Source organism: Zhongshania guokunii (assembly GCF_040892635.1).
Classification (GTDB): Bacteria; Pseudomonadota; Gammaproteobacteria; order Pseudomonadales; family Spongiibacteraceae; genus Spongiibacter; species Spongiibacter guokunii.
Window position 1 is genome coordinate 1 of the sequence record NZ_JBFRYA010000014.1, and the last position, 56,740, is coordinate 56,740.

Annotated in this window: 57 protein-coding genes and 1 tRNA gene (1 of these 58 cut by a window edge); 42 read left to right on the forward strand and 16 right to left on the reverse strand. The window is 50.0% G+C overall.

The window, feature by feature from the left end:
* The 3 genes from AB4876_RS14700 to AB4876_RS14710 form a co-directional block, all read right to left on the reverse strand.
* On the reverse strand, positions 1–177 hold a 177-nt coding region (locus AB4876_RS14700), incomplete at its 3' end, for a transposase (RefSeq protein WP_368382610.1).
* A 475-nt stretch (positions 178–652) separates the two neighbouring features.
* Positions 653–943 (reverse strand): type II toxin-antitoxin system RelE/ParE family toxin, encoded by a 291-nt coding sequence (locus AB4876_RS14705; RefSeq protein WP_301029673.1) that lies wholly within the window; start codon positions 941–943, stop codon positions 653–655.
* Positions 936–1,157: a TA system antitoxin ParD family protein gene (locus tag AB4876_RS14710; protein WP_301029675.1), complete on the reverse strand. Its 222-nt coding sequence runs from the start codon at positions 1,155–1,157 to the stop codon at positions 936–938. Before AB4876_RS14710 ends, AB4876_RS14705 begins: the two co-directional genes overlap by 8 nt.
* 136 nt (positions 1,158–1,293) lie before the next feature.
* Between AB4876_RS14710 and AB4876_RS14715 the strand changes: the two genes are divergently transcribed.
* Positions 1,294–1,608 (forward strand): hypothetical protein, encoded by a 315-nt coding sequence (locus AB4876_RS14715; RefSeq protein ID WP_368382520.1) that lies wholly within the window; start codon positions 1,294–1,296, stop codon positions 1,606–1,608.
* 204 nt (positions 1,609–1,812) lie between these two features.
* Here the strand turns inward: AB4876_RS14715 and AB4876_RS14720 are convergent, their stop codons facing one another.
* Both AB4876_RS14720 and AB4876_RS14725 read right to left on the reverse strand, forming a co-directional pair.
* Complete coding sequence (locus AB4876_RS14720) at positions 1,813–1,956, reverse strand: type II toxin-antitoxin system ParD family antitoxin (protein WP_368382521.1); 144 nt, start codon at positions 1,954–1,956, stop codon at positions 1,813–1,815.
* 140 nt (positions 1,957–2,096) lie between these two features.
* Positions 2,097–2,996, reverse strand: coding sequence for a LysR family transcriptional regulator (locus AB4876_RS14725; protein ID WP_368382522.1), 900 nt, complete (start codon positions 2,994–2,996; stop codon positions 2,097–2,099).
* Between the two features lie 283 nt (positions 2,997–3,279).
* On the opposite strand from AB4876_RS14725, the gene AB4876_RS14730 reads away from it, so the two are divergent.
* Positions 3,280–4,437, forward strand: a complete 1,158-nt coding sequence (locus AB4876_RS14730) for an iron-containing alcohol dehydrogenase (RefSeq protein WP_368382523.1) — start codon at positions 3,280–3,282, stop codon at positions 4,435–4,437.
* 43 nt (positions 4,438–4,480) lie between these two features.
* Positions 4,481–5,089 carry a glutathione S-transferase family protein gene (locus tag AB4876_RS14735; RefSeq protein ID WP_368382524.1) on the forward strand — a complete coding sequence of 203 codons (609 nt, stop codon included), beginning with the start codon at positions 4,481–4,483 and terminating at the stop codon, positions 5,087–5,089.
* A gap of 60 nt (positions 5,090–5,149) precedes the next feature.
* Here AB4876_RS14735 and arsB read toward each other — a convergent pair whose 3' ends face one another.
* The 4 genes from arsB to AB4876_RS14755 all read right to left on the reverse strand — a co-directional run bounded on the left by arsB (position 5,150) and on the right by AB4876_RS14755 (position 7,916).
* Entirely contained in the window at positions 5,150–6,166 is a 1,017-nt protein-coding gene (gene arsB, locus AB4876_RS14740; RefSeq protein WP_368382525.1) for an ACR3 family arsenite efflux transporter, read from the reverse strand.
* A gap of 2 nt (positions 6,167–6,168) precedes the next feature.
* Positions 6,169–6,642 carry an arsenate reductase ArsC gene (locus tag AB4876_RS14745; RefSeq protein WP_368382526.1) on the reverse strand — a complete coding sequence of 158 codons (474 nt, stop codon included), beginning with the start codon at positions 6,640–6,642 and terminating at the stop codon, positions 6,169–6,171.
* A gap of 30 nt (positions 6,643–6,672) precedes the next feature.
* The gene (locus tag AB4876_RS14750; RefSeq protein WP_301029686.1) at positions 6,673–7,008 is read right to left on the reverse strand and encodes a metalloregulator ArsR/SmtB family transcription factor; all 336 of its coding nucleotides are present in this window, start codon (positions 7,006–7,008) and stop codon (positions 6,673–6,675) included.
* Positions 7,009–7,247: 239 nt separating this feature from the next.
* Positions 7,248–7,916, reverse strand: coding sequence for a cupin domain-containing protein (locus tag AB4876_RS14755; protein ID WP_368382527.1), 669 nt, complete (start codon positions 7,914–7,916; stop codon positions 7,248–7,250).
* A gap of 748 nt (positions 7,917–8,664) precedes the next feature.
* Between AB4876_RS14755 and AB4876_RS14760 the strand changes: the two genes are divergently transcribed.
* The 4 genes from AB4876_RS14760 to AB4876_RS14775 all read left to right on the forward strand — a co-directional run bounded on the left by AB4876_RS14760 (position 8,665) and on the right by AB4876_RS14775 (position 13,647).
* On the forward strand, positions 8,665–9,885 hold the full coding sequence (locus tag AB4876_RS14760) for a GGDEF domain-containing protein (protein WP_368382528.1): 1,221 nt from the start codon (positions 8,665–8,667) through the stop codon (positions 9,883–9,885).
* 581 nt (positions 9,886–10,466) lie between these two features.
* Positions 10,467–10,952: a MarR family winged helix-turn-helix transcriptional regulator gene (locus AB4876_RS14765; RefSeq protein ID WP_368382529.1), complete on the forward strand. Its 486-nt coding sequence runs from the start codon at positions 10,467–10,469 to the stop codon at positions 10,950–10,952.
* On the forward strand, positions 10,949–12,103 hold the full coding sequence (locus AB4876_RS14770) for an HlyD family secretion protein (protein ID WP_368382530.1): 1,155 nt from the start codon (positions 10,949–10,951) through the stop codon (positions 12,101–12,103). The genes AB4876_RS14765 and AB4876_RS14770 overlap by 4 nt, the downstream gene beginning before the upstream one ends.
* The gene (locus AB4876_RS14775) at positions 12,100–13,647 is read left to right on the forward strand and encodes a DHA2 family efflux MFS transporter permease subunit (RefSeq protein WP_368382531.1); all 1,548 of its coding nucleotides are present in this window, start codon (positions 12,100–12,102) and stop codon (positions 13,645–13,647) included. The genes AB4876_RS14770 and AB4876_RS14775 overlap by 4 nt, the downstream gene beginning before the upstream one ends.
* A 22-nt stretch (positions 13,648–13,669) precedes the next feature.
* On the opposite strand, the gene AB4876_RS14780 is transcribed toward AB4876_RS14775, so the two are convergent.
* A complete protein-coding gene (locus AB4876_RS14780; RefSeq protein ID WP_368382532.1) occupies positions 13,670–14,539 on the reverse strand; it encodes a CPBP family intramembrane glutamic endopeptidase in 870 nt (289 codons plus the stop codon).
* A 104-nt stretch (positions 14,540–14,643) separates the two neighbouring features.
* Here AB4876_RS14780 and AB4876_RS14785 point away from each other — a divergent pair, with 104 nt between their 5' ends.
* Positions 14,644–15,375 carry a lipoprotein intramolecular transacylase Lit gene (locus AB4876_RS14785; RefSeq protein ID WP_368382533.1) on the forward strand — a complete coding sequence of 244 codons (732 nt, stop codon included), beginning with the start codon at positions 14,644–14,646 and terminating at the stop codon, positions 15,373–15,375.
* A 74-nt stretch (positions 15,376–15,449) separates the two neighbouring features.
* Here the strand turns inward: AB4876_RS14785 and AB4876_RS14790 are convergent, their stop codons facing one another.
* Positions 15,450–16,982 carry a fatty acyl-CoA reductase gene (locus tag AB4876_RS14790; RefSeq protein ID WP_368382534.1) on the reverse strand — a complete coding sequence of 511 codons (1,533 nt, stop codon included), beginning with the start codon at positions 16,980–16,982 and terminating at the stop codon, positions 15,450–15,452.
* Positions 16,983–17,416: 434 nt separating this feature from the next.
* Between AB4876_RS14790 and AB4876_RS14795 the strand changes: the two genes are divergently transcribed.
* From AB4876_RS14795 to AB4876_RS14815, 5 genes are all read left to right on the forward strand, one after another.
* Entirely contained in the window at positions 17,417–18,082 is a 666-nt protein-coding gene (locus AB4876_RS14795) for an outer membrane beta-barrel protein (protein WP_368382535.1), read from the forward strand.
* A gap of 217 nt (positions 18,083–18,299) precedes the next feature.
* The gene (locus AB4876_RS14800) at positions 18,300–18,860 is read left to right on the forward strand and encodes a (2Fe-2S)-binding protein (RefSeq protein WP_368382536.1); all 561 of its coding nucleotides are present in this window, start codon (positions 18,300–18,302) and stop codon (positions 18,858–18,860) included.
* Positions 18,860–21,022, forward strand: a complete 2,163-nt coding sequence (locus AB4876_RS14805; protein WP_368382537.1) for a xanthine dehydrogenase family protein molybdopterin-binding subunit — start codon at positions 18,860–18,862, stop codon at positions 21,020–21,022. Before AB4876_RS14800 ends, AB4876_RS14805 begins: the two co-directional genes overlap by 1 nt.
* A gap of 107 nt (positions 21,023–21,129) precedes the next feature.
* Positions 21,130–22,227 (forward strand): MBL fold metallo-hydrolase, encoded by a 1,098-nt coding sequence (locus tag AB4876_RS14810; protein WP_368382538.1) that lies wholly within the window; start codon positions 21,130–21,132, stop codon positions 22,225–22,227.
* Positions 22,228–22,229: 2 nt separating this feature from the next.
* Positions 22,230–22,676 (forward strand): HIT family protein, encoded by a 447-nt coding sequence (locus tag AB4876_RS14815; protein ID WP_368382539.1) that lies wholly within the window; start codon positions 22,230–22,232, stop codon positions 22,674–22,676.
* Between the two features lie 103 nt (positions 22,677–22,779).
* Here the strand turns inward: AB4876_RS14815 and AB4876_RS14820 are convergent, their stop codons facing one another.
* The gene (locus AB4876_RS14820; RefSeq protein WP_368382540.1) at positions 22,780–24,651 is read right to left on the reverse strand and encodes a cation:proton antiporter; all 1,872 of its coding nucleotides are present in this window, start codon (positions 24,649–24,651) and stop codon (positions 22,780–22,782) included.
* A gap of 215 nt (positions 24,652–24,866) precedes the next feature.
* Between AB4876_RS14820 and AB4876_RS14825 the strand changes: the two genes are divergently transcribed.
* Positions 24,867–26,558 carry a hypothetical protein gene (locus AB4876_RS14825; RefSeq protein ID WP_368382541.1) on the forward strand — a complete coding sequence of 564 codons (1,692 nt, stop codon included), beginning with the start codon at positions 24,867–24,869 and terminating at the stop codon, positions 26,556–26,558.
* Between the two features lie 112 nt (positions 26,559–26,670).
* Entirely contained in the window at positions 26,671–27,609 is a 939-nt protein-coding gene (gene rdgC, locus AB4876_RS14830; RefSeq protein WP_368382542.1) for a recombination-associated protein RdgC, read from the forward strand.
* An 89-nt stretch (positions 27,610–27,698) separates the two neighbouring features.
* Here the strand turns inward: rdgC and AB4876_RS14835 are convergent.
* Positions 27,699–27,788 (reverse strand) — tRNA-Ser (locus tag AB4876_RS14835).
* 312 nt (positions 27,789–28,100) lie between these two features.
* Between AB4876_RS14835 and AB4876_RS14840 the strand changes: the two genes are divergently transcribed.
* From AB4876_RS14840 to bcp, 10 genes are all read left to right on the forward strand, one after another.
* A complete protein-coding gene (locus AB4876_RS14840) occupies positions 28,101–28,472 on the forward strand; it encodes a hypothetical protein (RefSeq protein ID WP_368382543.1) in 372 nt (123 codons plus the stop codon).
* 231 nt (positions 28,473–28,703) lie between these two features.
* Positions 28,704–29,354: an MBL fold metallo-hydrolase gene (locus AB4876_RS14845; protein WP_368382544.1), complete on the forward strand. Its 651-nt coding sequence runs from the start codon at positions 28,704–28,706 to the stop codon at positions 29,352–29,354.
* 85 nt (positions 29,355–29,439) lie between these two features.
* Complete coding sequence (moaC, locus tag AB4876_RS14850; protein ID WP_368382545.1) at positions 29,440–29,934, forward strand: cyclic pyranopterin monophosphate synthase MoaC; 495 nt, start codon at positions 29,440–29,442, stop codon at positions 29,932–29,934.
* Entirely contained in the window at positions 29,931–30,191 is a 261-nt protein-coding gene (gene moaD / locus AB4876_RS14855) for a molybdopterin converting factor subunit 1 (protein WP_368382546.1), read from the forward strand. The genes moaC and moaD overlap by 4 nt, the downstream gene beginning before the upstream one ends.
* A 1-nt stretch (position 30,192) precedes the next feature.
* Positions 30,193–30,657 (forward strand): molybdopterin synthase catalytic subunit MoaE, encoded by a 465-nt coding sequence (gene moaE / locus AB4876_RS14860; RefSeq protein WP_368382547.1) that lies wholly within the window; start codon positions 30,193–30,195, stop codon positions 30,655–30,657.
* A gap of 135 nt (positions 30,658–30,792) precedes the next feature.
* Positions 30,793–31,269, forward strand: coding sequence for a flavin reductase family protein (locus AB4876_RS14865; protein ID WP_368382548.1), 477 nt, complete (start codon positions 30,793–30,795; stop codon positions 31,267–31,269).
* Between the two features lie 22 nt (positions 31,270–31,291).
* Positions 31,292–31,867, forward strand: a complete 576-nt coding sequence (locus tag AB4876_RS14870; protein WP_368382549.1) for an NUDIX hydrolase — start codon at positions 31,292–31,294, stop codon at positions 31,865–31,867.
* A gap of 163 nt (positions 31,868–32,030) precedes the next feature.
* Positions 32,031–32,951 carry a PhzF family phenazine biosynthesis protein gene (locus AB4876_RS14875; protein WP_368382550.1) on the forward strand — a complete coding sequence of 307 codons (921 nt, stop codon included), beginning with the start codon at positions 32,031–32,033 and terminating at the stop codon, positions 32,949–32,951.
* A 72-nt stretch (positions 32,952–33,023) separates the two neighbouring features.
* Positions 33,024–34,487, forward strand: a complete 1,464-nt coding sequence (locus AB4876_RS14880; protein ID WP_368382551.1) for a DNA recombination protein RmuC — start codon at positions 33,024–33,026, stop codon at positions 34,485–34,487.
* A 34-nt stretch (positions 34,488–34,521) separates the two neighbouring features.
* A complete protein-coding gene (gene bcp / locus AB4876_RS14885) occupies positions 34,522–34,998 on the forward strand; it encodes a thioredoxin-dependent thiol peroxidase (protein WP_368382552.1) in 477 nt (158 codons plus the stop codon).
* Positions 34,999–35,080: 82 nt separating this feature from the next.
* On the opposite strand, the gene AB4876_RS14890 is transcribed toward bcp, so the two are convergent.
* A complete protein-coding gene (locus AB4876_RS14890; RefSeq protein WP_368382553.1) occupies positions 35,081–35,512 on the reverse strand; it encodes a YkvA family protein in 432 nt (143 codons plus the stop codon).
* Positions 35,513–35,683: 171 nt separating this feature from the next.
* Between AB4876_RS14890 and AB4876_RS14895 the strand changes: the two genes are divergently transcribed.
* From AB4876_RS14895 to AB4876_RS14910, 4 genes are all read left to right on the forward strand, one after another.
* Positions 35,684–36,454 (forward strand): exodeoxyribonuclease III, encoded by a 771-nt coding sequence (locus AB4876_RS14895; protein ID WP_368382554.1) that lies wholly within the window; start codon positions 35,684–35,686, stop codon positions 36,452–36,454.
* Between the two features lie 101 nt (positions 36,455–36,555).
* Positions 36,556–36,894, forward strand: coding sequence for a preprotein translocase subunit YajC (gene yajC / locus AB4876_RS14900; protein ID WP_368382555.1), 339 nt, complete (start codon positions 36,556–36,558; stop codon positions 36,892–36,894).
* 50 nt (positions 36,895–36,944) lie between these two features.
* Complete coding sequence (locus tag AB4876_RS14905) at positions 36,945–37,988, forward strand: 1-aminocyclopropane-1-carboxylate deaminase/D-cysteine desulfhydrase (protein ID WP_368382556.1); 1,044 nt, start codon at positions 36,945–36,947, stop codon at positions 37,986–37,988.
* Positions 37,989–38,029: 41 nt separating this feature from the next.
* Positions 38,030–39,379: an alanine/glycine:cation symporter family protein gene (locus AB4876_RS14910; protein ID WP_368382557.1), complete on the forward strand. Its 1,350-nt coding sequence runs from the start codon at positions 38,030–38,032 to the stop codon at positions 39,377–39,379.
* 43 nt (positions 39,380–39,422) lie between these two features.
* Here AB4876_RS14910 and alr read toward each other — a convergent pair whose 3' ends face one another.
* Complete coding sequence (gene alr, locus AB4876_RS14915; protein WP_368382558.1) at positions 39,423–40,517, reverse strand: alanine racemase; 1,095 nt, start codon at positions 40,515–40,517, stop codon at positions 39,423–39,425.
* Here alr and AB4876_RS14920 point away from each other — a divergent pair.
* The 4 genes from AB4876_RS14920 to thrH all read left to right on the forward strand — a co-directional run bounded on the left by AB4876_RS14920 (position 40,512) and on the right by thrH (position 44,954).
* Positions 40,512–42,041: a trypsin-like serine peptidase gene (locus AB4876_RS14920; protein ID WP_368382559.1), complete on the forward strand. Its 1,530-nt coding sequence runs from the start codon at positions 40,512–40,514 to the stop codon at positions 42,039–42,041. The two genes, alr and AB4876_RS14920, sit on opposite strands and share 6 nt — an antisense overlap.
* Before the next feature lie 61 nt (positions 42,042–42,102).
* Positions 42,103–43,014: a 5'-nucleotidase gene (locus AB4876_RS14925; protein ID WP_368382560.1), complete on the forward strand. Its 912-nt coding sequence runs from the start codon at positions 42,103–42,105 to the stop codon at positions 43,012–43,014.
* 86 nt (positions 43,015–43,100) lie between these two features.
* On the forward strand, positions 43,101–44,075 hold the full coding sequence (gene cysB / locus AB4876_RS14930) for an HTH-type transcriptional regulator CysB (protein WP_368382561.1): 975 nt from the start codon (positions 43,101–43,103) through the stop codon (positions 44,073–44,075).
* A gap of 261 nt (positions 44,076–44,336) precedes the next feature.
* On the forward strand, positions 44,337–44,954 hold the full coding sequence (thrH, locus tag AB4876_RS14935; RefSeq protein WP_301027598.1) for a bifunctional phosphoserine phosphatase/homoserine phosphotransferase ThrH: 618 nt from the start codon (positions 44,337–44,339) through the stop codon (positions 44,952–44,954).
* Positions 44,955–44,981: 27 nt separating this feature from the next.
* Here thrH and pabB read toward each other — a convergent pair whose 3' ends face one another.
* Positions 44,982–46,322, reverse strand: a complete 1,341-nt coding sequence (pabB, locus tag AB4876_RS14940; RefSeq protein ID WP_368382562.1) for an aminodeoxychorismate synthase component I — start codon at positions 46,320–46,322, stop codon at positions 44,982–44,984.
* 334 nt (positions 46,323–46,656) lie between these two features.
* On the opposite strand from pabB, the gene AB4876_RS14945 reads away from it, so the two are divergent.
* From AB4876_RS14945 to AB4876_RS14985, 9 genes are all read left to right on the forward strand, one after another.
* Positions 46,657–48,390 (forward strand): acyl-CoA carboxylase subunit beta, encoded by a 1,734-nt coding sequence (locus tag AB4876_RS14945; protein ID WP_368382563.1) that lies wholly within the window; start codon positions 46,657–46,659, stop codon positions 48,388–48,390.
* Positions 48,391–48,457: 67 nt separating this feature from the next.
* A complete protein-coding gene (locus AB4876_RS14950; RefSeq protein WP_368382564.1) occupies positions 48,458–51,301 on the forward strand; it encodes a biotin/lipoyl-containing protein in 2,844 nt (947 codons plus the stop codon).
* 59 nt (positions 51,302–51,360) lie between these two features.
* Entirely contained in the window at positions 51,361–51,774 is a 414-nt protein-coding gene (gene mce / locus AB4876_RS14955; RefSeq protein WP_301027603.1) for a methylmalonyl-CoA epimerase, read from the forward strand.
* A 75-nt stretch (positions 51,775–51,849) separates the two neighbouring features.
* Positions 51,850–54,009 (forward strand): methylmalonyl-CoA mutase, encoded by a 2,160-nt coding sequence (gene scpA, locus AB4876_RS14960; protein WP_368382565.1) that lies wholly within the window; start codon positions 51,850–51,852, stop codon positions 54,007–54,009.
* 84 nt (positions 54,010–54,093) lie between these two features.
* Positions 54,094–55,065, forward strand: a complete 972-nt coding sequence (meaB, locus tag AB4876_RS14965) for a methylmalonyl Co-A mutase-associated GTPase MeaB (protein ID WP_368382566.1) — start codon at positions 54,094–54,096, stop codon at positions 55,063–55,065.
* A gap of 2 nt (positions 55,066–55,067) precedes the next feature.
* Entirely contained in the window at positions 55,068–55,514 is a 447-nt protein-coding gene (locus tag AB4876_RS14970; RefSeq protein WP_301027606.1) for a YiiD C-terminal domain-containing protein, read from the forward strand.
* A 101-nt stretch (positions 55,515–55,615) separates the two neighbouring features.
* On the forward strand, positions 55,616–55,912 hold the full coding sequence (locus AB4876_RS14975) for a hypothetical protein (protein ID WP_368382567.1): 297 nt from the start codon (positions 55,616–55,618) through the stop codon (positions 55,910–55,912).
* A 170-nt stretch (positions 55,913–56,082) separates the two neighbouring features.
* Entirely contained in the window at positions 56,083–56,670 is a 588-nt protein-coding gene (locus AB4876_RS14980) for a hypothetical protein (protein WP_368382568.1), read from the forward strand.
* Positions 56,671–56,736: 66 nt separating this feature from the next.
* A protein-coding gene (locus tag AB4876_RS14985; protein WP_368382569.1) for a hypothetical protein crosses the window boundary here: on the forward strand, positions 56,737–56,740 show its 5' portion. The gene runs 413 nt beyond the window's last position; only the first 4 of its 417 coding nucleotides appear in the window; the start codon lies at positions 56,737–56,739; its stop codon lies off the right edge, out of view.

Genomic DNA, 56,740 nt, shown 5'->3' on the forward strand with positions numbered 1-56,740 from the left:
ATCATCTTGGGTACCACGTTCATTACTAGGCACCCTAAAACGGTTGACCCAGTTGTATAGCGTCTTATCCGAAATACCTAAATGATTGGCAACTTCCTTAATGGGGTAGCCACGTTCAATGGCTTGAGCGGCTGCCTCTTGCTTAAAGTCTTCAGTAAATTTACGACGTTGATTCATACTTCCTCCGATGGTTAATTTTTACCATGCGGAGTGTCTACAGTGATAGGGGCTATTCAACACAGTGGTCGCCTATTATTGAGCCTGGTTACCGTGGGCGAATTGAGCTACGAAGATGGCGCGGCGGTCAAACCGGAGCTGATGTCTATGAAATTGTTTCAAAGGCAGAATAAACACTTAACAAGTTGCTGTTGTCGCAGCGCAAAAAGCCTCGCTGCTGGGCCGCCTTCGCTGTCGCTACGGCGCCCCAAAGCAAGGCGTTATTGGGAATCTAAATGAAGTTCGGTGTAATTACATTAGGCGGAACAAGGGCCATTTACAGCTTAAAGTGGTGCCTTAGAGCAAAACGAAGCGGGGTGATAGAAATCCAAAGGAGCGGGATGCGTTGTGAAGAAAACCGAAAATAAACAAGATTTTGAGGCGCGAGGAATCATGCGTTCTGCTAAATCAGAAAATCTACAGCCTCGTTACAACTCTAAGTGTTGCGTTTGATATCGCGGTAAAAATTTTCATGCGAACCAAGTACCATTAATTCGAGAGTCAGTGTGCCATCATTAAAACTGTATCCTAACAACGTAAGCTGCTTATTCATTTTAAATTTATGCACACGCAAAAAAGATAAGTCGCCCTTTTTCTGCTCACCAAGTCCTGGTTTCGCCATTAGTTCCTTAATGGCAGTATCCAGGTCTCTCTTTTGGTTGGGCTTAAGTTTCTTTACGGCTTTTTTGAAGCTCGGTGTTTGTAAAACACTAGTTGCCTTAGCCAAAATCGTAGGGCTCCAGTTTTCCGGCATCTTTTTCAGCTTGTGCAATGATTGCTTGCTTCACAAACTCATAGGGCAAATCGGGATTATCTTCCATCATTTCACCAATTTTAGCCCAATGCTCTATTTGCTTAGGTGGTGTTCGGTTCAGTGCTCTTGCCATAATAGTGGCTTTATCAATAAGGTCTTGGTCTAATCGTATGCTAGTGGTTGCCACGGTCATATCCTCTTGGGTTCAATTTCGCCCTGATTGTAGCAATATACCACAAATGAGGCAAGTTGCAGCAAGCGGGTCAATGCAACTCCAAAACCCTGCGGTTTTTCCGCGCATTACCCAAGCGTTATGAATTCGTATGAAAGCCAAGACTAAGTATCAGATTATCAAGTCAAACTGGATTGGATTTTGGGTGTGCATCGCCATTGCGATAGCCGCTCCAATAGCTATGTCTTTACCTGTTGCGCGGCCTGAGTCAGAGCCTTTTGAAATTTGGTTTCAGCGAGCGGGATCTATCACGGTAATATTCGCGCTGCTAGCTGAGATATGTGCATCAAAAATATCTCATGTGTTCCATGCATCAGAAGGTTTGGATCAAGCAATACTAGAGCTTCCTCAGTATCTCAAAGCGCCAGAAAAACTATATACGGCCACGGTGTTATCGTGGCCGTAGTCGGAACTATCATCTGGGGGTATGGTGATTTTATCCTTCAAAATTCATAACAAGCGCAAGCATTCGCTCCCGTTGGTCGCTGGGACGTCCAAAACGCTGCGCTTTTTTGGCCGCCCATGTTGCGGGCGCTATGAGTCAAAAGGAGTGAATCGCCTTCTTTGAGGTAATATGTGAAGCAATCATGGGAAATCGCGCAATAAAAACTCATAGCAAAGTGGTCAAGTTCACTCCGGCCGCAAAAAGCGCGGCCTGCGCGGCACCCACTAAGCTATAGCGGCTATTTTTAAACTGTGCAGTAATGAACTCGTCAAAGTGAGGGGCGAGGGTAATGCTGGTATTTCTAGCCATGACTAAAAAATAGAATATGAAATTGGGATAGCTTTTTAAACTTGAGCACAAGTAGGCTGGACCTTTTCTTTGCCTTTAGAAAGGTTATTGTTTTATATTTCCTTGCTTGGGTAATTGGCCTGATATATATCGAAACACCCTCAATTCGAATAAGCCCGAAAATACTCAAGTAAAAAATCCAATAACAAGCGCAGTTTTTTAGAGCTGGCACTGCCTGGTGGGTATACACCGTAAACGTCGATATTTGGCAGTGTGTAATCTTCTAATATGCGCACTAAACTGCCGGCGAGAATTTTTGGCTGGGCATCGTAGAGGGGGACGCGGCCAAGGCCGTGGCCGCCCTCTACAAAAACGGTGCGTGCTGCGGCGTTGTTGGTGCTAATGGTGCCGTTAACTTTAATGCTGTAGTTTCGGCTGCCTTTGCGCAGCGCAATTTCGCCTGATGTGAGTTTGTATATTACCCAGTTGTGTTTGCTTAGGTCGGCGGGGCTAGTTGGCAGGCCGTGTTTGGCGAGGTAGGCGGGGGCTGCGCAAAGGCAGGTTTGTAGGCTGGTGAGTTTTATCGCTTGCAAACCTGAGTCGGGCAGCGGGGCGCCGCGTACTGCTAGGTCAATGCCTTCTTGTAAGATATTGATGCGCTCGTCGCTGAGCATCACGTCGAGTTCAATTTTGGGGTGGAGCTTTTTAAAGTCGTTTAAGGCGGGGATGACCGCCTGCAAGCCCAAGTTGACGGGGCAGGTAATTTTTAGCAGGCCAATGGCTTCGCTTTTTAGGTTCTCGATCTGTTGATTTGCCGCCGAGGCCTGCTCAGCAATACTGCGGCACCGCTGGTAATACTGTTCGCCGGCTTCGGTTAGGGCGATTGATCGAGTGGAGCGGTTTAATAACTTAATGCCGAGTTGGGTTTCTAGCTTTTTTATGTGGTAGCTCACCACGGCGCGGGATAGACCGACATGCTTGGCTGCCGCGCTAAAATTACCCTGCTCTACAACTTGAGCAAATATCACCATGCTTCTAAGCTGGTCAAAAGAAACGTCCATATGTGTTGTTCCGCGCTAGTCCTAAACCTGAATATTAGGCCGGTGTAATGTCGCTGATTGTATCAATATTTGATCCAATGAAGTCATATTTATCTGCATTGTTTACATTAATGGCGGGGCGTACACTGTTTACCAGTATCGACATTGCGGGTTTTTCCTCGCAGTGCAGAGCCAGTAATCGGCGGGAAGGGTGTTTGGATATTATTGGCGCTATACACCAATCTTGTTATGTCTCGTCTTGGCACAATCGTTATTTTAAGACCAATTTATTAATGGAGCTTTTATGTTGAATTTTAGTTTTTCGAATTCTACCCGCATTCATTTTGGCGAGGGGCAAACTCAAATTATCGCCAAAGAAATACCAGCTAATGCGCGAGTGTTGCTGGCTTATGGCGGCGGCTCCATTAAAAGTAATGGTATTTACGATGAGGTGATTGCGGGCTTAGGCGAGCGCTTTGTAGTTGAGTTTTCTGGCATTGAACCCAATCCAAGTTACGACACGTTGATTAAGGCAGTTCCGCTGATTAAGGAGCACCAACTGGACTATATTCTGGCAGTGGGTGGTGGCTCGGTGGCCGATGGTTGCAAATTTATATCGGCAGCGGCGTTTTATGAGGGCGACGACCCTTGGGATATTATTGCCAAACGCGCAAAAATCACCCAAGCACTGCCTATTGGCGTGGTGCTCACCTTGCCAGCCACTGGTTCAGAAAGTAATGCCGGTTCGGTTGTTACTCGTCATGGCCATAAGGGCGCATTTTCGCACCCGTTATTACAGCCGCAATTTGCAGTGCTAGACCCAAAGGTTACGCTGTCGCTGTCTGATCGGCAGGTGGGTAATGGCGTGGTTGATGCCTTTGTTCACACGATGGAGCAGTACCTTACCTACGGCGTTAACGGCAAGGTGCAAGATCGCTTCTCCGAAGGTTTACTGCAAACTTTGATAGAAGATGGCCCTAAAGCGCTGGCGGCGGAGTCGAAACAAGATTTAGAGGTGCGGGCTAATATTATGTGGTCGGCGACGTTGGCTTTAAATGGTTTGATCGGCGCCGGTGTTCCCCAAGATTGGACCACCCATATGATTGGCCACGAGTTAACGGCTGCACATGGCATTGATCACGCGCGCACGTTGTCGATTGTGTTGCCTGCGGTAATGAAGGTGCGCCGCGAGGTGAAGCGCGAGAAGTTGCTGCAATACGCTGAGCGGGTTTGGCAGCTAAAAGACGGCGACGATGATTCGCGAATAGATCGCGCGATTGCGCTTACCGAGGAATTTTTTACAACGATGGGTGTACCTACGCGTATGTCGCACGTTGATTTGAATAGCGGCCATATCGACAATTTAATCGCGAATCTCACCGAACATGGCATGGTGAAACTGGGCGAGCAGAGAGCGGTAACGCCAGAAATTAGTCGTCAAATATTAGAGACCGCACTGTAATAGCAATTAGATATTCACTTACATTATTTAATAAGGCGCTAATATGATTACTGTTCATCACTTGAATCAATCTCGCTCTAAGCGGGTGCTTTGGCTATTAGAAGAGCTAGCAATGCCCTACGAGATTGTTCACCACCAGCGCAATCCGCAGACCAATCTTGCACCGGCCAGTTTGGCGGCGATTCACCCCTTGGCCAAATCGCCAGTGATTGTGGATGGCGAGCAGACGTTGTGCGAGTCTGGCGCGGTAATGGAATACCTGCTCGATCAAGATCCAAAGCAGCGGTTGCGGCCAGCCAAAACCAGTGCCGATTATTACGTCTATTTGGAATGGCTGCACTTTGCCGAGGGCTCGCTGGCGATGCCCGTCATAATCAATATGATTATGCAGCGCGAAGAGCGGGCTGGGGATAAAGCTTTGGATGGCTATATTGCCAAAGAAATTGCGGTAGATTTTGCTTATATTGAGGCGACTTTAGCTGGACGGGACTACTTTGCCGGCGCTGAATTTAGCGCTGCCGATATTATGATGACCATGATATTGGAAATTGCTAATCGCGATGGTTTGATCAAAGACAAGCCGCATACCTTGGCTTATTTAAGCAAGGTGCAATCTCGCCCCGCCTATCAAAAGGCTGCTAGCCTAGGCTAGGCGTGATGCGCCTGATTTAAGTGAATCAGGCGCATGGCTTCGTTCTACAGTTTAGAAATCTTAATCAAACCAGTGCCGAGTTCGGTTAGCAAAAGCGACCAGGCTTAGCATTACTGGTACTTCTACCAAAACGCCAACCACCGTGGCCAAGGCCGCTCCCGATTGTAAGCCAAATAGCGATATGGCAACTGCCACTGCTAACTCAAAAAAGTTTGAGGTGCCGATCATACAAGCTGGCGCGGCCACATTATGAGGAAGCTTCATGGCTTTAGCGGCGCCATAGGCAATCGCGAAAATGCCGTAGGTTTGCAATAACAGTGGAATTGCAATTAGCACAATAGCCAGTGGGCTGCCGATGATGGTTTGTGCTTGAAAGCCAAATAGCAGCACCACCGTTGCCAGTAAGCCCGCGATAGAAACGGGTTTTAAGGTTTGAATAAACTGATTTAAGCGCAGGTGGTTGTCGGCGGAGTCGAGTAACTTACGGGTAACAATACCCGCGACAAGCGGCACCACAACATATAACAGCACTGAAAACAGTAGGGTGGCCCAGGGCACCGTTACATCGTTTACGCCCAATAAAAATGCTGCAATGGGGGCAAAGGCAAAAATCATAATCAGGTCGTTTACCGATACTTGCACCAAGGTGTAATTTGCGTCGCCTTTAACAAGGTGGCTCCACACAAACACCATGGCCGTGCAGGGCGCAACACCGAGCAAGATCATACCGGCAATGTATTCGCTGGCGGTTTGCGGGTCGACCAGATCGACAAACACCACGCGGAAAAACAACCACCCCAGCGCAGCCATGCTAAAGGGCTTTATTAACCAGTTAATCACCAAGGTTAGCGCCAAGCCCTTGGGCTTTTTGCCCACGTCTTTAATTGACGAAAAATCCACTTGAATCATCATTGGGTAAATCATGACCCAAATGAATAAGGCGACCGGAATATTGACATGGGCGTATTCCAGGGCGGCAAACCACTGAAATACCTCGGGTAAAAAATTGCCTAAGCTCACGCCGGCGAGAATACAAAGCCCAACCCACACCGATAAATAGCGCTCAAAAACTCCCATGATTAAATCTCCTCAGCCAACTGTTGCAAGGTAGTTTGTAATTGGGCGCCGCTCATTGCGGCAATATCTAAACTCAGCAAGCCGCGAACGCGGATTTCGATGGTGTCCATTACCGAATTAAATGCCGATTGAATCTCGGCCTCGCTGCCCTCCAATTTAGACGGGTCTGGCAAACCCCAATGCACTTTAGCGGTATTGCCAAACCACACTGGGCAGGCTTCGTTGGCGGCGCTGTCGCACACGGTTATTACCACATCGGGTTTAATGGCTTCAAAATCATCCCAAGACTGGCTTTGTAGTCCGTCAATTGAAATGCCGCGCTGTTGCAGGTATTTCAGTGACAGCGGGTGAACCTCGCCAGCAGGCTGACTGCCTGCACTGTAAGCCGTAATGCGGCCATCCGCTAAATGATTGGTAATGGCTTCGCTTAAAATGCTGCGGCAGCGATTGTGGGTGCAGATGAACAGAATTTTCATAAGGAAACCTCGATTAAATTAAACGGTGGATTAGCAGCAAGAAGGGCGGTCGGGCATGTTTTTTAGCTTAAGCGCAAGCGTGCTGAGGGTGTCTTGATGTGCAGCGCAAGCTTGTTTAAGCAGCGCCATGGCCCAGTCGGGTGCGGCGGGGCTAATTTTATAAAAAACCCACTGGCCGCGGCGTTCATCCGCCAATAGGCCGCAGTTGCGCAGCTGGGCTAAATGCCGAGAAATTTTGGGCTGGCTGTCGTCCATCGCCACCATTAACTCGCAAACGCAGAGTTCACCTTCTTGGTGTATCAATAAGGTGGCGTTGAGGCGGGTCTCGTCAGACAGGCATTTAAAAAACTGCGCTAAATTGAACAAGCTCGTTTCTCCGTATCTGTTGAGGCGCTCGCCTTAGTGATACATCTTAATATATGGATATGCGTATATTGTAAAGCGCTATGTCTAGTTTTGATATAGGTGTTGGTGATTTTAGGCGAAACTGTGTTGGAAATTATCGTTGCAGTAAGAAGGGCGGCGCTAGGTATTGCGCCGCCCTTACATTCTGCGGTTTAAGCCCGAAGTACACTTTAAAGCTAAAGGCGTTTTCGATAGGCGCCTTATGTATTTAAATGGCCTGCCTTAACATAAATGAGCGCACCGTCGTCTTTTGTGAATGGCGTGTGCTGGCTCAGATGAGGGCTACGCAACCACGAACCTTTTGGGTAGCTACCGTGCTCATCGTGAAACGTGCCCTCTAAAACAAAGATCTCTTCGCCACCCCAGTGTTGATGCGTGTTGAACTGGGTATTTGGCGCCCACTTTACTAATGCAACGTGTTCGCCTTCAAATTCGTGCAGCGACATAACGCTTAACCCGTCGACTAGGCCTTGTCGCCAAGACTCAGCATTGGTATCGATGACTTTTTGCGCAGCGTCGGCTTCGCTAAATTGGTGGAGCTTGACGAAAATGGTCGCACCTTCTTTACCAATTTTAGGTGTGTGTGAGCTGCCAATGGGGTTGCGCACATAACTGCCGGGGGGATAGTTCTGATGCTCATCTGCAAAAACACCATCCAAGACCAAAAACTCCTCACCACCAGAATGAAGGTGACTTGAGAACTCGCTAAAAGGCGCATATCGAACAATTGATGTCGCCCTTGCAACTTCGTCCCCAATTCTATCCAGCATCATGCGCTCGACACCCGGCATAGGAGAGTCAACCCAGCGATAGTCTGCTGGGCGAATAACAATGCGCTGCCCAAAGTTGGCATTAAGAAGAGTTGTCATAGGGGCCTCGCAGTGAAATTGACGTTTTTACAGGTCTAGGATAATGCAATCGGTAAAAGTTGCTTGCTGTAAAAATGGCAAGCTTGAGGTTCCGTGACTTTGCACGGCTCTTGAGAATGAAACCACTAATGTAGAAGCAAGCTAGTTTGCAATGTTGTATCCCCTATAAAATTAGAGGGTTACCACGCTTAGTTGTGGTTGAATTCCTAGTTTTCTATTTCTTTGCAAAATCACCAGATAGCGTATTTATGATCTTTTACTGGGTTGCTATTTGCAAGTTATGCGTGGCATTTGAAAATGATCCTCAATGCTCGGTCATTTTCTCTCGGCCTTGCAGCTTCTGAGCGCACAGATTGCCAGCTTAGGAATACGGAATTAGACGAGCAGTGCGCAAGGCTCTAGCGTCATTATAGCGGGCCTACAATGGCCGCATATATCAAGGCAGCTCATTACGGACGCCGCCTAGGCGGGCAAACAGCAAGAGCCAAGGTCAGTATATTCGCGTATTTCGTTTTTCTGGTTGGATGTGTAACTTGATGAAGGCAAGTCTTCCGAACTTTACCTGCGGCGGCTTTCCTTCACCCAAACCCTGCCTCCTAGGTATAAGGTGCTGAACACGGGAGTTTAGGAGCATGCTGGCGGTTAGCTTGTACTCGAATATTGGCGCTATCGAGGTGCTCGCGCTCACTTTGGTATGTGCTGGCGCGCGTAATTTACATTGCAATCTCCGACGAGCCGCAGTTAGCCCATGATAAATACCAATTCCGTGACGCATACCGGCTTGAGTTCTTGTAGTGGCGAGTTTCTCGACGCCAAGCTTGAGTCTTGTTTCCGAAGCTCAGTGCAAGCGCAGCATATTCGGCAGTTGCGAATTGCCTTGTTTGTGACGGCCGGCTTGTTCCTAGTGATGGGCTTGTTCGACTATCTGCTGCTGGGGCTTAGCGAGACCTTCCTTCGCCTTGTGGTGATCCGCGGCGTCGTGGCCTTGGCTTTTCTGGTTCTGGCGGTCGCCCTAGCGCGCCACCCACAGTTGCTCGTCAGCGATATACCGCTTAATGCTGCCTGCCTTTTACTGATTACGAGCCTTATACTTATTGTTCCTTTGCGTACCGAGATTATTGGGGCGCAGCTGACCCCCGCAGTGGCCGCGACCCTTGCTCTTTACCTCTTTATTCCCAATCGAATTCCCTGGGCGTTTGCATGCTGTGTGTATCTTAGCGCCGGCGTTTTGCTGGCTTTTTATTCGACTGGGCTTGTTGAGCTGCAAGGTATGGTGGGCGCGACCTTGGCACTTTTGTTGGCGAATGTTATCGGGCTATTGGCGTCCTTGCGTCTGAATCGTTTACAGCGGGAGCAGTTTACCTCCCTGCTCGCCGAGCGCGAGACTAATCAGCGCCTGCAGTTAGAGATCAAGGAGCGGCAGCGCCTAGAAGAAGAACTGCGCTATCTGGCGCAAACTGATGGTCTGACTGGGCTGAATAACCGCCGTTGGTTTTTTGAACTGGCAGAACGAGAGTTAAAACGCAGTCGACGCGACGGCACTCCACTTGGCTTTTGCATGATTGACCTCGATAAGTTCAAAGCCATCAACGACAAGATGGGGCACACCGCGGGCGATAAAATACTGGCCACCGTGGCGGCGCTGTGTCGTGAAGAGTTGCGGGATACGGACATTATAGGTCGTTATGGCGGGGAGGAATTTGTGATCGCCCTGCCAGAGTCCGGCCCGGCCGATACCTATAAAGTCGTCGAGCGCTTGCGAGCGCGCATTGAGCAGTACCAATTCCCGAAAGAGTTCGTCGATCGGAACCTGACGGTTACGGTGGGTATGGCGCAGGTGGCGCCGGGCGAAACAACCTTGGCACCCGTCTTGGCCCGTGCCGACCAAGCGCTGTATGTGGGTAAGCGCCGCGGGCGCAACATCGTCATTGTCGATGCACACTGCTCAAAAGAAGCTGTGTTGAATTAGCTCTACATCACATTCCCCCAAACCCAATCGCCGCTGCACGCTCACCCTGTAAGACAAAGCGATGCCTGTTCCCTTTTTCTATACTGCTATTTCTCGGCATTGCAAAACTATTGGCTCTAGCGAGGTATATCTGATTGTGCATTGCTACGTCTTAGCATAGCGGGCTAGCCGAGGGTCTCTAACCCTCAGCTCTCGGCAAACATTTTCAAGCGCCCGCTTTTCACCCAATAGCAGAATACCTAGTCGCAATTCATATTGTAGGCTTTAGTTGAGGGTTGTAAGGGTGGGCGTGACCCCAAAGTGATATTGGCTCGTAAGGGCTAGGCTTTTATAGATTGCTTTAGTTACCCTGTGTGCCCACGTATCGCGGCCTACTTTGCAGATACGGCGCCAGAATCCAAGAAATCGATCATGTTCTGATGAAAACTTCCATTCTGATGCGCAATTGCAAATAAGACCTCCATTCTCAAAAGCAATGCGATTCACTACCTTAGCATCTTACCTTACCGGCTTATTTAGTTAAGTGCCTATTAGTTAGGTGCCTATTGATTAGGTGCTTAAGTATTTGCTATGCTGCCGCAATGAAAAATACCAATGCGCTCAACTCTGCAACCTACATACTGGCTGAATCTTCTAGGCTAGTCCGCGAAGATTTTCGTCGTCGCGCCCAGCATATGAATCTCACTCAGCCCCAGTGGCGAACCTTATTAATTCTGTCGCGAGCGCCGGGAATTAATCAGGCCTGTTTGGCGAGCCATTTAGAGGTTAGCCCCGTTACGGTTACCCAAAGTGTTGACCGTTTAGTAAAGGCGGGATTGGTGCTGCGCGAGCGGCCTGAAAATGATCGGCGCTCTTTAAATTTATTTTTGACTGACGATGCTCAGCCCTTGTTGGCGGAACTTAATATTATTGCCGAGCAAACGCGAGAGGCCGTTTTAGCTGGTTTTAATGCTGCCGAGCGCAAACAGTTAGAGCTGATGTTATTGCGTGTAAAACAGAACTTAAGTGACTCGGCGGTGGCAATGGATACTGCGCTGCAGGCCGTTTCGGAGGAAAAGCTAGCATGAGTAATCAGCATAATATTGATGTCAGCGCTGCAAGTAACGCTGAGTACGAGGCTAAAGCCATACAGCGCACGCGTTTGCGTCGGCGATTATTTCTGCTGGTTCCTGTCGTGGTGGTTTGCTTGGGCGCTTATATATTTGTTGTTGGCGGCCGCTATATCAGTACTGAAAATGCGTATATCAAAGCCGATGTGGTTAATGTTGGCGCTGAGATTAGCGGTAATATTGCGCTTATTCAGGTTAAAGAAAATCAAGTTGTTAACGCGGGCGATGTTCTGCTGCAGATCAATTCGCAAGTTTTTGAGGCAGAGCTACACGATGCCCAAGCCGAGCTAGAGCAGGCCTATATGCAAATAGCGTCTTTGCGAGCGACCTATGTACAAAAACAAGCGGCGCTAGCTGCCGCGCAAGACGATCTTGATTTTGCCATTAAACAACAGCGCCGCATTGAAGATTTACACAATAAGGGCGTTGCCTCTGGGGTGTCCTTAGATCAGGTGCAGCGCGACCTAAGCGTTGCCCGTAATACCGTAAATAAGCTAGAGAGCGAGCGTGCAGAAACCTTGGCTAAGCTCGGTGGTCGGTTTGACATTGACCAGCAGCGCCATCCCGAAGTGTTGGCGGCCGCGGCGAAAGTAGAAAAGGCGCAGCTCAATCTTGAACACTGCATTTTACGTGCGCCTATTGATGGCGTGGTCTCTAAGGTGCCCCAGCGGGGCCAATATGCGATGCCAGGGCTGCCTATTATTAGTGTGGTTGCCAATACCAATACGTGGATAGAGGCTAATTTTAAAGAAGATCAGTTGGCGAAACTGGCCCCAGGCTCAAAAGTTGAAGTGGAAATAGATGCTTATCCCAATGAGCGCTGGACGGCGACCGTACACAGTATTTCACCGGCAACTGGCGCGGAGTTTGCCTTGCTGCCGCCGCAAAATGCTACGGGCAATTGGGTGAAAATTGTACAGCGCCTGCCGGTAAGGCTCACCATTCATCATCACGAAAATGAATCGGTGCTGCGGGCCGGCTTAAGCGCCAATGTTCATGTTGATACCGGCGTGCCACCGCGTTTGCAGAAGTTGCTCAGTATGTTGGGAGCGAAACAATCTGCTGCTCATCCGAAAACCGACGCAGCAGTCGTCGCTAGCCATTTGTGAGTTCCCTGGCTAACAGCAGCGCAGTGGGGCGGGGCGCAATTCGCTCCACAGCCTTGATTGCCTTTGGCACCCTTACTGCTACGATGATGCAGGCATTGGATACCACCATTGCTAATGTGGCGCTGCCGCATATGCAGGGCAGCTTGTCGGCGTCGCAAGAACAAGTGGCGTGGGTGCTAACCTCGTATATTGTTGCCGCAGCTATTGCCACAACCCCAACGGGTTATCTTGCTAATCGCTACGGCGTAAAGCCGGTATTTTTGGTCGCGATTGCCGGTTTTACGATAGCTTCTATGCTGTGTGGTATTGCATCAAGCCTGAGCGAAATTGTATTTTTTAGGCTGCTGCAAGGCATGTTTGGCGCGGCATTGGTGCCCTTGTCGCAAACCACATTGTTAGATACCTACCCACCAGAAAAGCAGGGTTCGGCAATGGCCGCTTGGGGCATGGGGGTTATGATTGGGCCAATTATAGGCCCTGCACTAGGCGGTTGGTTAACCGAAAACTACAGCTGGCGCTGGGTTTTTTATATTAATTTACCTATTGGTGTGGCGGCATTTTGGGCTTTAAAAACCGCGTTACCAGACACCAAGGTACGCAACAATAACCCAATGGATTTTACCGGCTTTGCCTTTCTCAGTATTGCTATTGCGTCGCTGCAATTAATGCTAGATCGCGGCCAGAGTTTAGATTGGTTTCAGTCTAAAGAAATAATGCTGGAGTGCTTCTTAGCCATAACCGCTTTTTATCTGTTTACTAGCCATACCCTGACCACCGATAAGCCCTTTATTTCGCCAGAGCTATTTAAAGACCGTAATCTGGTGGGTGGTCTGATTCTTATTGCCATGCTGGGTATTGTATTGTTCTCTACCTTTGCGCTATTGCCGCCATTTTTACAAAACTTGCAGGGTTATTCGGTTGTGACCGCGGGGGTTATTATGGCACCTCGTGGTGTGGGTACCATGATTGCCATGCAAATCTCTGGGCGCATTATTAACCGTATGGACACCCGCATCCCAATTTTAGCGGGCATGTTATTATTGGCTTATTCGCTACATTGGATGTCGACCTTTAGCCCCGACGTTGGCCTTATGGATATTGTATTGAGCGGGGTTATTCAGGGTTTGGGGCTTGGCTTTATTTTTGTGCCCTTGTCGGCGGCAACGTTTTCAACCTTGGCGCCCCAATATCGCGGCGATGGCACGGCCTTATATAGCTTGTTAAGGAACGTCGGCAGCAGTGCAGGTATTGCGCTGGCCTTCGCTTATCAAGATTACGGTACCAAGATGGCGCATTCCGTTTTGGTTGAAAATATAAACCCGTATAACCCCGCGGTGATCGAGTATCTCAATTCGTCTACCGGCTTATTGGGCATTAGCAGCCTTATGCAAATAGAAGGAGAAATTCAACGCCAAGCGGCGGTGATTGGTATGCTGGGTAATTTCCATTACATGGCTTACGGGGTGATGTTTGCGATTCCGTTTTTGCTCTTGCTACGCCCAGGAAAAGCCGATGATAGCCTAGAATCTGCGGTGATGGATTAGCGCTTCTACGGTAAAATAAGCCTTAAAATGGCCACCATACACTCGGTATTTTGCCTTGCTTTAGTAAGGACGCCACATCCATCCCCACAGCCACGCCAGCGTGAACAAAGAATCCACCCCAAATCGACGCCGAGCGCAGGGCTAAAATACCAAGGAATAAACCAAATAATATGGCGCCTGCCGCCTCTGGCCACAGCTTTGGAAAGTGAATCATGAGGTAGGGAATACACATAATCCATACTGCGTTGGCGCCAACGGCGGGGCGCAAAGCCTGTAAGAAAAATCCCCTAAAGAAAAACTCCAGGCAAATAAACTGGGTAAGGTAGAGTAATTCCCAAGCGATAAAATCAAACCAGCTGCGTCCGGCCATGCGATAAAACGGGTAGTGCGCTACAAAGTCGCGGCTACTTGCGGCAATTACAATAAAAATCAGTATGGGGGAGAGCAGTAACGCGTAGCCACGCCAGTGCTGAGTGGTGGTGTTCCAGCGCCAGCCCATGTCGGCGATTGGCGTGCGAATAAATTTCTTAATGACGAGCGCGGGTAGCGCCACGTAACCAACAATATGCCAAGTCGTCCACCACACATAGATAATCAAATCGGCGAAGCCGGTTTGTCGCAGGACTTGGTAGAAGTAGTGATAAGGCTTGCCCATAAGCTCACTTATTAACTGTAGTAAGCTTAGTAAGACCGAGGAGTATTTGAGGTAATGAATGAGCAGGAGGCAGACAGCAACACAGGCTAAAACGATAAATACCCGGCGCAGGGCTTGGGGACGAGTTAGGCTGTAGCTGGGCGCACTCGCGTCGATTTCATCTAATGCGCTTAGAATTTGCTTAGGGTGCGTTGTTTTGGCGAGATGGGCCGCGCCAGTTCTGATACGATTTATCATTGATTCTCTCTCGGCGCGCCTAGCCGCCCAAATGAAGAATAAAACGAGACTACTATGTTAAATCCCGTATTTTACCTTAAGCACCAATTAGAAACTGGCAGTGTATGCTGATATTCAGCCGCAGCGTCGCCAACTTAGTCTATGGCCTACTGAGCTTTGTGATAAGCCTTATTTTAGCGTGGCACTTACTCTTAGCCGCTAACTTCTTTTATGGATTTTGGCATGATCATATTGGGATTGCCGAAAATATTGCCGAAGTTGGCCCTAAGAACATCTATCGCAGTGGTTTTGCCGACACCAGTCGCGCAGAGCGCATCGATTTATTTGGCCAGATTTGCGAGGCTATAACCCATCAGGGCAAAGGCCTTGGCGATATAGGCTATACCACTGCTAACGGCAGCGTCACGCCATTACTTCACCAAGCCGAGATTATCCATTTACAAGATGTAGCTAATTTAATTAGCACCTTGCAGCAGGGGCAGCCGATTGTGCTCGCGCTATGGTTGCTCGTATTGGGCGTGTTTTACGTGAAATCGTGGCGGCTGCCCAGCTATAAGCAGCTCCTTGCCTTAAATGCGATCTGGTTACTCAGCGTTGGTATTCTGATATTTTCGGTGGGCTGGGTAGATGTATTTTACAAGCTGCACGTTTTAATCTTCCCCGAGGGGCATCAATGGTTTTTCTATTATCAGGAGTCTCTGATGTCGACCATGATGAAGGCTCCGGATCTATTTCTGTATATCGGCGTGAGCTTAGCTCTTGTTGCTGTTGCTATTTTTGCGGGACTACACCGCGTTTTAGGGCTGCTGCAGAGTAAGTTTAGAGTACAGGCTTAATGTAGGTTTGAAGTCGCTTAGCTTCGATTTGCTGCAAGGAGATTAGCGGCGCGGGTAAGCGCGCCGCTGTGGATTTATGCGGCTTGCTTTAGCACAGTGGCCAGCGGAGTGCTTGGCACCGATTTTTGCTTTTTACCTTTGAGCGCATAGCAATTGAGCCCAGCCATATGAATTTTACGCAGATAGGTTTCCCAGTTAATGGCACGGGCATCAACGGGAAATAGGGCTTCGTCGGCTGGCCCCATGCGCTTGGCTAGGTCGATAAGCTTGTTGTTGTGGAATATATATTCCGGCTCGGTGTAAAAAGAAAATATGGTAGACAGCGCAATAGCCGCATCAAGGTTACGCCGCGCTTTTATGCCGCGCTTCCAACCGAGCTTGGCGAGGGTTTGGCTGGCGATAAGCAACACAAAGCGCATACACAGGGTTATAGCATTAAATAGACGCTTATCTACTGCAATAAACGGCTTACGGGGGCGTCGCGCAAAGAGCTTGTCGTAACTCTCGTGGTTTTCTTTGGCTTCGGCCATGAGGTGGTCAATAAAGGCGCCTAGGCTGAGGGGGTTGTCTGAGCCACTACAGCATTGATAGACGTGGTGATTGCCCGGAGTTTTAAACTGCTCTGCGAGGGACAGCAATAGGCTGTTGGCGACTAAATCGGCTGGAATTACATCAATAATGCCGCTGCGTTTACCGGGAAAGAAGGTGACCTTTTCTTTGGCGTAGGCAAGCAAAATGGCATCGGCCACTTTTACGCCCTCGATCCAACCTGGAGAAGGTTCGCGCAGGGTGCTTTCAACAATGGATGGCCGCAATAGGGTCAGCGAGTAGCCGCGCAGTGATTTTAATAGCAGTTGTTCACCAAGCCACTTGGTAAACGTGTAGGTATCGTTCCAGCCACAGGCATTGGCTTCGCGAATGCCTAGATCAATCAGCTGCGCCTTTAATGCTTTACCCTCGTACTGCTTGTATAACGCGGCTATTTTTTCCTCCAGTTCCTCAATTAAATTGCCAACCTCAAAGTAGCCAGCTTTATGGCGAGGAATGTCGCCGCGCGCGGGTGTTACGATGGTTTCGTGGATATGGCCTTTATTAAAGCCATTCACATAGCACGTCGAGACCTGAATAACGGGGATATTGCCGGCCATATCCGACAGCTCAACAATATTGCGTAAACTGTGAGTGTTAATCGCCAGCGCGCGGTCTAGCTCTTCGCGGAAATTAACACTGGCGGCGCAGTTGACCACGGCGTCTAATTTGTCGGCAAGGGCGCGAAACTCTTGCCGGGGCAAGCCAAACTGATGCTCGCTTATTTCGCCGGTAATGCAGTGAATACGGTTGTTGCAGAAGTCGTTAAAGTACTCGGCTGAATTTAACTTGAGATGTTCAAAGACCGAGGAGCTAGCTATTTCATTGGCAAATCGACTGCCCGCATTGGCGTGCTTTTTACTCCCTCTAATTACCAAATACACGCCGCCAATATCAGGCACTGTGCGCATGATCTTTTCGAGCATTACCTTGCCAACAAAGCCGGTAGTTCCAGTAATTAGAATGTGCTTTCCCTTGAGGAGTTGCAATGTTTGGGAGACGCCTTTACTTTTTTCCATGAATGCTTGCCTCGTTGAACGCTGAAGTGCTGAGCTAATTGCTGTCACTGCAATTGGTGGAAGCTTCTATCAAATCTATACTAGCCGTAAACCTTGACCTAAATATGACACTGCTGGCCTTGCGTAGGTGAATGCATCAAGTGCGCCAAGTTTCAGCTGCGTAACTCGCTGTTATTTGGCCCGAGTATAGGTCTTTAGTATTAAGTATTTTTTTAAAAGGTGATGTTTTAGCGCCTATATACAAGGACGCCTTCAATACTGCTAAGGGCTGCTTGCACCACAGCTATGCAGTAGAACTATTTCGGTGCGTGCTCATGAGAAGGTTTATTCATCGCATAGTTCCCCGCGTAAATATTTAACAGTAAAAATCGTGTTCAGGCGGGATTAAGTTAACAGCGAACATACTGCAGCCATACTTAATCTGGAGCACCGCCATGAAATTACTATCAGCCCTAACACTCGCTTCTGTTGTTGTGATTCCTAGTATGGCCATTGCTGAGCACCGTGGCAGAAGTTCGTATCAAAGTGGGCCGAGCATGTACCTATTTGGCGGTGTCAGCGCCGTCGAACACGATTATAAATCCTCTGACTTCCGTTATAGCTTCGGTGATGGTTCATTAACGGATGTGAATTCAGATACTGAAACAACAGGTCTGCGCTTAGGTTTGGGGTTTGGCTTTAGCCCAGAGCTTGCGCTTGAGATGGGATTTGTAGATTTAGGCAACTTGACCGCCAGCGGTTTTTCCGACGGTTCGCAAGTATTGAACAATGGTTACACCGCCGGACGTGTTGATATGGATGGCGATGTAGACGGTGTTTTTCTCGGTGTTAAGGTTCACACCCCCGAGCGCGAAGCGATGGGTTTGTATGCGCGATTTGGGGTTTACGCCTGGGAGTTTGCTGGCACTGTGGAAGACAATAGTCGCAGCGGGAAGTTTTCCGTCGAGGGCACAGATCCATACATTGGTGTAGGCCTGCGCTTTGCGGTCGCCGAGAACGCCGACCTGCAAATAGGGTACGACCACTATGTGCTAGATGATGACGAGTCGGTCAATATGTCTGCGAACACCTTGTCGGCAGATTTGGTTTTACGTTTTTAATATTCTGCGCGGCAAAACACCGCGCAGAATATTTTCAATTGTTCACCTTTGGCAGCACTGGCAACAGCGCTGCCTTTTTTATTGTGTTTATGAACAAGAATTAATCTGCGTTAGCCCTTTGCTTCGTCATAATTGTCGCCCAAATGTTTGCTGTGACAGGACATTGTTTTAGCGGACCGGTATAGTATGGTCCATTGCGTATGTTATCGGAGAACACATGGCAGATTTAGCCTTTACTTTAAATGGGCAGCAGCAAACTTTAAGCATTGACGAGGGCACCCCCTTGCTGTGGGTGCTCCGCGATCATTTAGCTATGACCGGCACCAAGTTTGGTTGTGGTATGGGTTTGTGCGGCGCCTGCACTGTGCATTTGGATGGCAGTCCAATCCGCAGCTGCAGTTATCCTGCTCAGTATGTAAGCGGCCGCTCAATTACCACCATTGAGGGCTTGGCAGAGAGTGATGACGCTTTGCATCCCGTTCAACAGGCGTGGTTAGAGATGAATGTGCCTCAGTGCGGTTACTGCCAGTCTGGCCAAATCATGTCGGCGGTGGCGCTGCTGGCAAATAACAGCGCACCGACTGATGCTGATATCGACAGCGCGATGGCCGGTAATATCTGCCGCTGCGGTACGTATCCGCGCATTCGTAAAGCGATTCACCGCGCGGCGGAATTAAAGGGGGCTGTATCAAGCGCGGCGACTGTGGGAGTTCAGCATTACGACCCGGCAGCGGTCGTCTTAAACACCACTCATATTAGCGACGGGGAGATAGTGTAATGGCCATCTCACGACGTGCTTTTCTGAAAAGTAGTGCAGTAGTCGGTGGCGGTTTGGCCATTGGTTTTAACTTGAGTGGCTGTGCGAGGGCTCAGTATCCTCATTATTCCGCCGCAGATTTACAGCCCAATGCTTTTTTACAAGTGACCCCAAGCGGCGAAGTTATATTACAGCTCCACAAATCGGAGATGGGGCAGGGTGTCTACACCGGTATGGCAACCATGGCAGCAGAAGAGCTGAATATGGACCCGGCCCTTATAACTGTTCAGCAGGCGGAGTTTCATCCTGATTTTCGTGACCCTGAGTTTTATGTCATGATTACCGGCGGTAGCTCCTCAATTAAATTAAATTACGTGATTGTGCGAGAAGCTGCAGCCACCGTTGCCGCATTACTTAGGGCGGCGGCAGCCGAGCATTTTTCGCTGCCGGAATCGGCGCTGAACCTTAAAGACGGCAAGGCAGTACACGCCGGTGGCGAAGTGGGTTTTGCAGGTCTTATCGAAATTGCGCGGAGTCTGCCGAGTCCGAAACAGGTAACTCTCAAGTCACCACAAGATTTTCAGTATATTGGTCACTACAACAAACGCTTAGACGCACTCGCCAAAGTCACTGGTAAAGCGACTTTTGGTATAGATTTGCAGTATCCCGATGCGTTAACTGCTGTTTTACTGCGCTGCCCGCAATTTGGCGGCAAGGTGCAGAGCTTTGACGCTAGCCAAGCCTTGAGCAAATCTGGGGTGAAATTGGTAATAGAAGTAGATGGCGCGGTGGCGGTATTAGCCGACACCTACTGGCAAGCACGCCAAGCCGCCGCCACAGTGAAGTTAGTGTGGGGGGAGAGCCCTTTAGCCGGTATTAACAGTGATTCACTGCGAGCTGAGCGTCACCAACTGTTAGTGAGTGAAGACGGCAAAAACGTTGAAGAAAAGGGTGAGCGCAGCGCCGCCATTGGCGAGCGTTTTGATGCGGTGTACGACGTTCCCTATCTAGCCCACGCGACCATGGAACCAATGAACGCGCTTGCCGTTGCAACGGCAGAAGGCATTGAGGTTTGGACCGGCAACCAGTCGCCAGATATTGCCCTGTCAGAAATTGCCGACGCGACGGGCTTTAAACGTGAGCAAATTCGGATTCACAACCAAATGTTAGGTGGCGGCTTTGGGCGTCGAATTATGTCGGATTATTTGGTTGAGGCCGCCCGCATAGCCCAGCTGAGTGGCCGTCCGGTTAAGCTAGTATGGAGCCGCGAAGACGATATGCGTGGCGATTTTTACCGGCCTAATTCAACGGTCGCAATGGCAGCGACTATTGCCAACAATGAAGTCAGCAGCCTGCAAGCCAAAGTCGTTGCACCCAGCATTATCGGTGGCTTTGTTCAATTCGTGACTAATTCCATTTTGCCCCAGTGGCTTCCTAACGGATTACACAAGAAAATTGGCGGGCTCGCAGCCGACACCGACCCCGCCGCGAGCGAAGGCTTAGTACACTCAGATTACGAATTTCCGTATATGCGTACCGATTACGTGATGCAGAAGACCTCAATTCCAATCGGTTATTGGCGCTCGGTGGGTCATTCTCAAAACGCGTTCTTTATGGAGAGTTTCATTGACGAACTCGCCAATCGCACCGCTCAAGATCCCGTTATGTTTCGGCTGGCGCATTTAGCAAAAGACTCGCGCCGCCGCAAAGTTTTAGAGTTGGCTGCAGCCAAAGCTAATTGGGGTAAGCCACCTGCAGGGCAGTTTCAAGGTGTAGCCGTACACGAATCTTTTTCGACCGTGGTGGCACAGATCGTCAATGTGTCGGTTAGCGATTTCAAGATTAAGGTCCACAAAGTAGTTTGCGCGGTAGAGTGCGGCATGGCAATTAATCCCGACATAGTTATCATGCAAATGGAAAGTGGTATCGTATTTGGCCTAACTGCAGCCCTAAAAGGTGAAATCACCGTTGTGGACGGCGCGGTTCAGCAAAGTAATTTTCACGATTATGAAATACTACGCATGAACGAATCACCCGAAATTGAAGTGTATCGCGTCGACACCGCTGCCGCGCCAACCGGTGTCGGTGAACCCGGCGTGCCGCCTTTGGCGCCAGCTTTGGCCAATGCGGTGTTTGCTGCTACAGGTCAACGCCTGCGGCAATTACCACTTCGCCTAGCGTAATAGCGGTGTTGCTAACAGATGAATTGACCGTAAATATACTTGCTAAAATCTGTTAGCATAGCGCCGTATGTTATTGCTTTGGCTAATAAATTAATTTTGGATTTACTATGAGTCAGTCAGCTTCGGATATTTCCTACCCCTTCGCCGCGCCGCCAGAAAAAGGCCAGTGGCAAGAGGTTGCCAAGGGCGTGTACTGGTTGCAAATGGCCTTGCCTATGGCGCTAGACCATATCAACCTCTACGTGCTCGAAGATGACGCAGGCTGGTGGATAGTGGATACCGGCATGAAGTGGGGCGACACTCAAGAGCGCTGGGAATTGCTGTTTGCCGGCCCCATGGCGGGCAAACCAGTGTTGGGCGTCATTTGCACTCATATGCATCCAGACCATGTTGGTTTGGCTGGGTGGCTCTGCGAGCATTTGCAGGTACCGCTGTATATGAGCTTTCGAGAGTATTACAGCGCCCGCACTTTTAGCCAGCCCAGTACCGGCGAGCTGAGCTGGACTACCTCACAGTATTTTAGCCGCGCGGGCGTAAGTCAGGATCACCTCAATACCATGGCCAAAAAACACCGTGGTTTTGGCGCCGTTGTCGAGCCCATCCCCAGTGCGTACCGCCGTTTAGAAGATGGCCAAACTTTGCGCATAGGAGGTCGTGATTGGCTGGTAATGACCGGCGCCGGCCACTCCCCAGAGCATGTTTCGCTGTATTGCGAGGCGGATCGTTTAATGCTGTCTGGCGATCAGATTATTCCGCGCATCACCTCAAATGTGAGTGTGATGCCCTATGAGCCAGAAGATAATCCCTTAGCTGATTGGTTTACTGCGCTGCGCCGTTTTCGCGCTGAGCTGGCCGCAGACACTTTAGTTATGCCGGCCCATAACGCGCCGTTCTATGGTGTGCATGCGCGGTTAGATTATTTAATTGCCCACCACGAAGGCCACTTGGCCGCGCTTGAAAAGGTTTGTGTGGAGCCTAAGGTTGCGATTGATTTATTTAGCGTGTTGTTTGCGCGTAAAGTGGAAATGTCCCAACTTAGCTTGGCGCTTGGCGAAGCCATCGCGCATTTACATTATTTGTGTGCAGAAGGACGAATGGTGCGCGAGCTCAATGCCGACGGCTTATACCGCTTTCGCAGCATTGACCCGCAGAACTGCCCTTATAGCGGCGTGTACGAACCAGAAACTGGGCCAATGGAAGTCTAAATATGCAACAGGGCTTGTTTGGTGATGAGTCGGTGGCGCAGAACTGCATTTTTTGTAAAATTATTGCCGATAAAGCGCCGGCTCATATTTTATATCGCGACGAGCAGGTACTCAGCTTTTTAGACACATCGCCAGTGAGCCCTGGGCATAGCCTGATAATTCCCATTAATCATCACGACAATATTTTCACCCTGAGCGACGCAGAGTCGACGGCGGTGGCATTACACGCTAAACGGCTGGCGCCGGTTATTAAGCGCGTTACTGATTCCGATGGATTGGCTATTCATCAGCTTAATGGCCGCGCTGCTGGGCAAACCGTGTTTCACTATCATATGCACCTCATTCCCTGCCAACACGGCGCATCGAAAAGCATTCATGGCCGTCGGCTTGCAACGCAAAGTGCGCTCGCGGAACTGGCTGAGCGTATTCGCCAAGACTTAAGTAAATAAGCGCTTAGCCATGGCGATTCGAATTTTGTAGTGATCGATACAAATAGTGTGGGCTTGCGCAGCGTCACTCATGTGGCGCTGCGTGGAAGCTAAGCGATAAGCATTACGCCGGCAGTGAGGGTGCTGGCTCGGGCTCCAGCTCCGGCGCGGGCTCACTAGACTCTGGCGGTATAAAGCTAATCACCGTGTCGCCAGTTTGCAGTTTGCGAGGTTTTTGGCTCAACCATTCAAGTTTTCCGCTTTCCGGAATAATTGCCAGACGCACAGCGTCTTCAGGGAGTTTGGCGAGAAAATCCTTCTCGGTATAGGTATCGGTAATCACAGTTTTACGTATTACCCAGCCGCGAATCATTCGCGTCCATAACTCGGCAAAAGACACATTGCTAGAAAAGGCGGTAATACCTCGCCGCGTCTCTGCAACCACACGTTTATTGCGCTCATACCCACTATCAAAGGGCTGAAAGACGCGATGTCGGCCGAGGTGCGGCGCATAGTGATTACAGACCATGGAGTTGTAATGGTTGTTGCCGGTGGCCGCCAGCACCGTGTAAATATTGTCTAGGGCCATAGCCTCATCTGCCATCTCAGACAGAACTTCGCCAAACCAAGTGCTGACCCCTTGCTGTCGAGCAGACTGGAGGCGCCCCCATTCGGTGTCGGCTATAACAACGTCTTGACCAATTTTGGCTAGGGAGTTGGCTAATTCGACCGTCCACGGTGAGGCGCCCACAATGAGCACCCGACCTTTACCCGGCGAACCGAGTTTGAGTAGCTTGGTGAGCGGGCCCAATGAGAAACCGTGGGCGAGTATGGTCGCGAAGATCAGCATAAACACTGCCGGCACTAAATATTCGGCATCGCTAAAGCCAGCTTCGATCAGCGCAGGTGCAAAGGCCCCAGCCGATGCCGCAGCAACCACACCGCGCGGTGCGATCCAGGCAATTAACACTCGATCTTGCCAGCTACAATCGGTACGAATTGTGGCTAAAAATACCGCGAGTGGGCGAACCACGAAAACAAAGCCAAACACCATAGCAATCAGCTGCCAGTGAATGGCCTGAATTGAGGCCATGGTTAGTGATGCAGTGAGCACAACAAACAAAAACGACACCAGAATAATGGTGATGTACTCTTTAAAACGCCTCATTTCATCGAGGCTGCGCAGTCCCATATTGCCCATCACCACACCCATCAGGGTCGTGGATAGTAAGCCGGATTCGTGCTGAACTAGGTCCGAGAGTGCGTATACGGCAAGCACGGCCGCGATTATCGACGGCGCTTTAAGGTATTCAGGGATCCAACCTTGTCGAAAACAATGGCCTAGCGTATACGCAACACCGCCACCTAATACCGCCGAAACCGCCAACGCCAGACCGAGGCTCGCAGCAACCGACTGCAGGGCAGGGCCTTCGCCGGAATACAGCAAATACTGGTACACCAGCACTGCTAGTAAGACCCCAATAGGGTCATTAATAATACCTTCCCACTTTAAATAAGACGCCGTGCGCCGGTTGAGCTTGGCGTGTTTAAGCAGGGGCATTATCACGGTAGGGCCAGTTACCACCAATATAGCGCCAAGCAAGGCTGATACCGCCCAGCTCAGGCCGCCAACCCAGTGGGCCATGGCAATACCGATTATCCACGCCAGTAGTACCCCAACTGAGGTTAAGCGCCGAGTAACCTGCGCTGTTTCTCGCAATTCATGGAACTGAAGGTTAAGTCCGCCCTCGAAGAGGATTATTGCTACGAATAACGACGTTACCGCGCCAAGACCTGGGCCAAAGTCGAGGCTGGGTTGAATCCAGCCAGTGATTGGCCCGAGAACTAGGCCGCAAGCGGCGAGTAGCACAATGGCGGGTAAACGAAAGCGCCATGCCAACCATTGGCAAATAATGCCGGCGACCAAAATACTTACTAAAGCGGTGATCATTTTTTTATGTAATTCCTGATTTATTTGCGGTGCAAACGATGTCATGTCCAAGCCTGTAAAGTAAAGCTGGGAACTGGGTCAAATCAAATAAATCTATGTAAGTTATGATAGTTTCGCGCCATCATTAACAAATAAACCATCAATAATCAGGCGCACTTCTTAAAAGGGACGGGAAAAATGCTTAAGCTAGGATTGAACAACTCGGCAAAGTCTAGGAAAAGACGCTGGTGTTCAACGGCAAAGATCAAGGCTGCGAGTTTATGAGCTGTACTACAGGGAGTAGTAGCGGCAATCGGATGCGGCCAATTACAACAAGCACGTTTAAGTGGTTCACTAACAAGGCTTTGTTTGGCTTGTTAGTGCTGGGCTTAAGCGCTTGTGCCAGCCATGTAGAACAGAAACGCTTTGCGGAAGATGGGCAGCCCTCGGCCGTATTTAGTGGCATATACCGCAGTGGCGTTTTTGAAGAAGGCGAGGTGGTCTACGACGACGCAGCCAAATCCTCGTTCAAAGGTAAGTTTGATGATGCGGGCTACCCACGCCACGGCGAGTTGCGCCAGTCCTACCAAGATCGCAATGGCGATTGGTTGCAAATCAAGCTCAGCGGCGACTTCAGTTTAGCACCCGCGAGCCGCGAGCTTAATTTTGCGGGCAGCTTTATGGTTAGCGACGCCCAAGAGCGCACTGTTGCCAGCGCCGAGCAAAGTCATTGGCAGGCCAATTACAGCCAAGTTCATCCGTTGCAGGCGCCATCATTAATGCATATGGCTGGCAAAAACCAATACACCCAATATAGACGAGACATCAGCCCCGCAGCGCAGCCAAATGCCGCGGTTAAAATCCATCGCCCACTCGCGGGGCCTTTTCTGGTTGAGCTGAGCTACCAGCAAGGTTTGCCTAGGGGGATGGTGAAAATTTCCGCTAGGAATAAAGCTGGTGAGCGGTACGTGGTTGAGCGGCAATATTTCAATTACCAAATAGCCGAGCAGCCGGTACATTACTTCTACTATGAGCCAGGTAGCTTTACGCGCCTAGATATTCTCGGCGACTGCAAAAATAGACCTAATTTAACTGTGCCTCAGCAACTCTTGCAGGTTTACGCCTACGATTGCGATAAAGCGGTTTTTTACGCGCTAAGCGAAGATTTTCCAGCGTCGGTTATCGCCATTGCTGCTGCCGACCTTGATAATGGCGGCGCTTTCCAGCGGTTTACGCTTTATCACCACGGCGAGGTCAGCTACACCAATATTAGTGTGGATGCACTCTACGACGGGCAATGGTTGCGTCATGGTCCACATCGACAAATGCACTACGGTGACCTCAAATCTTTTACTCGCTATGAGCTTGGCGCCCCACTGGGCATAGGCATTAAAGTAGACGCCAAGGGCCCGCGCTACGTTCGCTTTGAAAATACCGCCTTAGAAACTGAGCTACTGCCAAGTGCTGAGCTATTCGATAAGTTAAATGGTCGCTACGAGTGGCAAATATCACGTTTAAACAGCCATTTCGACGGTTTACTCGTCGCCAGCATTGTTTCAGCTGAAGCGCTAAGCGAACTTAAGGCGAATCTATTGCAAGATTTAAATGAAACAGCGGGTATTGTTAAAGACGGCCAAGTACCCGGCTTAAGTGAGTTATGGCAGAGTTGGCAGCGGCAAAGTAGGGCGCGTATCGCCACCTGGGCGCTTCACCGTAATATCGCTACCGACAAGACTAAAACCGCAGCTGCCATGAAAAATGCGCTGCGAACCGATCTAGATAAATGGGTAGCGCAGAGCCGTAAACTTCTTCTGGAGGAGGCCCAGCGCCAGTGCGAGCACAGTGGACAAAGCTTTGACGAAGAGGTGTGGCAATGCGTAGTTCGACCAGATCCGGCGCTGGTTGCGGTCTGCGAGCAGTATCTGAGTAGCAGTCGATGCAGTGCAATGGCTGTTGACTTTAAGCGGCAGTAACAAGATCGGCGCCAGCGAGTTTTTTTCTAATATTGGGTTTCTCCTCGGCCATTAAGCACTACAATGGCTTAGTGATTAACCCTTCTTTTCGATACACAGGCAAATACCTTACATGTGGTTTAAAAATCTTCTCGTTTATCGTTTCACCAAGCCGTTCACCCTTACAGCAGATGAAGTTGATCAAAAATTAGCCGAAAAAGCCTTCACACCCTGTAATAGTCAAGATGTATCGAGCTACGGCTGGACCATGCCGCTAGGCAATCAAGGCAGCCAATTCGTACACAGCACCAATGGCTATATTATGATTTGCGGCCAAAAGCAGGACAAAATTCTGCCTGCGTCAGTCGTGAACGAGGTTTTAGCCGAGAAGCTCGAAGAAATAAAACTTCAGGAAGATCGCATTCCAGGCCGCAAAGAGCGCACCGATCTCAAAGAAGAGATTATTTTTTCGCTTATTCCTCGCGCATTTACTCGCTCAAGTAAAGTCTTCGCCTATATCGCGCCCGAAGAGGGCCTGCTGATTGTGAACGCCGGCTCCCACAACAAAGCCGAAGAATTACTAAACTATTTGCGCGAAACCATCGGCAGTCTGCCAATTATTCCGCTGAAGGCCAAAAACGTCGCTCAGCACGCCATGACCGAATGGTTGACGAATGGTAGTGCGCCACAAGGCTTTGAATTGGGTGGCGAGTGCGAGCTGCGCGACAAAGCCGACGACAGCGCGGTAATTCGCTGTAAAAATCAAAACCTGTGCTCAACTGAAATTAACAACCATATTCAGGCGGGCATGTTCGTTACCAAACTGGCACTTCGCTGGGTAGGGGACATTGAGTTCATCATCGACGATCAGCTCACCATTAAACGCCTGAGCTTTGGTGATCTAATCCAAGACAAATTGGGCGAAGTAGACGCCGACAGCGCCGCCGAACAGTTTGACGTTGATTTCGCGATAATGACGGGTGAGTTTGCTAAGTTCATTCCCGCGGTAGTTGGCGCTTTTGGTGGTGAAGATACCGCTGAGCAAGACCCAGTAATTTCTAGCGCGGCCTAAATAAATACGCCGCTGGTTCCGCATTAGCAGCGGGACAGGCTCAAAGCAAAAAAAAGGCCCGAGTCTTGTGACTCGGGCCTTTTTTGTAATGGCGGTGAGGGAGGGATTCGAACCCTCGAACAGTTTGACCCGTTACACGCTTTCCAGGCGTGCTCCTTCAGCCACTCGGACACCTCACCAAAATCGTTTTCTCTGCCATAGCTAGTAAATGTAGAGAAAGTCTCGCAAGCGCTTTTGACGGCGGGTTTTGAGGGCGGCTACTCTAACGAAGTTTCCTGTGAATGGCAATTGCGATTTTACTTGATTTACTTTGACGCTACTTTTTGGTGCAGCCAGCTTGATCCGCTTCACGCTGGTGCAGCACTTTACTAAGCGCTTGCCTTGATGCTCAGTGTTTACGCCCAGTAATGAACTGGAACACTTATTGCTGGCTCAAAATTACAGCGCCCGCTTTTGGATGCGGGCTAGCATTTGATAATTTAAGGGAATTTATGGTGTATTCTCCGGAAATGGTGACGCTGCTACAGCAATTGCGGTCTCGTATTTTCGCTGAGTTTGGGACGCGAATACGCTTGGCCGATCCTGAGTTGCTAACTGCCGTTGGCGAATTAGGCAAAAAAAGTCGAGATCCTTTTACCCGTAAAACAGTGATTGAGATTATGAAATTGGGCGGGATTCCGTTCCAAATAGAAGTGCAGGGCAGCGCTACTGCTGCGCCGAGCAGAGATCCCCAGTCGATAGAAATGACTTATCGCGGCGCTAAGATCCTGAGAGATAAAGCTAGTGACCCAAGCGCTGGGAATGCTTTGCCCGCAGACCGCCAGTCTCGACAAATGTACCGTGGTCAAGTGGTGTACAAGTAATCCTCCGATATAGATGAGCTGCGCGCCACTTGCAGCTCATGCTTCTAACTGCACTCTTCCTATCCCTAAAACATTAGCCTGCCCTAGGCGGCATCCGCTACTTGCCCAGTTTTCGGTGATCTGGCAGCTGAGCTATTGTTTATTTCTATAGCTGCAATTATTGCCTAAGCCTATTAACTTGGCGGCTTACTGCTTATCATTGTGGTTTTACTGAATGAATTCTGACGACTTATGACGATAAAGTGCTCAATCGTGCCGGTGACGGCGTATCAGCAAAATTGCTCAGTAATGGTCTGCGAGGAGACGGGTAAAGCCGCTATTTTTGACCCCGGCGGTGATATTGAAAATATTGAGGCTGCGATTGCGAATTTGGGCGGCACCCTTGACGTTATTTACTTAACCCACGGCCATATGGATCACTGCGCTGCGGCCGATGTGCTTCGCAAGAAATACGGAGTAGAGATTATTGGCCCCCAAAAAGAAGATGCTTTCTGGATCGATAAACTGCCAGAGTGGTGCAAAATGACAGGGTTTCCCCATGCCGATCCCTTCACGCCCGACCGCTGGTTGAATGACGAAGATAGCGTCAGTTTTGGCAAGCAAGAGTTACAGGTCAAATTTTGTCCTGGCCATACACCGGGTCATGTGATCTTCTTTCACGAGCAAGCGCGCTTAGCTATCGTTGGCGATGTATTGTTCCAAGGCTCGATTGGCCGAACAGATTTTCCACGGGGTGATTACGACACCTTAGTGGCCTCTATTCAAAACAAACTATGGCCACTAGGTGATGACGTTACCTTTATTCCAGGCCACGGACCAACCTCGACCTTTGGCCACGAGCGTGCGACCAACCCCTTTGTTGCCGATGGCAAATTTGCCTAAGTATAAATTTTCGACTGATACTAAATTTCGCGCCAGTAATGTAGCTAGGCGACAGACAGTCTTTTATGAGAATAGTGATTAAAATATGAGCGGTGAACTGACCCATTTTGACACCCAAGGTAATGCGCAAATGGTCGATGTGACCGACAAAGCCGTTACCCAGCGAGAAGCTAGAGCGGCGGGTACAGTGACAATGGCGCCAGAAACCCTCGCCTTGATCGCCAGCTGCGGCCATAAAAAGGGTGATGTACTGGCGGTTGCCCGAATTGCCGGAATTCAGGGGGCCAAGAAGTGCGCCGACCTTATTCCCTTGTGCCACCCATTAATGCTGTCTTCAGTGAAGGTGGAGTTCGCGCTTGATCATGACCGTAACGCCGTCGACATTATGGCGATCTGTAAGCTCGCAGGGCAGACTGGCGTGGAAATGGAAGCCCTGACGGCGGTGTCGGTGGCCGCGCTGACTATTTACGATATGTGCAAAGCGGTAGACAAGGCCATGGTGGTTTCTGATATACGTCTGTTGGCAAAGTCTGGCGGCCGCTCAGGTGATTGGCAGTTTGATACGGGTGCAGCGACGTGATTAGCGTTTTATTCTTTGCAAAATACCGCGAGCAATTGGGTACGGCAAAAATCTGTATTGAGAGCAGTGAACTCGGGGCTGAAAATTTAACGGTAGCTGAATTAAAAGCGCATTTGTCTCAGCGCGGCGACCTTTGGGCGACAGTATTAAATGCCGAGAACACCCTGTGCGCGGTTAACCAAGACATTGCAGATAGCGCGAAATTGCTAAGCGATGGTGATGAAGTCGCGTTTTACCCGCCAGTGACCGGAGGCTAGTATGCATAGTCTGGTGCAGGTCAGCGCCGATGATTTTGACGTTGGCGCTGAGTGCGACGCGCTGCGAGCGCATTCGCGGCGCAGCGGCGCGATAGCGCAGTTTGTGGGTGTTATGCGCGACAGCAATCAAGGTGACGATGTTTTAACGATGGAGTTGGAGCACTACCCAGGCATGACTGAGCGCCGGATTAGCGAGATTATTGAGCGTGCCGCAGCACGTTGGCCGCTATTTGCCGCTACGGTGATTCACCGGGTAGGGGTACTGCTTCCTCAAGATCAAATTGTATTTGTTGGTGTAAGTGCAGGCCATCGTCACGATGCCTTCCAAGCCTGTGAATTTATCATGGACTTTTTAAAAACCGAGGCGCCGTTTTGGAAAAAGGAGCGCACTCCAAGCGGTGAGCGCTGGGTAGACGCTCGCGACACTGATCAGCAGGCGTTAGCACGCTGGCAACTAGAGCTTTGATTTTGCGGCGCTTTGTTTGCCTTAGGGTCCAAGCATATTCGCTGTATATCAATAATGGCTGTGTATAATGCAGGCATAAAAAACTGGTAGAGCCGGACTCGGCCGCCATAATAATGAACATCGACAGGAAATAGTATGAGTCTTGATCCCCGTGAATTCCGAAATGCCCTAGGCCAGTTTCCGACCGGTGTATGTGTAATTAGCGCGAACCCCGAGGGTTACAAACCCTTTGGTATGACCGTAAACTCCTTTGCCTCGGTATCGCTAGATCCGGCCTTGGTATTGTGGAGTTTGCGTAATGATTCAGAATGCTTAGACGCCTTTAATAAGGCCAAAGCTTTTACGGTTAATGTCTTGGCTAGCGACCAAGTAGCACTGTCTAATTTGTATTCGCAAAAAAGTAACCACGATTTAGCCACCGACCATTATCGTATTGGCAAAAGCGGCGCACCAGTATTACGCGGCTGCGTGACCAGTTTTGAATGCGAGATGTGGGCGCGCTATGATGGTGGCGACCATATTATTGTGGTTGGCAAAGTAATTGAAATGGAAAGTAAGCTCGGTGCTAAACCATTGGCTTTTCACGCTGGCAAATATCGCGAATTACGCTGATAAAAGAGGAGTACGGAGGTTAATGAAATACTGTAGTGATTGCGGGGCTAAGTTAGTAGAACAAATTCCTGCAAATGATGACCGCCTCCGTTACGTCTGCCCGCAGTGCGAGATTATTCATTACCAAAACCCGAAAGTTGTGGTTGGCTGCCTACCTGTTGCCGGCGACAAAGTGCTGTTGTGTCGGCGCGCTATTGCCCCGCGTATGGGGTATTGGACTATTCCAGCGGGTTTTATGGAAAACGGTGAGACCATGCTAGCTGGCGCCCTGCGCGAAACCCGCGAAGAGGCTGCGGCCGAAGTGTGTGACGAGGTTTTATATCGGCTATTTGATATTCCCCATATCAATCAGGTTTACGTATTTTACCGAGCTAATTTAAACGGCGGTTTTGGTATTGGTCCAGAGAGCCTTGAGTCTGCTTTATTTAGCGAGGCTGATATTCCGTGGTCTGAGCTGGCGTTTCCGATTGTGACTGATGTTTTGACCGAATTCTTTGCCGACCGCAAAACCGGTGAGTATCCCGTGCGAGTCAGTACTCCGAGCCCGTTGTGGGCGAAACACGTGGGCTGGGAACCCGATACTGACAAAACGCTTTAGCGCTATTTTTCCTGATTACTTCTAGGCACATTTCTAAAATCCGGCTATGGTGATATTAAGCCGTCTGCATACAGTAATGCTTTTTACGCTTATAGATATGCCTTTTCAGGCCAATCATGAGCGGAAATAAGCACCATAATATGCCATGCACAGGAAGCGCACTATGGAATATGCTTATCACACCGTTGATGTCTTTACACCGACGCCATTTAATGGCGCTCAAATTAGCGTTTTCACCCAGGCCGAGGGTTTAAGCGACCGCCAAATGCAAATAATGGCGCGAGAAATTAACCACCCGGAAACCGTGTTTATACTACCCGGGCGCGACAATATCAGTGCAGAACTAAAGGTGTTTTCACCTCAATCCGAACGTGCGGTTGGCAGCCATAGCGTGGTGGCCGCTGCGCGGGCGCTGGTGCACAGCAAGGCGCTGCCGGTGGTAAGCCAAGACTGCACGGTACATTTTGCCCAGGGCAGTAAAATTTTTAATGTGGTGTTGTCGCAAACCGAAGGGCGCTTGCTTACCCAGCTGTCAATGAGCGTAAACTCCCAAATTGACCGCTACGTTCCCGACACCCAAGAACTGCAATCTGCGCTGGGCTTGGGGCCTAACGATATTGAAACCATAAAAGCTAAAACCTTATTTGTGAGCTGCGACTCGTCCTATTTAATAGTGCCGCTGCGATCCCTGGATGCGGTTTATCGCGCGCGTTTTAATTTGGAGGCGTGGTCGCGCAGCAGTGCCTCTTCAGCGCCGGTGAATGAGGTGCTGGTGTATTGCCGTGAAACAGAATCGCTGCAGACTGACTTTCATCTGCGTATACTGGGCGCGCATATTGCGCAGGACGAAAGTCCACCAGTGGGCGCTGCCATACCAGCGTTTGTAGCAAGCTTGTGTGAGACCCGTGGTTTGGCTGACGGCACTCACGCACTCTGGCTTGAACGTGGGCGTAAAGCTGAGCGCCAAAGTATCTTAAAAGTAGAGTTTGTTAAGAAAGCGACGGCGGCCATGGTCGTCAGGGTAGGCGGCGATGCAGTATTAATAGCCAGCGGCAGCATGCACGCCCCTGAAAACATATCATAAGCTTTGTCTGCTAGGCCCGCGCACATAAAAACGTGCGGCCTTGGTATTATACAAGGCCGGAATCATCATTAAATGGATCAGCAACTTTTACTCATCTTTTCAGGCATTGCAGTATTTTCACTGTTTATGGGCCTGGTCTGCGGCGGTTATTTTCAACGCCGCTTAAATAGTGTGCAACTCGATAATATGCAGCGGGAGATTCAGGGCCTGCTGCAAAACATAGAGCTGCAAAGCACCCAGCTTGTGAGCACCCAAACAAGCCTGCAAGACTGTCGCGAACAGCTGAGCCTGAGCCAGCGCGATGCTGCGGTTCACGCCGACCGCGCTACGCAACAAGCCGAGGCGCTGGCGAGTTGCCGCGCCACACTGACCGAGAGCGAAGCAAATAACAGCGAATTAAAATCTGAACTCGCCCGCCAGCAGAGTGCTTTTCAGCATTTAAAAACCGCTACCGCTGAACAAATTGCCTTGCTTAGCGACGCTAAAAAGCAATTGAGCGATCAATTTGAGCAACTGGCTAACCGCATTTTCGACGAGAAAAGCCAGCGCTTCCAAAGCCACAGCCGCGAGGCACTTGAACTGCAATTAAAGCCTTTTCGCGACCAGCTCAGCGAATTCCGGGGCCGCGTAGACCATATATACAGCGATGAAAATCGCGAGCGCGGTGAGCTTAAAGAGCAACTTAAAAATCTGCAGGAAATGAATCGCAATATCAGTAAAGAAGCCCAAAACCTCACTCGCGCACTAAAGGGCGACAATAAGGCGCAGGGCAACTGGGGTGAAGTGATATTAGAGCGGGTGCTTGAAGAGTCTGGGCTGCGCAAAGGGCACGAGTATTTAACCCAGCAAAGCTTTACCGACGATTCCGGCAAACGCCGTCAGCCCGATGTAATTGTGCGCCTGCCAGATGATAAAGATATTGTGATTGACGCTAAAGTCTCGCTAATCGCGTATGAGCGTTACTGTAGCAGTGAAGATGAAGCCGAACGGCAGGCTTTTTTGCGAGAGCACGCTCTGTCGGTTAAAGCCCATATTAACGGCTTAAGCACCAAGGGTTACGAGCATATTGAAGACCTGCGCACCCTCGATTTTGTGTTTATTTTTATACCAGTAGAAGCGGCATTTATGGCTGCCTTTGAGCATGATCCAGAACTATTCCGCAGCGCGTATGAGAAGAATATTATCGTTGTTGGCCCAACTACCTTACTGGCTACCTTGCGCACAGTGCAGAGTATTTGGCGCTATGAGCGGCAAAATCAAAACGCTGAGAAAATCGCAAAGGAAGCGGGAGCCTTACACGATCAGTTTGCCTTGGTTGTGCAGTCTCTTGAAGACATTGGCAAGCATTTAGATCGCGGCCGCGATGCCTTTGATAAAACCATGAGCCGGATGACGGTTGGCCGCGGCAATTTAGTGGGCCGCGTAAGTCGCCTTGAGGCGCTCGGCGCCAAGGTGAAAAAATCCCTGCCGGTGGCGCTGACCGATCGCGCTGATGTGGATTTTAGTATTGATACTGAAGACAGCAACGCCGAATAAGTAAACCATAGATAACGAACAAAGGAGAATTAACGTGGCTCTACCAAAAGTTGGCAATCTTGCTCCTGCTTTTACCCTAAATGATCAAGACGGAAATCCCGTTAGCCTAAAAGATTTTAAGGGCAAAAAGGGCGTGGTCTTGTATTTTTACCCGCGGGCATCGACCCCTGGCTGCACCCTCCAAGCCTGCGGTTTGCGGGATGTGCACGGCGAATTGGATAAGCTGGGGTATCAGGTGCTAGGCGTGAGCTTTGATCCAGTTGCTAAAATTAAAAAATTTCACGACAAGCAAGAGCTCAACTTTCCTTTACTGTCTGATGAAGATCACGCGATTATCGATAAATACGGCTGCTGGCAGCTTAAGAAATTTATGGGTAAGGAAAACATGGGTACCGTGAGAACTACTTTTATTATTGGCGAAGATGGTCGCTTACTAAAGATTATGGATAAATTTAAAACCAAATCTCACCACGAAACCCTTATGGAAGTATTGGCGGACTTATCACAGTAAGTTTTATGAAGAGCGAGGGCTGATCGTTTACTGAAGCAACTATGCGACCAGCCTGTCGCCAAAAATGTCAGATTTTTCCCACTTATTCTAAAGCATCATCCGCGCTTGCGTCGGCTCGGGATTCCGTTTTGATCTGTTTTTGCAGGCGATAACTGTCTAGGTCTTTAGCGACCATATCCAAGCACAGCTTGAGCACCACGGCGTCGTCTAAAAAACCAGCGATGGGCACAAAGTCCGGCACGGCGTCCATGGGCATTAAAATATACAGCAGTGCGGTGGTGATAGAGCCCAGCGACCACCAAGGTACTTCCCGATACTCGCCTTTTACATAATCCTGCACCAAATTAAACAATGTGCCAACTTGGCTTAGGTAGGGCGCAAGCGAATCACTGTTCATCACTTTGTTGATTATGCGCTGGCGATTACTGAGCGCTTTTTGCAGGCTGGCGTCGTCGAGTTCAGCGGCGCCTTCATCGAGCACGTGTTTGGCGCGGTTTTTAGAAAAAAACAGCATGGCATATTACCTTGATGCAGTGTGTGTCTGATTCTACGTGTTAGGCACAAGCGGGTAAATCGTCGGCGCCGATCTGTGACAGCTAATTGCCGGTGAAGAAAAAATTAAACGTCGCGCTGGTGTTTTTGATAAGCTGGCGGCCGATTATTTTTGAGTAGAGGAGTTTCTCTGGTGCGTATCATTACCGCGAATACCAACGGCATTCGCTCGGCGGGCCGCAAAGGCTTTTTTGAGTGGCTGGCCAAGCAAGATGCCGACGTTGTCTGTATTCAGGAAACCAAAGCCCAGCGCGATCAACTAGAAGACCCGCTTTACCATCCTGAAGGCTATACCACGATTTACTGCGATGCGATCAAAAAGGGCTATAGCGGCACCGCAATGTACTGTAAAAAGCCGCCCAATGCGGTAACAACCGAATTAGGATGGGATCCCCTCGACAGCGAGGGCCGCTATATACGTGCCGATTACGACAATATCAGCGTAATTTCAATGTATTTGCCCTCTGGCTCAAGCGGCGACGAGGCACAGGCCCGCAAAGACATTTTCCTCGATAAGATCTACCCGCATTTTTTAGAGCTTAAAGCCAGCGGCCGCGAGCTGGTGATCTGCGCAGACTGGAATATTTGTCACAAAGAAATCGATTTAAAGAACTGGAAGGGCAATCAGAAAAACTCTGGTTTTCTGCCCCACGAGCGCGCATGGCTGGACAAGCTCTATGGCGAGGGCGGCTTTGTGGACGCCTTTAGAGAGATAAATCAAGAGGCGGTATATACGTGGTGGTCTAACCGCGGTCAGGCTTACGCCAACAACGTGGGGTGGCGTCTTGACTACCATGTGGTAACGCCGAGCTTGGTGCCCACCATTCGCGCTGCCGATGTTTATACTGACGAGCGTTTCTCAGATCACGCGCCGTTCACTATGGACTACGATTACTCGCTTTGAACCATGGCCTTGTGTACTATGGCAGGCGTATTTTTCTGTGCCGCCGGTTAATTACCAGCGGTATTTATCTTAAGTCTTAGTTTGATTGAGAAGGACGTGTAATGAGTTTTTTCATCTCGCAAGCCCATGCCCAAACTGCCGGCGCAGCAGGCGCGCCTCCTGGTGGCGAATTATTCCAGATAGGCTTCTTGGTATTAATGTTTGGTCTGTTTTACTTCATTGCTATTCGTCCTCAGCGCAAGCGTCAAAAAGAGCATGCTGCTATGGTTGCCGCGCTGGCCAAGGGCGACGAAGTCGTGACTACCAGTGGTATATTGGGCAAGGTCACTAAAATTGACGAAAGCTATGTGGTATTGAGCGTTACCGACAATGTTGAGCTGAAATTCCAGCGCTCTTCAATTCACGCAGTACTGCCTAAAGGCACTCTTAAAGCAATTTAAACATTGCCAGCGCTCTGCGGTCGCGGAGCGCTAATTTTACAGGTAACACTATGCCTGATGAATCGCAAAATCACGCTACCACCCCAAATCTAGCCAGTGCTATTCAGCCGCCACGGCTGCATTTAGCTCAGCTTCCAACGCCTTTGCAACTCCTTAGCCGCCTCAGTGAGCGCTTTAATGGCCCGCGAATTTGGGTTAAGCGCGACGACCTAAGTGGCAGCGTGCTGACGGGTAATAAGGTTCGCAAATTAGAATACAATCTCGCCCAAGCACTCGCCGAGGGCTGCGACACCGTTATTAGCTGCGGGGGCTTACAGTCTAATCACTGTCGCGCCACCGCGCTGCTTTGCGCGCAACTCGGCCTTAACTGTCATCTGCTATTGCGAGGCAGTGCGCCCGCCAGTGCCGATGGCAATTTATTGCTCGACCAATTGGCCGGTGCGCGCATTTCGTATTATCCGGCCAGCCAGTATCAGCGCGAGCTTGATGCCTTGCTGCTTGAAACCAAACAAAGCTATGCCAGCCAAGGCTGCAAGGTGTTTATTATTCCTACCGGGGCCTCTGATGCTATCGGGGTGTGGGGATATGTGCAGGCCTGCGCTGAATTGAAGCAAGACTTTGAGCATTGCGGCATCAATCCTCAGCATATTATTTGCGCCACTGGCTCAGGCGGCACCCAAGCCGGTCTTACCGCTGGCGTGTATGCTTATGGCATTAACGCCCAAGTGTGGGGGGTAAATGTGTGTGATGACGAGGCGTGGTTTGTTAATAAAGTGAATAGCGATCTTCGCGACTGGGATGCGCGCTATCAAACTGGCATAAAGCTTGAATCCCTATCGGTTAAGGTGATTGATGGCTACGTTGGTCCCGGTTACGCCCAAGCTGATACTGAGATTTTCCGCTGTATCGCCGACGCGGCTGCTACCGAAGGCTTAGTACTAGATCCGGTCTATACCGGCAAAGCCTTTTTCGGCATGTTAGATCAATTACAGCAAGGTCGCTTTGGCAGCGGTGGCGATATCGTGTTCATCCACACGGGTGGGGTTTACGGTTTGTTTCCCCAACGTAGCCATTTTGATTTTTTAAATCACTAAAGCTTATTCGCAGTAGATAGTCATATTATTAAGGAAATGAAATGGAGCAGATAAGCACAATAGTCGGTGCAGTAAACGGCGTGGTATGGGGGCCATTAATGTTGGTACTCATTCTTGGTACCGGCGCTTATCTAATGGTGGGCTTGGGTCTGATGCCGCTTCGGCAAATTGGCACTGCATTTCGCTTACTGCTTGCCGGTCGTAAAGACTCCGGAGAAGAGGGCGAAATAAGCTCCTTTCAAGCACTAATGACCTCGCTGTCGGCGACTATTGGCACCGGTAACATCGCCGGGGTCGCTACTGCAATTGCTTTAGGTGGGCCTGGCGCGCTGTTTTGGATGTGGTGTACGGCGTTAGTGGGCATGGCCACCAAATACGCAGAGGCAGTATGTGCCGTTCATTATCGCGAACAAGATAGTGAAGGTAATTTTAGCGGCGGACCAATGTATTACATTAAAAATGGTCTGGGTAAAAAATGGCAGTGGCTGGGAGGCTGTTTTGCCTTGTTTGGCGCCATTGCCGGCTTCGGCATTGGTAATACGGTGCAAGCTAACTCAGTCGCCGACGCGATGCAGGGCGCCTTTGGGGTGCCGATCTGGCTCAGTGCAGTGGTAATGTTTGTGGGTGTTGGCCTAGTAATCTTGGGCGGCGTAAAACGCATTGCCAGTGTAGCGGGTTATTTGGTGCCGATTATGGCCATCACCTACTTGAGTATTGGCGTTTTGGTTTTGCTTATGAACTTGTCGGCGCTACCCGGTGTGTTGAGCCTTATTTTGCATTCAGCGTTTAATGGCACGGCTGCGGTCGGTGGATTTGCCGGCGCAGGAATCGCAGCGGCTATTCGCTTTGGTGTTGCCCGCGGGGTATTTTCCAACGAAGCGGGCTTAGGCAGTGCGCCAATTGCTCACGCGGCGGCAAAAACCAACAGCCCAGTGCGCCAGGGCATGATCGCCATGCTCGGCACGTTTATAGACACCTTATTGGTGTGTTCAGTAACGGGCTTTGTGATTTTACTATCTGGAGAATGGCAAACAGGGGAGTCTGGCGCGGCCTTATCTACCGCTGCATTTGAATCGCAGATTCCCGGTGGTCATTATATTGTGGCCGCGGGTTTGGCAGTGTTTGCGTTTACCACGATGCTGGGCTGGTCTTACTACGGCGAGCGCTGTGTGGTGTATTTCTTTGGTGAGCGTGGCGTTATGCCATTTCGTGTCGCGTGGGTTTTAGCGATTCCCCTTGGCGCAATGGCAAATCTCGGGTTTATCTGGCTATTGGCAGACACCCTAAATGCTCTGATGGCTATCCCCAATTTAATCGCCTTGCTGCTGCTTAGCCCTGTAGTCTTTAAACTAACTAAGGCTGGACTGGCCGGCGTTAAAGCTGAAATTTAAACTATCTAATCTATTTTGAGAATCGTAGCGGCATTTATGGCCGCTATAAATAAATTCGATCTACTCGGCTAGTAATGCGGGTAAACAATTCATAGCTAATGGTACCGCAGTAGCGGCCTACTTCCGAGGCGGCAAGTCCCTCGCCCCATAGTGTTACCTCATCACCAACGGTGGTGTGGGGTAAATGGCTAACATCAATTGTCATTAAATCCATAGAAACTCTGCCTGCTACGCTCGCGCGCTGACCATTAACCAGCACCGGTGTGCCGTCAGGTGCATGGCGGGGGTAGCCGTCGGCGTAGCCCGCTGCAACAGTCGCAATACGGGCATTGGACTTAGCTTGCCAGCGGCGGTTGTAGCCCACACCATCACCCGGCGCAACATCTCGTAGCGCCAAAACCGTGGCCTTAAAGGTCATTACCGGCTTTAGCGCATTGGCGGCATGAAGCCGCTGGGTTGGGTCGTCGCCGTAGAGCATTATGCCAGGCCTTACCCAGTCGTGATGGCAGTTGGGGTGGCCGATGATTGCCGCTGAATTAGCCATGCTTAGTGGGTAAGGGCTGCCGCTTAAACTCGAACTGAGTTCGCTGAGCCTTAAACTTTGCTGCTCGGTTAGCGTGGGATCGAGGTCTTCGGCATCACTGAAATGACTCATGTGGTGAATGCTTGCGATATGGGGCTGAACGCACAAGAGCTGGTGGGCTTGGGCAAACTCCTCGGTCGACATGCCAAGGCGGTTCATGCCGACGTTCATTTTCAGCCAAACTGTTATTGGCCGAGGGAGGGGGCTGGCGGCAAGCAGTTTTGCAGACTCCAAGTCGTGTATAACCAAGTCTAGCCCATGGACGGAGCACGCTTGCAACACCGCGCCATCAACCGAGGTGCCGAGCTGCACAATACGAGCCTGAATATGCTTCTTGGTTAGCCTTGCGCGCAATTGCTGCGCCTCACTTAAGCGTGCTACGGCAAAGCCTTCGACCTGCTGATGAAGGCTTTCGGCAACCCAGCTCGCGCCGTGGCCATAGCCATTGGCTTTGACCATCGCTAGAATGGCAGCCTTTGGTGCTAGCCGCCTAACCATATTGGCATTGTGGCGCAGCGCCTCTCTACTGAGTTCAACCCATGTTGTTTTATGCATAACGACCAGCTCAAATCTTTGCTGAATTCTAGCGGTCTTAGGGTGCTGTTAATAGCGCGCTGGGGTTTTATATGCGCTTTTTTATTACTCTCTGCGCTGGTTCAGGCAGATTGCGAAAACAGTATTTATCCCAATAATGCGGAGCAAGATTTACTCGCCCAGCCTGCTGCGGCAAAGGAACTACTTCGCATCGCAAAGACCGAAGAAGCACCCTGCGCCATGGTGGCGCAAGACCTTGCCCAGTTGTATTTCTGGGGTGGCGCCGAGCTGAACCCAAATATCAATACCGCATACCGTTTTGCTGAACTTAGCCGAGCCGACGGCCACTGGCCTTATACACTCCGCTTTTTACGCAGTGTATTTGTGTTGTTGGCACTTGATAACAGCTACAGCCCTAATGAAGCCCTGCGGCAATTTCAGCGCGAAATTCATAGCGGCGATGCTTTGCGGCGAGATAAAGCACTCGCGGCACTCAATCAGTTAGCCGATTTACAGCCAAGATTACGCTTAACAAATCCCGTTTTTAGCAATAAAGAGCTTAGTGATCCGCTGCCGGCAACGGGTGCTGCCGTGGTGCTAGCCAATCATCAGGGGCTGTTACGGCTATTGATCGCAGATACTATGGGAGCGCCACAACTCGCGTGGACGAAAGCCTCTACACACTCAGAATTGTCAGCAGGGGAAGTGGGAGCGGCGCCTTTATTTTTTCAGCGCAGCCCAAGTTTACATGCCACTGGTGCAGAAGACAGTCGCCAACAACTGTGGTGGCCGCCGCAAACCTCCCCGCAAACCGGTATTTTAATCAGTCGTTTTCGGCAGCGCGATGGCAGCCTTTACGAATCTCGCTGCACCGCAAGTCAGCTAAGTGCTGCGTGGCTCCTGTCGGCGGCGCACTGTCTCTATGCAGCTGACGGTTCACAGCTTTTGCTAAGTTTGAATTATATTGCCAGACCGCTGCTGGCATCAGCGCAGACGGCAGTCCCGATTTCAGCGGCTTGGCAGCATAAAACCCACCGCATGGAGGATCTTCAGTTAGGAAATGTTGGCCGCTACAGCGGCTCTGATATAGCCGTGTATAAATTGCAGCGTCCAGTTTCCAGCGGCAATATACCGAACGTGATATTAGCCGCGCCAAGCCTGCGGCAAGGCGAAACCTGGGTAGCCAGCTTTGCCTATCCCAGTGATAAAGTACGCAATAGCTTGTGGGCCTCGCGTTGCAGAGCAATGCTTTGGCAGCGCGGTGAATTGAATTTGAGCGATGTCTACGCATTGGATTGTTTTAGCTATGCGGGGCAGAGCGGGGCGGCGCTGTTACAAGAAAATACCGAAAAATTAAACGCGCCGCTGCAAATAGTGGGGATATTGTCGTCGCGAATATCGAACGATGAAATAAATCAGCCGGTGTTTGCGGCCTTAAATAGCCGCTTGATCGCAGACATACACCGCCTTATTGCAGCGCAGAGCAGTGAAGTTAAAGACTTTAAAGAGGTGGCGATAGGTCTTTCCCTCGCCGAGTCACCTTAAGCACTGTTGCCTTAGGGCACGCATATTGTATAGTGATGCGGTTACCCTTAGAAATACGGTTATGCCCAAAGGTCTAGAGAATAAGCTTGTCGTTGCGATCTCATCCAGAGCACTTTTTGATCTGGACGAGAGTCATCGCGTTTATGAAGCCGAAGGTTTGGCTGCCTATCAAAAATACCAAATAGAGCACGAAGACGAGATACTCGCCCATGGCGAGGCCTTTGGTATTGTCGAACGTTTACTGCAACTCAACGATTATTTAGACGACGCCAAGGTCGAGGTTATTCTGTTGTCGCGCAATTCGGCAGATACCGGCTTGCGGGTGTTTAACTCGATTAAGCATTACGGTTTGAATATCAGCCGAGCCGCGTTTAGTGGCGGCGAGAGCCCTTACCGCTATGTGTCGGCGTTTGGCTGCCACCTGTTTTTGTCTACCAATGCTGAAGATGTGCGCCGCGCACTCGATAGTGGCGTTGCGGCTGCAACCTTGCTGCCCAGATCGAAAAAAGCGACTCAGCAGAGCAAGCGTGAATTGCGCTTCGCCTTTGATGGCGATGCAGTGATTTTTTCCGACGAAGCAGAGCAAGTATTTAAGCGTGACGGGCTGGATGCATTTACTGCAAGTGAAGTTGCCGCGGCCAATACCCCTTTGAGCGGAGGGCCATTTAAAGCCTTCTTGGCAGCGCTAAACACTTTACAGTCTGAGTTTCCAGACAATGCACCGCCAATACGTATTGCCCTAGTAACTGCGCGTTCGGCGCCTGCCCACGAGCGGGTGATCAGAACCTTGCGCGAGTGGAATATTCGCATAGACGAGTCACTATTCCTTGGCGGTTTAGAAAAGGGGGAGTTTTTGGCTGCTTACGGCGCAGATGTGTTTTTTGATGATCAACCCGGCCACTGCGAATCAGCTAAAGAGCATGTTTCTACTGGCCATGTTCCCCATGGCATTGCCAATCTCATTGAAAAATAGCAGGCGCGGTATAACGATACAATTAATTACAATAATCAAGCAGGCTATCTATTTTTGGCTCACGTTGTTTTACAGGAGTTGTCGGTATGAAGTTGCAGCAATTGCGCTATATTTGGGAGGTTGCCCACCACGAGATGAATGTGTCTGCAACCGCGCAAAGTTTGTTTACTTCGCAGCCCGGCATTAGCAAGCAAATTCGAATGTTGGAAGATGAGTTGGGTGTCGAGATCTTTGCCCGTAACGGCAAGCACCTTACTCGTATTACACCTGCTGGTGAGGCGATATTAAAAACTGCAGGCGAAATTCTCTATAAAACTGAAAGCATTAAACATATTGCCCAAGAGTTTAAAAACCCGCAAAAAGGCAGTTTATCAATAGCCACCACTCACACCCAGGCTCGCTATGCTCTGCCTAAAGTGATTAAAACCTTTATCGACCGCTACCCCGATGTTTCTCTACATATGCATCAGGGCACACCGATGCAGATCTCGGAGCTTGCCGCCAATTTTGGGGTCGACTTTGCCATTGCCACCGAAGCCCTAGAGCTGTTCAGCGATTTAATTATGATGCCGTGCTATCGCTGGAACCGAACCATTTTAGTCCCCAAAGACCATCCCCTAGCGGCGATAAAGAACCTGAGCATTGAAGATGTCGCTCTACATCCTATCGTTACCTATGTATTTGGCTTCACCGGTCGCTCCAAATTAGATGAAGCATTCTTGAACAAGGGCCTAGAGCCGCGCGTGGTATTCACCGCCACCGACGCCGATGTAATCAAAACCTATGTCCGTCTCGGCCTCGGTATCGGCATTGTAGCCGAAATGGCTTACGACCCCGTTACCGACGGCGACCTAGTAGCGCTGGATGCCAGCCATCTATTTGAACCTAGCGTAACCAAAGTGGGCTTCCGTCGCGGCACCTATATGCGTAAGTTTATGTACGATTTTGTCGAGTTATTTGCTCCGCATCTAACCCCAGAGCTCGTAGACAAAGCCTATCAATGCCACACCAAGCAGGAATTGGACGAATTGTTTGCGGATATTAAGTTGCCAATGTATTGACGGGTGCGCGCTATGCTTGACGGGAGACGGAAGACGCTAAGTCAAAAGCGAGCCCTCGCATTCGAATGGCGGAGTGCCGTAGTGAATTTTAGTCATGCTTGTGAATATAAGCACCGAAATAAGCGCAGCGCATGCAGTTAAGCGTCTCCCATCTCCCGTCAAGCATCCTGCGAGTTTGTTGCTTTATTAAGCCCGAGCCGTTAAATTGACGCGTTTTTTTCTGCGCCTTGCGCATTTTTTAATTTATTTAGGAGTAGTGTTGTGGAAATCGCCTGTCTTGACCTGGAAGGGGTGTTGATTCCTGAAATCTGGATTGATTTCGCTGAGCGCACCGGTATTGAGGCCTTGAAGGCAACCACGCGAGACGTTCCCGACTACGATGTGCTGATGCAGCAGCGTTTGCGTCTGCTCGAAGAAAATGGCTTGGGCCTGCCCGATATTCAGGCAGTAATCGCCGATATGGAGCCTATGGAAGGTGCGCGGGAGTTTTTAGACTGGCTTCGCGAGCGTTTTCAGGTAGTAATTCTATCCGATACCTTTTATGAATTTGCCGCGCCATTAATGAAGCAATTGGGCTGGCCAACCTTGTTGTGCCATAAGCTGGAAACCGACAGCTTGGGCAAGGTAGTGGATTACAAAATTCGTCAGGTGAATCCAAAGCGCCAAGCAGTACTGGCCTTGAAAACCCTGTACTACCGCATTATTGCCGCCGGTGATTCATACAACGACACCACCATGCTGGCCGAAGCCGACGCTGGTATTTTGTTTAAAGCCCCAGCCAATGTAATTAATGAGTTTCCGCAGTTCCCTGCAGTACACGATTACGAAGCGCTCAAATTAGAGTTTATTAAAGCTTCATCGCGTAATTTAAGCCTGTAAGGCTTAGCTCGCCGACATTAGCCAGCCCTAAAGGTTAGCAAGCGTCTCCAGCAGCTTGCTAATCTTGGTTTCCGTTTCAACAAACTCCTCTTCTAGCTGCGAATCAGCCACAATCCCGCCGCCTGCCCAAGCACTTATTTGTTGCTCATGACAGACAAAGCTACGAATAGCGATATTGCTGTCCATTTTGCCCTCAGCGCCAAGGTAGAAAATACTGCCGCAATAAGCTGAGCGTCGGTGGGGCTCTATCTCTCTAATAATCTCCATTGCCCGCTGTTTGGGCGCACCGGTTATTGACCCCCCAGGAAAGCAGGCCAGCAGCGCGCCAAACTCACTCTGGTTGTCACGTAAATACCCAGAGACTGTGCTAACCAAGTGATGCACCGTGCGAAAGCTCTGCAGTTCACACAATGACTCGGTCACGACAGAATCAGGTCGGCAACTCTTGCTGAAGTCATTGCGGAGTAAATCCACAATCATAATATTCTCAGCTCGGTTCTTGGCGCTGCTTAGCAGCGCAGTGGCGAGTGCTTGATCTTCGCTGGGGTCGTTGCTGCGTGCGGCGGTACCTTTAATAGGTTGGGTTTGCAGTTTGCGCTCGACAGCGGAAAGCAAGCGCTCAGGAGAAAGGCACAAAATTTGACTGGGGCCGAGATCCATATAAGCAGAAAAAGGTGCCGCGGCTACCTCGCGCAATTGTAAGTAGGCCGCCCAGGGCTCGCCGCTATAGTTGGCGCTAAACTCACGAGTCAAATTGATTTGATAGCAATCCCCAGCGTCGATATAGGTTTTGACCTTACTGAATGCCCTCGCGTAATCGTCTCGCCCTAAAGAACTGGTAAAGGGCGTGGTGAGCTTGAAATTGGGTTCTTCGACATCAAGCTGGGGCCCGGTTAACAGAAATTGGAGTTGCTGGATTTTCGCCTCGGCTACCGACGCTTGCGCAACCAGCTCGCAGCGCTGGTGCTGGTGATCGACAATTACTGCCCAAGGATAAATACCGATGTGAAGCAGGGGTAAGTCACTGCTGATCGCACTCAGACCTGCTTGAGCCTGCTCGCCGAAATCGTAGCTAAGATAACCTATCGCGCCGCCAGTAAAGGGTAGGTCGCTGGCGCCGATATAGCGTTTGCTAATATCAGAAAGCTCGTTTTCAATATTAAGTAATTGCTTTTTAATATCATCGCAACTATTTGTTAATAAAGAAATAGTTTTTATAGGGTCTGCCGTAATCACATCCCAGTGACCGCGCTCGCCATGCGCGGCAGCACTGTCGAGATAAACCGCCAACGGCAATTTTTTGAGGGCCGAATACACCCAGCTAGAGTCTAGGGTATAGGGCAGGGCGATGCGGCGAAGGCTGGCCATGAAGTGTTGCTCGGAAGTGAACCAAAACTGCGGATAGCGACCAATTTTACGTGCTATGAGGCTGAAAAATCTAGCGTTTTATCACCACGCCGAAAGCCCTCAGCAGGGTCGTTCAGATTGACAGAGCGACCTGTTCCCAGTAATGTTAGCCGCCGCTTTGAGAAACACCAAGCCGTCGATGCACCATACAGAACGGTTAGTTCTCATTTATCCGCACCTCAATATGTCTGCTGGCGTAAGACCCTCAGTTTCTTTTGACGAGAAACATAAAAAAAGGGCACATGCCGGCGGTATATACGCGGGTTACCTATTAATGCAGCTGGAACTGACAGGCATGACAAAAATAGCACAACTCACTCCCTCACTAGAAAACCCATTCGAGCAGAAAACTGAGCTTGAATTCACCGTCCCCGGTCAAATTGACTACGACCCCGGTCTTTATGAGGCCGCGTTGCAAGCAGGTTATGACCTTCAGCAGCGCCCTCGTAAGATGGCTGGTGTTAAAGGCGTTCAAAAACAGCACGAAAAGAAGCGTATGTCGATCTGGGAACGGATCGAAGTGCTGGCCGATGCTGGCACTGAGCCTAAAATTCTTTACCAAAACTGGGGCAAGAATTTAGACGGTGCTTCGCTAGTTACTGCAATTTTGAAAGTGAATGGCCGCGACGTAGCAATATACGGTCACGACTTTACCGTGCGCGCGGGCTCAATGGATGCCACCAATGGCACCAAGCTGGCAAACCTATTTCGCTTGGCTGGTAAGCTAGGTATTCCACTCGTAGGCATGAACGATTCCGCTGGTGCGTATATTCCGGCCGGTGTGGGTGGTTTGGACGGTTACGCAGAGGCCTTTACTGCGCTGCGTAAAATCAACGGTGTTGTGCCGTCGATTATGTGTATGTTTGGCTACAACGCTGGCGGTGGTTCTTATTTGCCGCGTCAGGGCTCTTTTGTTATTCAGCCTAACGACACATTCTTTGGGTTGACTGGTCCAGGTGTTGTTAAAACCGTATTGGGTGAAGACGTTACTGCTGACGAACTCGGTGGACCAAGTGTTCACTCTAAATCTGGCGTGACCGACTTTGTGGTGCCCGACGAAGTTGCCGCACTGCGCAAGGTAAAGGAGCTTTTAAACTACCTGCCTAGCAATAGCAGCGAAGCACCGGCTTTTCAGCCTACTTCCGACCCGATTAGCCGTAAAACTTGGGATATCGACCTGTTGTTGAAGAAATCATTCAATAGCCCCACTGGCTTTAATACGCCCTTTGATATCAGCATTATCATTCAACAGATGTGCGACCACGGCGATTTCTTTGAAATTCAACCAGAGCGCGCCCGTAACACAGTCTGCGCGCTAGGCCGGATGGGCGGCAATGTAGTTGGCTTTGTGGCCAATAACTCAGCAGTGGCCTCTGGTCAGATTGATATTGACGCGGCTTACAAAAATGCCCGTTTTATCCGTTTCTGCAATGTTTACAATATTCCGGTGATCTTCATGGAAGACACCACTGGCTTCCTGCCCGGTAAAGAGCAAGAAGCGGGTGGTATCGTCCAAGCGGGTCGCGCTATGCTCGACGCAATTATTGACCTGCGCACTCCGCGCTTTTTGATGATTGTGCGCAACGCTTTCGGCGGTGCATACGCAGCCTTTAACAACTACCCAACAGGCGCTGATTTTGTCTGCGCGCTGCCCACCACGCGTTTAGCGGTAATGGGGCCAGCGGGTGTTGAATATGTTTACAAAGATGAAGTTCGCAAAATTCGCGGCTCCATCAAGAGCAAAATTGCCGAGGCAACCGCCCAGAATATTAAAGCGGGTATGCCAGAAGCAGAAGCGGCAAGCACCGCTAAAGAAGTAGTTGGCGCATGGCAAAAGCAGGAAGAACTGCTGCTGACCCAGCGTTATGAACGCGAACTGATGAATCCAAATGAAGCGCTAAGCCTGGGATCTATATCCCAGATCGTCATGCCCTCAGACCTGCGCAAGGTACTGGGTGAGCAACTGGAACTGCACTTAAGGGCTTACAAGCCTGAGCCAATGAGTGGCGTGCAGCGGGAATTCCATTAATCCCCCCGTTGCTATCAACGGTTCCTAAATTTAATGAATAAGACGATTCGCTAACGAGGTATTCAACGTGCAAGCAAGCAACAATTATTATTTGAGCAATCCAATGGTCCATAAAGACCGTCAGCTGTCTAAATCTCGATCGGAATGGGTGAGAGGTTTCGCCTGTAACGACATGAAACCATTGATTATTTGCCGTGGCCCAATCCGCAAAGAAGCCATGGACGTGTTCGATGAGATGGGCATTAGCACTTACGGTATTTTGCTGTCTGAAAAAGACTCCATCACCTATACCAATGCCTTGGCGCCAGAACTGCGCACCCTCACAGATCCAGATCGCGTACATCGCGTACCCGATTACACCGGTGCCACCAAAGAAGAGCGCCAAAAGCGCATTCAACAGATTATTCGCATTGCCCACGACAATGGCTATAACGCTATTTTTGCTGGCTACGGCTTTATGTCGGAAGATGCGGAAATGGTTGAATCGATGGAGAACGCGGGACTCAATTTTATTGGTCCCTGTTCCTTTACTCAAAAATCGGCCGGTATGAAAGACCAAGCCAAGCGCACCGCGCTTGAGACCGGTGTATCGGTTACTCCCGGTGTTAACAACGCCACCAGCTTGGCGCTGTTTGCCAAATACGGCAAAGACGGCCTCGTTAAGTGCGCTAAAGACCACAAGCTCGATGTAGACTTTGCCGCTTGTAAAGACGAAGAAGAGCAGGCGCTAGCGCTATTGGCCGCGTCTTACAGTGCTGGTATCGATATTGTTAATGCCGCAGAAATTGGCGCCGCCTTGCAAGTTGAAGCCAAGCGCATGCTGGCTGAGAAGCCCAATAATCGCTTCCGCTTAAAAGCGATTGCCGGTGGCGGTGGTAAGGGCCAGCGCATTTTGCAGTCTGCCAATTCTTATGAAGGCGCGACCATCGAAGAGAAGGTCGAAAAAGCCGCTGCCAATGTGCCGTCTTTGGTACTGGAATGTTTGATTGAGTTGAAAACCAACGGTGTGGGCGACAATAAAAACGTCCTAATCGAAATGAATATCGACACCACTCGCCACCAAGAAATTCAGGTGGTGGGTAATGGTGAATGGTGCATGACCATGGGCGGTCGCGACTGTTCACTGCAAATGCACGAGCAGAAATTACTTGAAGTATCGGTAACTGAGGAAGAGTTGCAGGCCGCTATTGAGGTAGCAGCGGCGGCGGGTAAAACCGAAGAAGCTGAGCAGCTTAAAAAGGACTTGGTGATTCTCCAGCACATGGAGCGCGAAGGGGCGATATTCGGCGAAGCAGTTAAGCTGGATTCCCTAGGCACTTTTGAGTGTATCGTCGACGGTGAAGCTCACTATTTCATGGAAATGAATACGCGTATTCAGGTAGAACACCGCGTTACTGAGCTCTGCTACAAGCTTAAGTTCACCAACCCTGACGACTCTGGCGATTACTTTATTGCCGAAAGCTTGGTCGAGGTAATGGTATTGTTAGCGCGCCACGGCAAAAATCTGCCTAAGCCGACTCGTATTTTACGTGAGAAAACCTCGGTTGAAGCGCGTATGAACGCCACCAACCAGGCGCTTCAGCCCCACGCTGGCGGTGTAATCGAAAACTGGTCTAACGCTATTCCCGGTGAAATTCGCGACGATCAAGGTATTTCGACTCACAACCCAGACACCGACGTGTTCATGAAGTACCACCTTGCTGGTGCTTACGATTCAAACATTGCCTTGTTGCTCACTACTGGCGACACGCGTTTAAGCAGCTACCAGCGTTTGGCAGAAATTCTGCGTCGCACTGAACTGCGTGGCAAGGACCTGTCTACCAACCTAGAATTCCACTACGGTCTGGTGCACTGGTTTATTGGTAACGGCATTAATGCGCGGCCGTCCACCAATTTCATCGTTCCGTATTTGACTGCAGTAGGTTTGTTGAAGGAGCAGGCGAATCAAATTGATTTAGACGTTGCCTTTAACGAAATCCGCCAGAAGTATGTTGCGGCGGCTGGCGAAAATGGCAAAGCTTGGGCAGATGCCCTAGATGCGAAAAAGCTGTTGTTAATACGCCCCTTAGAGCGCCTGTTCGCTGAGCCTCACTATATGTCGGGCTGGCTGAGCATGAACAAAGACAGCCTACGTATCGTCGATGGCGAAATTGTGTGGAAAGCCAATCCAATTGAAATGTTGGACAAGCTCTACCACTACCTAAACATGGATTTCGAGAAGGGGAAGCCGGCTCGCTACATGATTTGGGATCACGATCACGATATCTTATCGGCGGCAGTGAACTTCTATAAATCACTCAACGCCAAAGTTGACGCGGCAGATTTCCCAGCACTGCAAGCACTACTGGCAAAAGACAAGGCGCCGAAAGGCTTTAGCGACGACGAATGGCTGGCCGTGCGCAGCGCTCACGCTGGTTATTTCGCTGGTACCGAAGTGTTGGCGGTGCTGATGTATATCGCCACTGAAACGGGTTTCTGCGAATTGAGTGTTAATGCCGATTTGAGCATCACCATTCCAGAGCGTCTTACCGACAAAGAATTGCAAAAGCAGATGGCCAAGGTATTGGTGCCACCACCAGCAGCGAAGTCAGATGAGGTGTTGGCGGCCAGCGGTGGTATGTACTACCCCCGCGAAGCGCCAGGGATGGATGTATTTGTGAAAGAAGGCGACCACTTTAACGCCGGCGACACCCTCTATATTGTTGAAGTTATGAAGATGTTCAACAAGGTAATCGCGCCATTCTCTGGCACCATTGCTAAGATCTTGGTTGAAGGCGATGGCATGATTATCAAGAAAGGTCAGCCCTTGTTCAAAATCATTCCAGACGAAATGATCGTAATTGAAACCCCTGAAGAGATTGCCGAAATGCGTCGTGCAAAAACCATCGAGTTCCTTGCAACGCTTAAGTAATTTTTGGAGCTGGCCACTACTAAGTGGTCAACTTAATTAACAAGTTTGGGAGTATTTCAATGATTACCGGTCTAGACCATATAGCAATTGCAGTGCCCGATTTAGAAAAAGCGATTAAACGTTTTATGGCAGATTTTGGTCTGCACTACGAGGGCAGCGAAGACGTCGAAACGGCTAAAACGTCTACGGCGTTTTTTCCTTTAAAATCCACCAGCATCGAATTGGTAAGCCCACTGCGCGGTGAAGGCCCTATTGCCAAGTATTTGGAAAAGAAGCCTGGCGGCCTGCATCACCTGTGCTTTAGCACCGACGATATTGTGGCTGACGTGGCCCGCTTAAAAGCCTTAGGCTATCAATTTTTGGCCGACGCGCCATCACTTGGCGCCCACGGTTGCCAAGTTATATTTATTCACCCCAAGTCCTGTGACGGCGTGCTCATTGAGCTTAGCCAGCCCGGCGACGACCACCACTAATTACTAGCCCGACTTGTAGCCGCGCATTTGCATGCATAAAGCGGCGCAAACTCACTGACAATGACAGGTAAACCCATGGCAGATTACAAAGCTCCCGAGACATCCGTAGACGAGTGGAAAGCACTGGCCAATAAAGCCCTTGCTAAGAGCAATCAGACCCTCGACGATTTGGTTTGGCACACCCCCGAAGGGATCGATGTTAAACCCTTATACACTCAGGAAGATGTTAAAGATCTGCCCTATACAAATACCTTACCTGGCATTGAGCCCTTTATTCGCGGGCCCCAGCCCACCATGTACGCTGGCCGTCCATGGACAATTCGTCAATATGCGGGTTTTTCTACCGCTGAAGAATCCAATGCGTTTTACCGCAAAGCGCTAGCGGCTGGCGGCCAAGGCGTTTCAGTTGCCTTCGATTTGGCAACTCACCGCGGATACGATTCTGATCACCCCCGTGTTACTGGCGATGTTGGTAAAGCCGGTGTTGCGATCGATTCCGTTGAAGACATGAAGGTCTTGTTCAACGAGATTCCCTTAGACAAAGTCTCGGTTTCCATGACCATGAACGGTGCGGTATTACCGGTCTTGGCTGGTTACATTGTTGCCGCAGAAGAGCAGGGCGTTTCTCAGGACAAGCTTTCAGGCACTATTCAGAACGACATCCTCAAAGAATTCATGGTGCGTAACACCTATATTTACCCGCCATTGCCATCTATGAAGATCATCGGCGACATCATTGCCTATGCTTCTAGCAATATGCCCAAGTACAACACCATCTCTATTTCTGGTTACCACATTCAGGAAGCGGGCGCCGACGCGGCCTTAGAGCTGGCTTACACCTTGGCCGATGGTAAAGAATACATCCGCACGGCAATTGCCGCTGGCTTGGATATTGATAAATTCGCTGGCCGCTTGTCCTTCTTCTGGGGCATTGGCATGAATTTCTATATGGAAATCGCCAAAATGCGCGCGGCGCGTTTGCTGTGGGCCAAAATTGTTTCTGAGTTTGAACCTAAAGATCAGCGCTCAAAAATGCTGCGTACCCACAGCCAAACTTCAGGCTGGTCACTGACCGAACAAGATCCGTACAACAACATCGTGCGTACCACCATCGAGGCCATGGCCGCGGTATTCGGCGGCACTCAGTCGCTGCACACCAACGCACTGGATGAAGCCATTGCACTGCCAACGCAGTTCTCTTCACGTATCGCGCGTAACACTCAGCTGATTATTCAGGAAGAAACCGGTATCACCAATGTGGTTGATCCCTGGGGCGGCTCGTACATGATGGAGTCACTGACCAAGGACATCGCAGACCGGGCTTGGGAATTGATTCAAGAAGTCGAAGAGAAGGGTGGCATGGCCAAGGCGATTGAAACCGGCCTGCCTAAGCTCCGCATTGAAGAATCTGCTGCTCGTAAACAAGCGCGTATCGACCGCGGTGAAGACGTGATCGTTGGCGTAAACAAATACACCCTAGCCGAAGAAGACGATGTAGATGTTCTCGACATCGACAACAACGCCGTGCGTGAGTCTCAGGTTGCTGCCCTCGCTAAAATTCGCGCATCACGCGACGAAGCCGCTGTTGAAGATGCACTGGAAGCTATTTATCAGTGTGCCTGTGGCGGCGAAGGCAACCTGCTGGATCTGGCAGTTAAAGCTACCCGTTTACGCGCCACCGTTGGCGAAATCTCCTTTGCGATGGAGCGTGAGTTTGGTCGCTTTAACGCCCAGTCACAAACCGTATCTGGTGTTTATGGCAGCGCTTACCAAGACGACGACAACTGGCAGGGCATTAGCAAAGATATTGAAAATTTCGCTGAAAAGCACGGCCGTCGCCCGCGTATGCTGGTATGTAAAATGGGTCAAGACGGGCACGACCGTGGCGCAAAAGTTATAGCCACCGCCTTTGCTGACGTTGGTTTTGATATCGACTTATCACCCATGTTCTCGACCCCTGAAGAAGTCGCCAAACAAGCCGTTGAAAACGACGTGCACGTTGTTGGTGTTTCTTCACAGGCCGCCGGTCATAAAACCCTTGTTCCTGAGCTAATTGCAGAACTGAAGAAAGTCGGCGCCGACGACATCATCGTCATCGCAGGTGGTGTAATTCCACGCCAAGACTACGACTACCTCTACGCAGCCGGTGTAAAAGGCATCTTTGGTCCGGGCACCAAAATCCCACTTGCGGCACGCGGCGTGTTGGATGCAATTAATGAGGCGTATAAGGGCTAGTAAGGGGAGACGCAATACGGGAGACGGTAAACGCTAACAAAGCGGTTTTACGTCTCCCGTCTCCCGTTCAGCGTAACGCATATTATGGCTATAGACATTGAAGCACTCAAAGCCGGCAATTCCCGCGCGCTGGCCAAGGCTATCACCTTGGTTGAGAGCAAGCGGGTAGAGCACCGCACAGAGGCGCAGTTGCTGCTTGAGCAATTACTGCCCAGCACCGGCAACAGTATTCGCATCGGCATTACCGGCATTCCAGGTGTTGGTAAGTCGACCTTTATCGAGGCCTTTGGCCTGTATCTTTTAAGTCAGGGAAAGCGCGTCGCAGTTTTGGCCGTTGACCCTAGCTCGCCCATTGCCGGCGGTTCCATATTGGGTGATAAAACCCGCATGGAAATGTTGTCGCGCAGTAAAGACGCATTTATTCGACCTTCTCCCTCGGAAGGCTCACTTGGCGGTGTCGCCCAAAAAACTCGCGAAACCATGTTGCTCTGCGAAGCCGCAGGTTACGACGTAATTTTGGTAGAAACCGTTGGGGTAGGGCAGTCTGAGTACGAAGTCGCCAGCATGGTCGATTTCTTTATGGTGTTGATGCTGCCTAATGCCGGTGATGAATTGCAGGGCATTAAAAAAGGCATTATTGAACTAGCAGACGCCTTGGTGATTAATAAGGCCGATGGTGAGAGTATCAACCTCGCTCAACAGACTCGCCGTCATTACGAGAATGCGCTGCATCTGTTGCGCCACAATACCTTTTGGACGCCGCAGGTAATGAGCTGCTCGGCGATCAAAAACGAAAATATCGAAGCCATTTGGGGCATGATTAGCGGCTTTAAAATAGATGCCACTAAGAATGGTTCACTGCAGGACAAGCGTTCGCGCCAGGCCCGCGAGTGGATGAATAAACTGCTTCATGAAATGCTCGATATGAAACTCACCCAAAATCCAGAAGTCCGCGAGCTACTTCCAAAGCTAAATGAAAAGGTCACCCAGGGCGAAACCACGCCGTATCTGGCCGCGACAAAGCTGATTGATTTACTGTTTAAGCCAGGTATTTGAATATGAACGGTCGTGCCCTAGACGATTTTATCGCCCAGTATTTGCCAACGGCCCAGCACATGGAGCTGAGTGTAAAGCACTACGACGGCAAAAGCCTGAGTGTGCATGCGCCCTTGGCACCAAGCATTAATGACAAGCTCACCGCTTTTGGCGGCAGTATTTACTGTGTTGCGGTAATGGCTTGCTGGGGCATGACCTATTTACGCTGCGTAGACTACGGACTCGACCCAGATATCGTGGTTGCCGAGGCGTCAATTGAATATCTCAAGCCTGTTACCGGCGACATCATCGGTAGCTCAATAGTAGTAGATGAAGAAAAGTGGCAGCACTTCTTTAAGCGTTTTGAAGAACGCGGTCGCGCCAAAATTGATCTGCAGTCAGAAATCCTAGTGGATGGTGAAGTTGCGGTGCGCTTTAAAGGCTTGTACGCCATCGTTGGTGTTAAATAAGAAAATCTCAAAAATTAGCGCTTTAATCAACGTGTAGCCATCTACAAACGCGCCTTAATGACTTTGGCACGGCTCGCATACGACGGCAGTTAGGGTTGCGCGTGCGCGGTAGCGATGGCCAGCCTGCCGTAAAAGTCATGATTGATAAAAACAAGCCGGTACCCGCAAGCGAATTAATGTGTTTTCATACCACAAGGCCAAACCAGCCCGGCTTGGTTGTAGAGGTTGTGCAGCAAAAGGACGCAGGTCTTGAGGAAAAAAGTCTGTGTTATTTCATATTCTCACTGCCAGAACACTCCCCCGAGCGCTACCCCATTGATATTACGCTGGCCTACGATTTAGAAGGCTTGGTGACGGCTACGGCGGGCAACCCGAGCACCGGCGAAGAACTGCGCTAGGTATTTGATGAAGAGGGCATGGCCTTGGATGATGAATTACTAAAGCAAAAGGTCTGGCTAAGTAAAATAGACATTAACTTATCGTAGTCAATAATGATTACTGGCGGTTTATCCGATTCGCAAAATTAGTTTTCAAGCCTTGTATTGGCAAGATTAAAATGAGCGCACATATGAAATTTTACATCGCACTATTAAGCCTCTTGTTACCAAACTTTAGCTATGCGCTCGACGGTATTACGCTACTCACGAGTGCTGAAAACTTGCCTCAGAAAGCAATTAAATACGCCGCTCCACTCCAAAAGGAGATAAATGATTCACTCGACATTGGTGACAGCCTGTCGAGAGGCAGGCTGATTTTGCTGAGCACTGATAACAAAAGCTATCGCGCTACCATTCAGCTGGAAACCAGCATGACGGTTACAGCTGAAGGCCCACATCTTGATTTAGTCGACTGGAAACACTGCACATCCCAATGGCATAGCATGACTGAAGCGAAGGATGGGGAGTACACGCTACCCGATTTCGATAACATTAATGTTGACTGCTTCCCACGAGTTTCTGATGAAGAGCTCAAAGCCGAAGTGCTACGCGCCGGCGGCGAGCAGTGGCTAAGCATACTAGATGGCGAAGGCTGGCCAGAAGGCTATCGGCCCGTTGACATATCCCTTAGCACTGTTCGCATAAAAATTGAGGAAAAAACAGGCTCAAACTGGCGTGTGCTGAGCCTTATCAATATGAGTGTTCCCATGGGCTGCTAAGCAGGCCGAGCTGCGGCGTGCGAGCCGTATTTTTGTTAATACATGTATTCTAAAGAGGTTCGTATAATGC

What these genes read in the sequence shown, in the direction of transcription:
- AB4876_RS14725 (WP_368382522.1), bottom strand. Translation starts at nt 2,996, where the DNA reads ATGGACGTTTCTTTTGACCAGCTTAGAAGCATGGTGATATTTGCTCAA.
- alr (WP_368382558.1), bottom strand. Translation starts at nt 40,517, where the DNA reads ATGCATAAAACAACATGGGTTGAACTCAGTAGAGAGGCGCTGCGCCAC.
- rdgC (WP_368382542.1), top strand. Translation starts at nt 26,671, where the DNA reads ATGTGGTTTAAAAATCTTCTCGTTTATCGTTTCACCAAGCCGTTCACC.
- AB4876_RS14805 (WP_368382537.1), top strand. Translation starts at nt 18,860, where the DNA reads ATGGCCATCTCACGACGTGCTTTTCTGAAAAGTAGTGCAGTAGTCGGT.
- AB4876_RS14840 (WP_368382543.1), top strand. Translation starts at nt 28,101, where the DNA reads ATGGTGTATTCTCCGGAAATGGTGACGCTGCTACAGCAATTGCGGTCT.
- moaC (WP_368382545.1), top strand. Translation starts at nt 29,440, where the DNA reads ATGAGCGGTGAACTGACCCATTTTGACACCCAAGGTAATGCGCAAATG.
- AB4876_RS14755 (WP_368382527.1), bottom strand. Translation starts at nt 7,916, where the DNA reads ATGACAACTCTTCTTAATGCCAACTTTGGGCAGCGCATTGTTATTCGC.
- AB4876_RS14925 (WP_368382560.1), top strand. Translation starts at nt 42,103, where the DNA reads ATGCCCAAAGGTCTAGAGAATAAGCTTGTCGTTGCGATCTCATCCAGA.
- pabB (WP_368382562.1), bottom strand. Translation starts at nt 46,322, where the DNA reads ATGGCCAGCCTTCGCCGCATCGCCCTGCCCTATACCCTAGACTCTAGC.
- AB4876_RS14715 (WP_368382520.1), top strand. Translation starts at nt 1,294, where the DNA reads ATGAAAGCCAAGACTAAGTATCAGATTATCAAGTCAAACTGGATTGGA.
- AB4876_RS14905 (WP_368382556.1), top strand. Translation starts at nt 36,945, where the DNA reads ATGCCTGATGAATCGCAAAATCACGCTACCACCCCAAATCTAGCCAGT.
- AB4876_RS14745 (WP_368382526.1), bottom strand. Translation starts at nt 6,642, where the DNA reads ATGAAAATTCTGTTCATCTGCACCCACAATCGCTGCCGCAGCATTTTA.
- AB4876_RS14920 (WP_368382559.1), top strand. Translation starts at nt 40,512, where the DNA reads ATGCATAACGACCAGCTCAAATCTTTGCTGAATTCTAGCGGTCTTAGG.
- AB4876_RS14720 (WP_368382521.1), bottom strand. Translation starts at nt 1,956, where the DNA reads ATGGCTAGAAATACCAGCATTACCCTCGCCCCTCACTTTGACGAGTTC.
- AB4876_RS14945 (WP_368382563.1), top strand. Translation starts at nt 46,657, where the DNA reads ATGACAAAAATAGCACAACTCACTCCCTCACTAGAAAACCCATTCGAG.
- AB4876_RS14890 (WP_368382553.1), bottom strand. Translation starts at nt 35,512, where the DNA reads ATGCTGTTTTTTTCTAAAAACCGCGCCAAACACGTGCTCGATGAAGGC.
- AB4876_RS14810 (WP_368382538.1), top strand. Translation starts at nt 21,130, where the DNA reads ATGAGTCAGTCAGCTTCGGATATTTCCTACCCCTTCGCCGCGCCGCCA.
- AB4876_RS14730 (WP_368382523.1), top strand. Translation starts at nt 3,280, where the DNA reads ATGTTGAATTTTAGTTTTTCGAATTCTACCCGCATTCATTTTGGCGAG.
- AB4876_RS14880 (WP_368382551.1), top strand. Translation starts at nt 33,024, where the DNA reads ATGGATCAGCAACTTTTACTCATCTTTTCAGGCATTGCAGTATTTTCA.
- AB4876_RS14780 (WP_368382532.1), bottom strand. Translation starts at nt 14,539, where the DNA reads ATGATAAATCGTATCAGAACTGGCGCGGCCCATCTCGCCAAAACAACG.
- AB4876_RS14820 (WP_368382540.1), bottom strand. Translation starts at nt 24,651, where the DNA reads ATGACATCGTTTGCACCGCAAATAAATCAGGAATTACATAAAAAAATG.
- AB4876_RS14825 (WP_368382541.1), top strand. Translation starts at nt 24,867, where the DNA reads ATGAGCTGTACTACAGGGAGTAGTAGCGGCAATCGGATGCGGCCAATT.
- AB4876_RS14870 (WP_368382549.1), top strand. Translation starts at nt 31,292, where the DNA reads ATGAAATACTGTAGTGATTGCGGGGCTAAGTTAGTAGAACAAATTCCT.
- AB4876_RS14785 (WP_368382533.1), top strand. Translation starts at nt 14,644, where the DNA reads ATGCTGATATTCAGCCGCAGCGTCGCCAACTTAGTCTATGGCCTACTG.
- cysB (WP_368382561.1), top strand. Translation starts at nt 43,101, where the DNA reads ATGAAGTTGCAGCAATTGCGCTATATTTGGGAGGTTGCCCACCACGAG.
- yajC (WP_368382555.1), top strand. Translation starts at nt 36,556, where the DNA reads ATGAGTTTTTTCATCTCGCAAGCCCATGCCCAAACTGCCGGCGCAGCA.
- AB4876_RS14765 (WP_368382529.1), top strand. Translation starts at nt 10,467, where the DNA reads ATGAAAAATACCAATGCGCTCAACTCTGCAACCTACATACTGGCTGAA.
- AB4876_RS14845 (WP_368382544.1), top strand. Translation starts at nt 28,704, where the DNA reads ATGACGATAAAGTGCTCAATCGTGCCGGTGACGGCGTATCAGCAAAAT.
- moaE (WP_368382547.1), top strand. Translation starts at nt 30,193, where the DNA reads ATGCATAGTCTGGTGCAGGTCAGCGCCGATGATTTTGACGTTGGCGCT.
- mce (WP_301027603.1), top strand. Translation starts at nt 51,361, where the DNA reads ATGATTACCGGTCTAGACCATATAGCAATTGCAGTGCCCGATTTAGAA.
- AB4876_RS14795 (WP_368382535.1), top strand. Translation starts at nt 17,417, where the DNA reads ATGAAATTACTATCAGCCCTAACACTCGCTTCTGTTGTTGTGATTCCT.
- AB4876_RS14770 (WP_368382530.1), top strand. Translation starts at nt 10,949, where the DNA reads ATGAGTAATCAGCATAATATTGATGTCAGCGCTGCAAGTAACGCTGAG.
- AB4876_RS14875 (WP_368382550.1), top strand. Translation starts at nt 32,031, where the DNA reads ATGGAATATGCTTATCACACCGTTGATGTCTTTACACCGACGCCATTT.
- meaB (WP_368382566.1), top strand. Translation starts at nt 54,094, where the DNA reads ATGGCTATAGACATTGAAGCACTCAAAGCCGGCAATTCCCGCGCGCTG.
- AB4876_RS14815 (WP_368382539.1), top strand. Translation starts at nt 22,230, where the DNA reads ATGCAACAGGGCTTGTTTGGTGATGAGTCGGTGGCGCAGAACTGCATT.
- AB4876_RS14800 (WP_368382536.1), top strand. Translation starts at nt 18,300, where the DNA reads ATGGCAGATTTAGCCTTTACTTTAAATGGGCAGCAGCAAACTTTAAGC.
- AB4876_RS14790 (WP_368382534.1), bottom strand. Translation starts at nt 16,982, where the DNA reads ATGGAAAAAAGTAAAGGCGTCTCCCAAACATTGCAACTCCTCAAGGGA.
- scpA (WP_368382565.1), top strand. Translation starts at nt 51,850, where the DNA reads ATGGCAGATTACAAAGCTCCCGAGACATCCGTAGACGAGTGGAAAGCA.
- AB4876_RS14865 (WP_368382548.1), top strand. Translation starts at nt 30,793, where the DNA reads ATGAGTCTTGATCCCCGTGAATTCCGAAATGCCCTAGGCCAGTTTCCG.
- AB4876_RS14910 (WP_368382557.1), top strand. Translation starts at nt 38,030, where the DNA reads ATGGAGCAGATAAGCACAATAGTCGGTGCAGTAAACGGCGTGGTATGG.
- AB4876_RS14980 (WP_368382568.1), top strand. Translation starts at nt 56,083, where the DNA reads ATGAAATTTTACATCGCACTATTAAGCCTCTTGTTACCAAACTTTAGC.
- AB4876_RS14760 (WP_368382528.1), top strand. Translation starts at nt 8,665, where the DNA reads ATGATAAATACCAATTCCGTGACGCATACCGGCTTGAGTTCTTGTAGT.
- arsB (WP_368382525.1), bottom strand. Translation starts at nt 6,166, where the DNA reads ATGGGAGTTTTTGAGCGCTATTTATCGGTGTGGGTTGGGCTTTGTATT.
- AB4876_RS14970 (WP_301027606.1), top strand. Translation starts at nt 55,068, where the DNA reads ATGAACGGTCGTGCCCTAGACGATTTTATCGCCCAGTATTTGCCAACG.
- AB4876_RS14735 (WP_368382524.1), top strand. Translation starts at nt 4,481, where the DNA reads ATGATTACTGTTCATCACTTGAATCAATCTCGCTCTAAGCGGGTGCTT.